Source organism: Psychroflexus aestuariivivens (genome assembly GCF_004010055.1).
GTDB classification, from domain to species: domain Bacteria; phylum Bacteroidota; class Bacteroidia; order Flavobacteriales; family Flavobacteriaceae; genus Psychroflexus; species Psychroflexus aestuariivivens.
The window spans coordinates 1-57654 of record NZ_RQVT01000013.1 but is presented as its reverse complement, the minus strand read 5'-3'; the positions used below and the strand labels follow the sequence as shown (position 1 = coordinate 57654).

The 57654-nt window shown below is 33.3% G+C and carries 55 protein-coding genes and 1 pseudogene; 34 read left to right on the top strand and 22 right to left on the bottom strand.

All coding sequences use genetic code 11. The annotated features are described in order from the left end of the window. Positions 1-99 precede the first annotated feature (99 nt). A complete protein-coding gene (locus tag EIG86_RS02390) occupies positions 100-894 on the bottom strand; it encodes a PhzF family phenazine biosynthesis protein (RefSeq protein WP_127844549.1) in 795 nt (264 codons plus the stop codon). A 248-nt stretch (positions 895-1142) separates the two neighbouring features. Here EIG86_RS02390 and EIG86_RS02385 point away from each other — a divergent pair, with 248 nt between their 5' ends. The 5 genes from EIG86_RS02385 (at position 1143) to arfB (ending at position 5755) form a co-directional block, all read left to right on the top strand. Further along, positions 1143-2429 carry a metal-dependent hydrolase family protein gene (locus EIG86_RS02385; protein WP_127844551.1) on the top strand — a complete coding sequence of 429 codons (1287 nt, stop codon included), beginning with the start codon at positions 1143-1145 and terminating at the stop codon, positions 2427-2429. 228 nt (positions 2430-2657) lie between these two features. After that, a complete protein-coding gene (gene pnuC / locus EIG86_RS02380; RefSeq protein WP_127844548.1) occupies positions 2658-3296 on the top strand; it encodes a nicotinamide riboside transporter PnuC in 639 nt (212 codons plus the stop codon). After that, positions 3251-3805: an AAA family ATPase gene (locus tag EIG86_RS02375; RefSeq protein ID WP_127844547.1), complete on the top strand. Its 555-nt coding sequence runs from the start codon at positions 3251-3253 to the stop codon at positions 3803-3805. The genes pnuC and EIG86_RS02375 overlap by 46 nt, the downstream gene beginning before the upstream one ends. Positions 3806-3819: 14 nt before the next feature. Further along, the gene (locus EIG86_RS02370; protein WP_127844546.1) at positions 3820-5358 is read left to right on the top strand and encodes a DUF4301 family protein; all 1539 of its coding nucleotides are present in this window, start codon (positions 3820-3822) and stop codon (positions 5356-5358) included. Continuing rightward, positions 5351-5755 (top strand): alternative ribosome rescue aminoacyl-tRNA hydrolase ArfB, encoded by a 405-nt coding sequence (gene arfB / locus EIG86_RS02365; RefSeq protein WP_127844545.1) that lies wholly within the window; start codon positions 5351-5353, stop codon positions 5753-5755. Before EIG86_RS02370 ends, arfB begins: the two co-directional genes overlap by 8 nt. 162 nt (positions 5756-5917) lie before the next feature. Here arfB and EIG86_RS02360 read toward each other — a convergent pair whose 3' ends face one another. Continuing rightward, positions 5918-8425: a phosphoenolpyruvate carboxylase gene (locus EIG86_RS02360; RefSeq protein WP_127844544.1), complete on the bottom strand. Its 2508-nt coding sequence runs from the start codon at positions 8423-8425 to the stop codon at positions 5918-5920. Between the two features lie 208 nt (positions 8426-8633). Beyond that, a complete protein-coding gene (locus EIG86_RS02355) occupies positions 8634-9575 on the bottom strand; it encodes an energy transducer TonB (RefSeq protein WP_127844543.1) in 942 nt (313 codons plus the stop codon). A 206-nt stretch (positions 9576-9781) separates the two neighbouring features. On the opposite strand from EIG86_RS02355, the gene EIG86_RS02350 reads away from it, so the two are divergent. Both EIG86_RS02350 and EIG86_RS02345 read left to right on the top strand, forming a co-directional pair. After that, the gene (locus EIG86_RS02350; protein ID WP_205030449.1) at positions 9782-9979 is read left to right on the top strand and encodes a hypothetical protein; all 198 of its coding nucleotides are present in this window, start codon (positions 9782-9784) and stop codon (positions 9977-9979) included. 48 nt (positions 9980-10027) lie between these two features. After that, positions 10028-12403, top strand: a complete 2376-nt coding sequence (locus tag EIG86_RS02345; RefSeq protein WP_127844541.1) for a TonB-dependent receptor — start codon at positions 10028-10030, stop codon at positions 12401-12403. 84 nt (positions 12404-12487) lie between these two features. Here the strand turns inward: EIG86_RS02345 and EIG86_RS02340 are convergent, their stop codons facing one another. Both EIG86_RS02340 and EIG86_RS02335 read right to left on the bottom strand, forming a co-directional pair. After that, positions 12488-13471: a DUF4837 family protein gene (locus tag EIG86_RS02340; protein ID WP_127844540.1), complete on the bottom strand. Its 984-nt coding sequence runs from the start codon at positions 13469-13471 to the stop codon at positions 12488-12490. Between the two features lie 94 nt (positions 13472-13565). Continuing rightward, positions 13566-14087, bottom strand: coding sequence for a DUF4304 domain-containing protein (locus EIG86_RS02335; RefSeq protein ID WP_127844539.1), 522 nt, complete (start codon positions 14085-14087; stop codon positions 13566-13568). 182 nt (positions 14088-14269) lie between these two features. On the opposite strand from EIG86_RS02335, the gene EIG86_RS02330 reads away from it, so the two are divergent. The 6 genes from EIG86_RS02330 to EIG86_RS02305 all read left to right on the top strand — a co-directional run bounded on the left by EIG86_RS02330 (position 14270) and on the right by EIG86_RS02305 (position 21261). Continuing rightward, on the top strand, positions 14270-15088 hold the full coding sequence (locus EIG86_RS02330; RefSeq protein WP_127844538.1) for a pseudouridine synthase: 819 nt from the start codon (positions 14270-14272) through the stop codon (positions 15086-15088). Between the two features lie 229 nt (positions 15089-15317). Further along, the gene (locus EIG86_RS02325) at positions 15318-16718 is read left to right on the top strand and encodes an arginine decarboxylase (protein WP_127844537.1); all 1401 of its coding nucleotides are present in this window, start codon (positions 15318-15320) and stop codon (positions 16716-16718) included. Continuing rightward, positions 16708-17583 (top strand): agmatinase, encoded by an 876-nt coding sequence (gene speB / locus EIG86_RS02320; protein WP_127844536.1) that lies wholly within the window; start codon positions 16708-16710, stop codon positions 17581-17583. Before EIG86_RS02325 ends, speB begins: the two co-directional genes overlap by 11 nt. A gap of 17 nt (positions 17584-17600) precedes the next feature. Next, entirely contained in the window at positions 17601-18581 is a 981-nt protein-coding gene (locus EIG86_RS02315; RefSeq protein WP_127844535.1) for a deoxyhypusine synthase family protein, read from the top strand. A gap of 157 nt (positions 18582-18738) precedes the next feature. Next, on the top strand, positions 18739-20271 hold the full coding sequence (locus EIG86_RS02310; RefSeq protein ID WP_127844534.1) for a carbon-nitrogen hydrolase family protein: 1533 nt from the start codon (positions 18739-18741) through the stop codon (positions 20269-20271). A gap of 84 nt (positions 20272-20355) precedes the next feature. Further along, positions 20356-21261: a zinc metalloprotease gene (locus EIG86_RS02305; protein ID WP_127844533.1), complete on the top strand. Its 906-nt coding sequence runs from the start codon at positions 20356-20358 to the stop codon at positions 21259-21261. Positions 21262-21387: 126 nt separating this feature from the next. Here EIG86_RS02305 and EIG86_RS02300 read toward each other — a convergent pair whose 3' ends face one another. From EIG86_RS02300 to EIG86_RS02290, 3 genes are all read right to left on the bottom strand, one after another. After that, positions 21388-22080, bottom strand: a complete 693-nt coding sequence (locus EIG86_RS02300) for a zinc metallopeptidase (RefSeq protein WP_127844532.1) — start codon at positions 22078-22080, stop codon at positions 21388-21390. Positions 22081-22203: 123 nt separating this feature from the next. Further along, positions 22204-25290 carry a leucine--tRNA ligase gene (locus EIG86_RS02295; protein WP_127844550.1) on the bottom strand — a complete coding sequence of 1029 codons (3087 nt, stop codon included), beginning with the start codon at positions 25288-25290 and terminating at the stop codon, positions 22204-22206. A gap of 133 nt (positions 25291-25423) precedes the next feature. Then, positions 25424-26317, bottom strand: a complete 894-nt coding sequence (locus EIG86_RS02290) for a hypothetical protein (RefSeq protein ID WP_127844531.1) — start codon at positions 26315-26317, stop codon at positions 25424-25426. Positions 26318-26358: 41 nt separating this feature from the next. Here EIG86_RS02290 and EIG86_RS02285 point away from each other — a divergent pair, with 41 nt between their 5' ends. Further along, positions 26359-26733 carry a TM2 domain-containing protein gene (locus EIG86_RS02285; protein ID WP_127844530.1) on the top strand — a complete coding sequence of 125 codons (375 nt, stop codon included), beginning with the start codon at positions 26359-26361 and terminating at the stop codon, positions 26731-26733. A gap of 120 nt (positions 26734-26853) precedes the next feature. Here EIG86_RS02285 and EIG86_RS02280 read toward each other — a convergent pair whose 3' ends face one another. Then, positions 26854-27429, bottom strand: coding sequence for a hypothetical protein (locus EIG86_RS02280; RefSeq protein WP_127844529.1), 576 nt, complete (start codon positions 27427-27429; stop codon positions 26854-26856). A gap of 225 nt (positions 27430-27654) precedes the next feature. Between EIG86_RS02280 and EIG86_RS02275 the strand changes: the two genes are divergently transcribed. The 4 genes from EIG86_RS02275 to truB are packed head-to-tail and all read left to right on the top strand — an operon-like array spanning position 27655 to position 30284. Further along, on the top strand, positions 27655-28533 hold the full coding sequence (locus EIG86_RS02275; protein WP_127844528.1) for a cell division protein FtsX: 879 nt from the start codon (positions 27655-27657) through the stop codon (positions 28531-28533). 2 nt (positions 28534-28535) lie between these two features. Further along, complete coding sequence (locus EIG86_RS02270) at positions 28536-28796, top strand: DUF3098 domain-containing protein (RefSeq protein ID WP_127844527.1); 261 nt, start codon at positions 28536-28538, stop codon at positions 28794-28796. Next, positions 28796-29593 carry an undecaprenyl-diphosphate phosphatase gene (locus EIG86_RS02265; protein ID WP_127844526.1) on the top strand — a complete coding sequence of 266 codons (798 nt, stop codon included), beginning with the start codon at positions 28796-28798 and terminating at the stop codon, positions 29591-29593. The genes EIG86_RS02270 and EIG86_RS02265 overlap by 1 nt, the downstream gene beginning before the upstream one ends. Next, positions 29586-30284 carry a tRNA pseudouridine(55) synthase TruB gene (truB, locus tag EIG86_RS02260; protein ID WP_127844525.1) on the top strand — a complete coding sequence of 233 codons (699 nt, stop codon included), beginning with the start codon at positions 29586-29588 and terminating at the stop codon, positions 30282-30284. Before EIG86_RS02265 ends, truB begins: the two co-directional genes overlap by 8 nt. On the opposite strand, the gene EIG86_RS02255 is transcribed toward truB, so the two are convergent. Next, positions 30270-30899, bottom strand: a complete 630-nt coding sequence (locus EIG86_RS02255) for a thioredoxin family protein (RefSeq protein ID WP_127844524.1) — start codon at positions 30897-30899, stop codon at positions 30270-30272. The two genes, truB and EIG86_RS02255, sit on opposite strands and share 15 nt — an antisense overlap. A gap of 47 nt (positions 30900-30946) precedes the next feature. Between EIG86_RS02255 and EIG86_RS02250 the strand changes: the two genes are divergently transcribed. Further along, complete coding sequence (locus EIG86_RS02250) at positions 30947-31525, top strand: DNA-3-methyladenine glycosylase I (RefSeq protein ID WP_127844523.1); 579 nt, start codon at positions 30947-30949, stop codon at positions 31523-31525. A 27-nt stretch (positions 31526-31552) separates the two neighbouring features. Here the strand turns inward: EIG86_RS02250 and EIG86_RS02245 are convergent, their stop codons facing one another. Next, positions 31553-31912, bottom strand: coding sequence for a toxin-antitoxin system YwqK family antitoxin (locus EIG86_RS02245; protein WP_127844522.1), 360 nt, complete (start codon positions 31910-31912; stop codon positions 31553-31555). Positions 31913-32199: 287 nt separating this feature from the next. Here EIG86_RS02245 and aspS point away from each other — a divergent pair, with 287 nt between their 5' ends. The 4 genes from aspS (at position 32200) to EIG86_RS02225 (ending at position 36413) form a co-directional block, all read left to right on the top strand. Continuing rightward, positions 32200-33948, top strand: coding sequence for an aspartate--tRNA ligase (gene aspS / locus EIG86_RS02240; protein ID WP_127844521.1), 1749 nt, complete (start codon positions 32200-32202; stop codon positions 33946-33948). A 53-nt stretch (positions 33949-34001) separates the two neighbouring features. Next, positions 34002-35798, top strand: coding sequence for a chloride channel protein (locus EIG86_RS02235; RefSeq protein WP_127844520.1), 1797 nt, complete (start codon positions 34002-34004; stop codon positions 35796-35798). Positions 35799-35809: 11 nt separating this feature from the next. After that, the gene (locus tag EIG86_RS02230) at positions 35810-36058 is read left to right on the top strand and encodes a hypothetical protein (protein ID WP_127844519.1); all 249 of its coding nucleotides are present in this window, start codon (positions 35810-35812) and stop codon (positions 36056-36058) included. Positions 36059-36221: 163 nt separating this feature from the next. After that, entirely contained in the window at positions 36222-36413 is a 192-nt protein-coding gene (locus EIG86_RS02225) for a cold-shock protein (RefSeq protein ID WP_127844518.1), read from the top strand. Positions 36414-36766: 353 nt separating this feature from the next. Here the strand turns inward: EIG86_RS02225 and rpmF are convergent, their stop codons facing one another. The 3 genes from rpmF to pdxA are packed head-to-tail and all read right to left on the bottom strand — an operon-like array spanning position 36767 to position 38629. Beyond that, complete coding sequence (gene rpmF / locus EIG86_RS02220; RefSeq protein ID WP_127844517.1) at positions 36767-36970, bottom strand: 50S ribosomal protein L32; 204 nt, start codon at positions 36968-36970, stop codon at positions 36767-36769. A gap of 12 nt (positions 36971-36982) precedes the next feature. After that, a complete protein-coding gene (locus tag EIG86_RS02215; RefSeq protein ID WP_127844516.1) occupies positions 36983-37519 on the bottom strand; it encodes a YceD family protein in 537 nt (178 codons plus the stop codon). Positions 37520-37579: 60 nt separating this feature from the next. Next, a complete protein-coding gene (gene pdxA / locus EIG86_RS02210; protein ID WP_127844515.1) occupies positions 37580-38629 on the bottom strand; it encodes a 4-hydroxythreonine-4-phosphate dehydrogenase PdxA in 1050 nt (349 codons plus the stop codon). A 49-nt stretch (positions 38630-38678) separates the two neighbouring features. Between pdxA and EIG86_RS02205 the strand changes: the two genes are divergently transcribed. Further along, positions 38679-39269: a riboflavin synthase gene (locus tag EIG86_RS02205; RefSeq protein ID WP_127844514.1), complete on the top strand. Its 591-nt coding sequence runs from the start codon at positions 38679-38681 to the stop codon at positions 39267-39269. Positions 39270-39272: 3 nt separating this feature from the next. Here the strand turns inward: EIG86_RS02205 and EIG86_RS02200 are convergent, their stop codons facing one another. From EIG86_RS02200 to EIG86_RS02185, 4 genes are read right to left on the bottom strand one after another with little or no spacing between them, the layout of a single operon-like run. Continuing rightward, positions 39273-40685 carry a TolC family protein gene (locus EIG86_RS02200; protein WP_127844513.1) on the bottom strand — a complete coding sequence of 471 codons (1413 nt, stop codon included), beginning with the start codon at positions 40683-40685 and terminating at the stop codon, positions 39273-39275. Then, a complete protein-coding gene (locus EIG86_RS02195; protein WP_127844512.1) occupies positions 40682-42049 on the bottom strand; it encodes an HlyD family secretion protein in 1368 nt (455 codons plus the stop codon). Before EIG86_RS02195 ends, EIG86_RS02200 begins: the two co-directional genes overlap by 4 nt. A gap of 2 nt (positions 42050-42051) precedes the next feature. Then, positions 42052-43713, bottom strand: a complete 1662-nt coding sequence (locus tag EIG86_RS02190) for a peptidase domain-containing ABC transporter (RefSeq protein ID WP_127844511.1) — start codon at positions 43711-43713, stop codon at positions 42052-42054. A 3-nt stretch (positions 43714-43716) separates the two neighbouring features. Continuing rightward, on the bottom strand, positions 43717-44391 hold the full coding sequence (locus EIG86_RS02185) for a TetR/AcrR family transcriptional regulator (protein ID WP_127844510.1): 675 nt from the start codon (positions 44389-44391) through the stop codon (positions 43717-43719). A gap of 186 nt (positions 44392-44577) precedes the next feature. On the opposite strand from EIG86_RS02185, the gene EIG86_RS02180 reads away from it, so the two are divergent. The 9 genes from EIG86_RS02180 (at position 44578) to EIG86_RS02140 (ending at position 53377) form a co-directional block, all read left to right on the top strand. Continuing rightward, positions 44578-46365 carry a tetratricopeptide repeat protein gene (locus tag EIG86_RS02180; protein ID WP_127844509.1) on the top strand — a complete coding sequence of 596 codons (1788 nt, stop codon included), beginning with the start codon at positions 44578-44580 and terminating at the stop codon, positions 46363-46365. 2 nt (positions 46366-46367) lie between these two features. Further along, a complete protein-coding gene (locus EIG86_RS02175) occupies positions 46368-46679 on the top strand; it encodes a DUF4286 family protein (RefSeq protein WP_127844508.1) in 312 nt (103 codons plus the stop codon). Beyond that, positions 46680-47552 (top strand): 16S rRNA (adenine(1518)-N(6)/adenine(1519)-N(6))-dimethyltransferase RsmA, encoded by an 873-nt coding sequence (gene rsmA / locus EIG86_RS02170; RefSeq protein WP_127844507.1) that lies wholly within the window; start codon positions 46680-46682, stop codon positions 47550-47552. It abuts the gene before it with no gap. Further along, positions 47533-48882, top strand: a complete 1350-nt coding sequence (gene mgtE / locus EIG86_RS02165) for a magnesium transporter (protein ID WP_127844506.1) — start codon at positions 47533-47535, stop codon at positions 48880-48882. Before rsmA ends, mgtE begins: the two co-directional genes overlap by 20 nt. 8 nt (positions 48883-48890) lie before the next feature. Further along, positions 48891-49298, top strand: a complete 408-nt coding sequence (locus EIG86_RS02160; RefSeq protein WP_127844505.1) for an acyl-CoA thioesterase — start codon at positions 48891-48893, stop codon at positions 49296-49298. A 10-nt stretch (positions 49299-49308) separates the two neighbouring features. Continuing rightward, on the top strand, positions 49309-50253 hold the full coding sequence (locus EIG86_RS02155; RefSeq protein WP_127844504.1) for a 2-hydroxyacid dehydrogenase: 945 nt from the start codon (positions 49309-49311) through the stop codon (positions 50251-50253). 212 nt (positions 50254-50465) lie between these two features. Next, positions 50466-50645: a hypothetical protein gene (locus EIG86_RS02150; RefSeq protein WP_127844503.1), complete on the top strand. Its 180-nt coding sequence runs from the start codon at positions 50466-50468 to the stop codon at positions 50643-50645. Positions 50646-50686: 41 nt separating this feature from the next. After that, positions 50687-52705 carry a tetratricopeptide repeat-containing sensor histidine kinase gene (locus tag EIG86_RS02145; RefSeq protein WP_127844502.1) on the top strand — a complete coding sequence of 673 codons (2019 nt, stop codon included), beginning with the start codon at positions 50687-50689 and terminating at the stop codon, positions 52703-52705. A gap of 6 nt (positions 52706-52711) precedes the next feature. Continuing rightward, positions 52712-53377, top strand: a complete 666-nt coding sequence (locus EIG86_RS02140) for a response regulator transcription factor (RefSeq protein ID WP_127844501.1) — start codon at positions 52712-52714, stop codon at positions 53375-53377. On the opposite strand, the gene EIG86_RS02135 is transcribed toward EIG86_RS02140, so the two are convergent. The 4 genes from EIG86_RS02135 to EIG86_RS02120 form a co-directional block, all read right to left on the bottom strand. Then, positions 53372-54223, bottom strand: a complete 852-nt coding sequence (locus EIG86_RS02135) for a hypothetical protein (RefSeq protein WP_127844500.1) — start codon at positions 54221-54223, stop codon at positions 53372-53374. The two genes, EIG86_RS02140 and EIG86_RS02135, sit on opposite strands and share 6 nt — an antisense overlap. Further along, positions 54198-54596 carry a hypothetical protein gene (locus EIG86_RS02130; protein WP_127844499.1) on the bottom strand — a complete coding sequence of 133 codons (399 nt, stop codon included), beginning with the start codon at positions 54594-54596 and terminating at the stop codon, positions 54198-54200. The genes EIG86_RS02135 and EIG86_RS02130 overlap by 26 nt, the downstream gene beginning before the upstream one ends. A 26-nt stretch (positions 54597-54622) precedes the next feature. Further along, positions 54623-55582: an OmpA family protein gene (locus tag EIG86_RS02125; protein WP_127844498.1), complete on the bottom strand. Its 960-nt coding sequence runs from the start codon at positions 55580-55582 to the stop codon at positions 54623-54625. 101 nt (positions 55583-55683) lie between these two features. Beyond that, entirely contained in the window at positions 55684-56448 is a 765-nt protein-coding gene (locus tag EIG86_RS02120; protein WP_127844497.1) for an exodeoxyribonuclease III, read from the bottom strand. 581 nt (positions 56449-57029) lie between these two features. Between EIG86_RS02120 and EIG86_RS02115 the strand changes: the two are divergent. Beyond that, positions 57030-57654, top strand: a pseudogene (locus EIG86_RS02115) (T9SS type A sorting domain-containing protein); the annotation flags it as partial.

Below are 57654 nucleotides of genomic sequence, written 5' to 3'. Positions count from 1 at the left end.
GCCGCCTTCCTTATTTGCAATAAAAGCCTCTAGAAATAGAGGCTTTTTTGTTTTAATCAAACAGTCTTTGACAATAAATAATAATTCGAGTCTTATTTATCATATTAATTCTAAGTAAATTTCTCCTTTCATATACAATTCAGCTTCTCCACTAATTTCAACTCGATCATTTAAATATTCACATTCTAAATATCCCTTCCGATTTGAAAGTTGAATTGCCGAAAGTTTGGTTTTGGATAATCGCCTTGACCAAAATGGTGTTAGTGTTGTATGAGTTGAACCAGTTACGGGATCTTCAGTAACTCCAATTTGTGGTGCAAAAAATCTTGATACAAAATCAACATGATTTCCTTTTGCAGTTATAATTATACCTCGACTATTCAATTTTGATATTTTATTAAAATTTGGTTTGATGTTATTTATCTCTTCTTCAGTTTCAAACAAAAGCATGTAATCTGATTTTCCTTTGTATGCTGATTTTGGTTGAATATTAAAACAACTTTTCAATTCATTTGAGAGGTTTATTTTTTTTATCAAATCGCTTGGAAAATTTAAGCTTAAGAATGTGCCTTTTTTTGAAACGGTTAATGTTCCACTTCTGTAAGAATGAAAATGAATGGTATTTTCAGAATAATTTTCATGATTGAATAATACAAAAGCCGTTGCTAAAGTTGCGTGTCCGCACAGGTCAACTTCAACTTTTGGAGTAAACCATCTTATCTGAAAAAAATCATCTTGTTTAACGTAGAATGCAGTTTCAGCAAGATTATTCTCCTGTGCTATTTTCTGTAAAATATCATCGCTCAACCATTCTTCTAAAGGGCAAACAGCCGCTGGATTTCCTGAAAATATTTTGTTTGAAAAAGCATCTATTTGATATATTCTTAAATTCATTTGATATATATGTTATAATTTGCTTGTTATGGTATTTAAAAATTTGGTGATATTTTATTTATTACGATACTAAAACTTAGTTTTGATAATGTTCAAATTTAATTAATATGAAGATATTAAAGCTGCTGTGATTAATTTAATGAATTTAAGCATTTAAATTTTAAATTACCAATTATATATCTTGAATTCAATACATCTTTATCATATTTTTAAACCTAATTTACCTATTTTTAAACAAAAATCAAATGATGAGATTAATACTATTTTTTCTAATTAGCTTTCTTACCTATATTCCTTTATCAGCTCAAGATCAATATATCTATTGCGGAAATTTGATAGATGTCGAGTCCGGAAAAGTTTTGTCTAATAAGACAATTATTGTGAAGGATGATTTGATTCTCGATATTGAAGATGGATTTATTGAATTACCCTCTCAAAGTGAATTAATTGATTTAAGAGATTTTACTATTCTTCCTGGTTTGTTTGATATGCATGTTCATTTGGAGTCTGAAACTTCAAAAGATAACTATATTAAACCTTTTACTTTAAATGAAGCAGACATCGCTTTCGAATCACAAAAGCACGCAAAGACTACGTTATTCGCTGGATTTACTTCAGTACGAGATCTTGGAGGGACCGGAGTCAACACTAGTCTTAGAAATGCAATAAATAAAGGCTTGGTTTTGGGACCTACAGTTTATTCTGCTGGAAAATCTATCGCTACAACTGGTGGTCATGCGGATCCTACAAATGGTTATAAAGCTGACCTTATGGGAAATCCTGGACCCAAAGAAGGCGTTATTAACAGTCCAGAACAAGCTAGACAAGCAGTGCGACAACGTTACAAAAATGGTGCTGATGTTATTAAAATAACTGCCACTGGAGGAGTTTTGAGCCTTGCAAAAAGTGGGCATAATCCTCAGTTTTTTCCTGACGAGATTAAAGCTATTGTCGAAACAGCTAATGATTATGGAATGTTAACAGCTGCACACGCTCATGGCGATGAAGGCATGCAAAGAGCTGTAAAAGCTGGGATAAAAACAATAGAACACGGAACTATGATGTCAGAGGAGACCATAGAATTGATGATCAAGCATGGAACGTATTATGTGCCAACTATAACAGCAGGAAAAAGTGTTGCAGAACTTGCAGAAATTGATGGTTATTATCCAGAACTTGTTGTACCTAAAGCAAAAGCTATTGGTCCAAAAATCCAAAGCACTTTTGAGAAAGCTTATAAAAAAGGAGTCAATATTGTTTTCGGAACGGATGCTGGTGTTTTTAAGCATGGCGAAAACGCTAGAGAGTTCGGTTTCATGGTTGAAGTTGGCATGCCGCCTATGGAAGCAATCCAATCAGCAACAATTATTGCTGCAAAATTACTTGCTGTTGATTCACTTTATGGTTCTATTACTAAAGGGAAAAAAGCAGATATTATTGCAGTAAAGAAAAATCCGATTGACGACATTTCTACTTTACTAAATGTTGTTTTTGTTATGAAACATGGTAAAGTTATAAAGTATGATGAAATGTAATTAGTGATGAAATTTTTTTAAGAAAAGTTTCAATTTATGAATTAATTCAAAAAAAATATATCTTCTATATTTAAAATAATTTTCACTTGCACTTATATGACTGTAAACTCAACTTATAAAGTGTTTAAAAATAATATCTTTTCCTTCCAAAATTCCGATTTCTCCTTCAGATATTAACCTAACTTTGCTGATTAGGATTTTTTAAATATTATACATTAAATCAAAACTATGACTGAAATATTTGACTGGATCTTTTCAGAATATCAAAATACACCGCTCCATTTTATAATCTTAGAAGTTATAGCTATTATTTTTGGGTTTTTAAGTGTTTTATTTTCCAAAAAAGATAATATTCTGGTGTTTCCTACAGGTATTATTAGCACTTTGATTTTTGTATATATTCTTTATGAATATGGCCTTTTAGGAGATATGATGATCAACGCTTACTATTTTATAATGAGTGTTTACGGTTGGTATATTTGGACAAGAAAAGTAGATAAAAACCATTTCATACCAATTACAAGAGCTACAAAAAGTGAGCATTTATGGTCGATAATTATTTTTATATCGACAATTATTTTTGTTGCTTTTATCTATGAAGTTTTCGAAAAATGGGACGGCTGGGTCACTTATACAGATGTGGTAACAACTGCTATATTCTTTGTGGGTATGTGGCTGATGGCAAAAAAACGCATAGAAAACTGGATTTATTGGATCATCGGAGACTTAATTTCAGTACCATTATATTATCACAAAGGTTTAAGTTTTACCGCTTTTCAATATTTACTTTTTACTATTATTGCAGTATATGGATATTTAGCATGGAAAAAGCACTTGTACAAACCAAAACAAAACTTACTAAAATAGTACTTTTCGGGCCAGAATCTTCTGGTAAAACTTCATTAGCCAAAGCCTTGGCAGAATCTTATAACACAGAATGGGTTCCGGAGTTTGCTAGAGAATATTTACAAAAGAAATACGACGATTCTGCTGAAATTTGTGAAGAAGAAGATCTAATTCCTATTGCGATAGGTCAGATGAAATGGGAAAATGAAAAGTCCAAAACTGCTAAAAATTTGTTATTTTGCGATACCAACTTATTACAAACTTATGTATATGCAACGGTTTACTTTGAAGATTTTAAAAATGAAACTTTAAAAGAATATGCGTTCAAACACGATTACGATTTTTATTTTTTAACTTACATTGATACACCTTGGGAAGAAGATGATTTGCGAGATAAACCTAATGAAAGAATCGAAATGTTTGAAATATTTAAGCATTTTTTGAAAGCAAACAATCTGCCTTTTGCGGTAATTAGTGGAAGCTTAGAGCAAAGAATTCTAAAAGCCCAATCGATTATTGAAAATCTATAAATAACTAACAAAAGATGAAATTTCTCCAACAGGATTTAGAACAATTCAAAAAGCACAACTTAACTGAAGAAAAAGTTATGCAGGATTTGAAACATTTCAAAAATGGTTTTCCCAACTTAGAAATCGTTAACCCTGCAACGATTGGGAATGGGATTTTTCAACTCAACAATACTAAAAAAGAAAAGTTTTCAAATGTTTTTGAAAAAAGTAATTTCAAAATTTTAAAATTTGTTCCAGCTAGTGGAGCAGCTTCAAGAATGTTCAAGCTTTTGCATTGCTTTCTGGATGAATTTCCGAAATCTAAACAAAACCTTAAATCTTTCCTGCAATCTTCAGAATTTAAACCGTTAAAAGATTTTTTCAACGACATCAATAAGCTGCCATTTTATGACGAAATTTATGACAAATTACATTCATCCGTAGATAATTTCGATGATTTACCTAAAGATGAAAAGATTCTGCGCTTAGTAGATGAAATGCTTTCAACAAAAGCTTTTGGATTATCAGACTTACCTAAAGGTCTCATTGTTTTTCATAATTACGGAAAAGAAAAAGTTACTGCTTTTGAAGAACATTTTCATGAAGCTTCGAAATATGCAGCTAATAATGGCTTAGCGAATTTACATTTTACCATTTCAGAAGATCATTTAGAAAAATTTAAATCTGCTTTAGAAAATATTCAATCTAAAGTTGAACGGGAAACCAATACCAAATTCAAAGTTTCATTTTCTTTTCAAAATCCTGCAACAGACACAATAGCGGTAGATTTTGATAATCAGCCGTTTAGAAAATCGGATGGCAAATTACTTTTAAGACCAGCCGGTCATGGTGCATTAATTGAAAATTTGAATAATATAGATGCCGACTTAGTTTTTATAAAAAATATTGACAATGTTTCTTTACGAACTAATGATAAGACTGATTCAGAATCGAATTATTACAAGAAAATATTGGCCGGAATTTTAATAAATCTTCAAAATAAAACATTCAAATTTATTCGAAATTTACAGGATAATCCTAACGAAGATTTAAAAGAAAAAGCTGTTGATTTCTTAAAAAATAAATTGAATGTGTATTCTGATTTCGAAAACGTAGATCAGATTATAAGTGTTCTCAACAGACCTATTCGCGTTTGTGGGATGGTAATCAACCAAGGTGCGCCAGGTGGTGGACCGTTTTGGATTAAGAATAATGATGGTACAATTTCACTTCAAATTGTAGAAAAATCTCAAATCGATCTAACTAGAGAAAGTCAGCAAAAACATTTGAGTAATTCTACACATTTCAATCCGGTAGATATTGTTTGTGGTATCAAAAACTACAAAGGTGAAACTTTCAATTTGAAGGAATTTGTAGACCCAGATAAAGGTTTTATAGCTGAAAAATATATTGAAGGAACTGCGGTCAAGGCTTTAGAACTTCCTGGGCTTTGGAATGGTGGCATGGCATTTTGGAATACAGTTTTTGTAGAAGTTCCAGCTGAAACTTTTAATCCTGTAAAAACTGTTTTGGATTTGCTGAAACCAGAACACCAAGCTAAAGTCGATGTTTGATCAGGATGAAATTTTAAAAGAAGTTGAATTTAAAACTGCTTTAAGTGGCGGACCTGGCGGACAACATGTCAACAAAACTGAAACCAAAGTGATATTGACTTGGGATTTGGAGAAATCTAATGTATTTTCAGAATCTCAAAAAAGCCAACTTCAAAAGAAATTAAAAACAAAACTGAATAAAGATCAACAAATTCAATTAAGCGTCTCTCAAACCAGAAGTCAACTGCAAAACAAGAAATTGGTTATTCAGAAATTTTTGGATATGCTAACTTCAGCATTGAAGCAAAAGAAAAAACGGATTAAAACAAAACCTTCAAAAGCAGCTAAATTGAAAAGATTAAAAAAGAAAAAACAACATTCCGAAAAGAAAATCAATCGGAAAAAACCAAAGATTTAGTCAACATATTTATATGAAGGTTTTATCTAAATATACTCCCTAAAAAAAGATAAAGAAAGCATTAGATCAAAACTAAAGTTATAAACTTAGAATTGATTTTGAAATAATTTCAGACTGAGAAAGTATAACATCAGTCTGAAATTATTTTTATTTTAAAATTTATTAAGCTGAATTTCTACTAGCATTTATATTCCCAAACAAAGCTCTAATCACCATTTTTTCATAAGTTTCCTTTTGTGGATCATTTTCTTGGATTTTCTGTAATGCATATTGCTGGATACTGAGTAAAGGCAGAATAATATTTTCGCGCATGCTAATTGATTTTCTTGCCAGTTCTTCATTTTCCATCAACTCGTTTTGATTAGTGAGTCGAAGCACTAACTTTTTAGTGAGTTCATATTCTTTGCGTAACTCTTTCCAAAATTCACCATATTTTTTATCATTCTTCATGTATGAGGTCAATGGGAAATAAGATTTTTTCATAGACATGATGCTATTCAATATCAATGATCTAAAAAAAGCTGAGTTTTCATATAAATCTTCAACCAAATCAAATTGATCTTCATAAGCATTTAGTGCGGTTCCTAAACCGTAATAACCAGGCACATTTTGTCGAACCAAACTCCATGAACCTACAAAAGGAATGGCTCTTAAATCTTTCAGCTGAAGTTTAGCATCTTGATTTCTCTTTGTTGGTCTGCTGCCAATATTTGTTGCACCATAATATTTAAGCGTTGTCATTTCTTCGAGGTAAGGAATAAACAACTCGTGTTCTTTTAAACTGATATATTTTTGATAGCTTCTATCCGCTAAATCGGTCAATAATTCTTTGTGGTTTGGCTTCCAGCTATTACTTTGTTTTGATTTTACGCCAGCTAAAAGTAACTGTTCAAAATTATAAGTGGCTTGTTCTTGGGTTCCAAAAACGCTGGTTATTGTTTGCCCTTGAATAGTTAATTGTATTTTTTCGTTTGCAATTTCGTTGCCTTGTGCGGCATAAAATTGATGGGTTTTTCCGCCGCCACGAGCGGGTGGGCCGCCACGACCATCAAAAAACACAACTTGATAGCCTTTTTGTCGAGATAAACTCGTTAAACGTTCTTTAGTTCTATAGATTTCCCAATTTGCTTTCAAATAACCGCCGTCTTTAGTACCATCTGAAAAACCTAACATGATGTGTTGCTCCTGTTTTCGCTTTAGTAAATGATTTTTATAAGTCTCATTTTCATATAGCGCTTTCATTACGGATTCAGAATTGTCCATGCCTTCCATAGTTTCAAATAATGGAACAATATCTATATGAATTTCATCTTCTTTGTATGCACAATATTTGAAAATTGCAAACACATGAAGGACGTCAAAAATGCTTTCGGAATTGGAAATAATATAACGGTGCAAGCCACGCTGACCATTCAAATTCTGGATTTCTTGGATTTGATAAACGTTCTTTAAAGTATCCACAACCAATTCATCGGAATAATCGTCTGGATTTATTTCTAAAGATTTTTGAGTCAAATACTGTATTTTTTCTTCCGAAGTTAATTCATCATAATTTAGCTGGAATTCCTTTTTAAAAATTTCTTTTATAACTTGATTATGCACACTACTATCTTGACGGATATCTAATGTTGCAAAATGATTTCCAAAAAGATGAACTCTTCCTATAAAGTCATCTATCAAATCAATATTTAGGGATCTATAATTTTTTTCAACCAACTTCCTAACACGATACATGATTTTCAAAATTTCTTCTGAAGTTAGACTTGTCTTTTTTTTGAAAATCTGCTTATAAAGTTTGCGTTTGAGTTTATTCAGAGGTTCGTCAACTTCTCTAAATGTAAGTTTGCGCATCAAAATTTTGAGGTGATTATAGTAACATTTCATAATGGTAATGCGCAATTGAGTTGCCACTTCATAAGTGGTCTCTTTAGTCACAAAAGGATTTCCATCTCGATCTCCGCCAGGCCAAAATCCCATTTCTAATAAATTTGGATTGAAGTCTGGAGACAAATTCGCAGACTTTCCAATTTTATGATAGATTTTGCCTAATGTGTCATAATAGACGTATCTTAAGTAGAAAATTATACTTTGCGCCTCATCAAAAGGCGTAGGTTTTTCCCTATTTATAAAAGGTGTAAAAGCCAGTTGTTGAAGAATATTGTCAATCTTTGTAATACTATCTTGTTGAACAGCGTTACGAAGTTCGTGCATAATTCCTTGTACATTGTTAGGATAAAACTGAGTAGGGTGAGCGGTAAAAACTACTCTCGAGCTAAAGCTTTTTAAATGTTTGACTAAATCTTGTGAATTTTCGTTTTGAGGTTGAAGACTGTCTTCAATTTTTTGCTTTTTGAAACTTGAAAAAGCAGCATCTTCAATACTATCGAACAAAACGACTTGTCGTTCAATATATTGAATCATCCTAAATAATAAATCAAATTTTTCTTGATCTGTTTCAAGATCTGTATGATTTGCCAAAAAGTCTTCAATTACTTCTTTTGGTTCAGCATCTTTTTGGTAACCTTCCTTGCTTAGCTTATGCAAAAGCGGAATAAAAATACCGGTATAAGTTGTATTTTCGTTAGGTAAATTCAAAAATAAACTATTGTAAATCAGGTATTTATTTTTTACAAGCTGTCTGAATTTTTCTACACGTTCGTTGTTTTGCATGGCTAGTTCAATTTAAATTTAATATATTTTTTAGGAATTAGGGTCAAAACTTAATTCCTACTCTATTTCAAAAATAAAGAAATACGCGTAAATATAAGAGTAGCTAAGAATCTATTTTTTTTCTAAGTTATAAAGAGACGAATTTTTTAAAAAAAAAATTATGAAAACTGGAATTTGATTTAATCAAAATTGAAATTGACTGGAGTTTTTATTTTTTAAATTCCACTGGAAAATATGCTTGGGAACTCACATATCGACCGTCTATTTTGCCTGGTGTAAATTTAAGTTCACAATTTTTAATGACATTTTCAGCAATTTTATCCAAACCGAGTTTGTTTTCTTTTAAAGCCTTGACGTACTTGATTTCACCATTTTTACTAAGCACAAAACTGACATAGATTTTATAGTCTTTTTCAAGCTTTAAACCTTTAACACCATCATTAATTAATTGTTTATAATGCTTAGATTCAGATTTGCTCGGTTTGTTCAGTTTAACTCTTTCGTCCAATGCTGTATAAAATGCGACAATTATTTTGTTATTAGCTATTTGGAAATCAGATTCACTTAACTCCATTTCAGTGATTTTCGTAGCTTCAGTAATCTGAATATAATCTTCAAATTCAGTAATTGTTTTTAGTGGTAAGCAACCATTCAAATCCTTTAATTTTTCATACCAATTCCCAACCTTATGTTCCTCAAAGGAGGAGTAATTGACTCTAATTTCATCAGAATAATAACTTTTTGATTTTCCATACTCAGACTCATGTTTTACCATAAAACAGTCCAAATCAAGTATGGTTGTCGTGCTGTCTTTGAAAATTTCTGAACTATAATTACCGTAGTTGGATTTACGCGAGTCTCTATAGGTTATATATTCTCTATCTGCATAGTTGTCGTACATTCTTTTTGAAATATTATCATATGAATAAGAATATTTAACTTCACCTTTATCTATGTAGCTTGTTTTGTAAAAATTATCAGTAATTAAATAAGTTTTCTTTTTAGTTCTTTTTGTGGACAATATCGAATCAATGTCAACTTTATCATTTTTAAGAATAATTTCAGTATTATATTCAATTTTACCACTAAAATTTTGTGAGTAAATTGCTAAACTGAAAAATAGGATTGTAATATTTAATATAATTTTCATTTTATATTTATTTTGAAAGTTTTTTCAATATCTAAAAATAGACAAAAAATGCATCTAATCCTGAATTAAGGCGAGACTTTGAAAATGAATGGACTTTAGAAGACCTTCATTTATTTTTTAAAATACGCTTGAGTTCGTTCATTAAAATCAATATCAATTTACTGAAATATTAAAGTTTAGAAAATCAAAAAATGAATAAAATAAAAATGCTTTGCCTGATTAATATTCAAAACATTTATTTTAGTTTTGCACCACATCTCAAAGGGGTGTTCTGCGCAAGTGGGACTGAGATTATACCCAATGAACCTGGGCAAGTAATGTTGCCAAGGGAGAATGACAAGTCGATTGTCACCATTGTATTGACTCCTGAAACCAAAGTGGTTTTCAGGATTTTTTTATTTTAATCATTAATCTAGAATAATTGCCCCTTTTATTCGTAAAAATCATTACGAATGAAATTCAAATTATTTCTACTTTGCCTTAGCTTTTGGAGTTGGCAAGGTTTCTCACAAGACTACACCGTCAAAGGAAAAGTAACCGACGGAGAAGAAGCGCTTCCTGGTGTCAATGTGTACACTAAAAGTACCCAATCAGGCACGATTACAAACTTAGATGGAAATTATCAATTGAGTTTGCCAGCTGGAAAATACACTTTGGTATTTTCTTACGGAAATCAAAAAGAAATTGACATTGATTTGACTGAAAATATCACACTAGATGTTGATATGTCGGATGTTCAAGAATCACTGGGAGAGGTTTTTGTAAGATCTGTGCGAGTAGATGCAGATTCACCAATCACGCATTCCAATTTTAGTAAAGAAGATATTGAAGAGCGAAATTTGGGTCAAGACATTCCAATTTTGTTAAATGTTCTTCCCTCAGTAGTATCTTCTTCGGATGCTGGAAATGGCGTTGGCTATACTTCTATTCGTGTACGAGGTAGCGATGCTTCAAGAGTAAATGTAACATTAAATGGTATTCCGTATAATGATCAAGAAAGCCAAGGCTCTTTTTGGGTGAATTTACCAGATTTTGCATCGTCTACCGAAAACATGCAACTTCAGCGAGGCGTGGGAACTTCTACAAATGGTTCTGGAGCATTCGGTGCGAGTTTGAATATCTTGACACAAACTAAAAATGAAACGCCTTCAGCTGAAATTTCAAACTCTTTTGGTTCTTTCAATACTAGAAAACATACTGTTGAATTTGGAACTGGATTGTTAGAGGATAAATTTACTTTCTCAGGACGTTTGTCACAAATAAAATCTGATGGTTACATCGATCGTGCATTTTCAGATTTGAAATCTTACTTCCTACAGGGAACATTTAAAGATGGTGGCACGTTTATAAAAGCCTTGACTTTTGGAGGAAATAACATAACTTATCAGGCATGGAACGGAATCAGTTTAGAAACTTTGAAAGAAGACCGAACATTCAATCCTTCAGGAATGTACACTGATGAAAATGGAGAAACGCAATTTTACGACAACGAAGTTGATAATTACAAGCAAGACCACTATCAGTTGCATTGGAACCAAAAACTTGATAACAATTGGTCAACAAATTTAAGTCTAAACTATACTTATGGCCGCGGATATTTCGAACAATACGAAGAAAATGCAGATTTAAGCTTTCATGAAATAGGTCCGGTGGTAGTTGGAGATGTAACTATCGAAGAATCAGATTTAATCCGAAGACGTTGGCTTGATAACGACTATTACGTGGTTAACGGAACGGTGAATTATAAAGACAATTTAGTAGATTTCAACGCTGGATTATTTTATAGTTATTACACCAATGACCATTTTGGAGAAGTGATATGGTCAAGATTTGCTGGTGATTCAGAAATTAGAGATAATTACTACTTTGGCGTAGGAACCAAAAAAGAATTTACCTCATTTGCTAAGGCCACTCTTAGACTAAGTGACGAATGGAGCGTATTTGGTGACGTTCAAGGGCGGTTTTTGAATTATGAAATGAAAGGATTAACCTCAGATAAAGTGAATTTGCCAGTAGACCAAGATTATAATTTTTTCAATCCAAAAGCAGGAGCTACATTTCAATTAAATTCAGAAAATCAATTTTATGCGTCTTATGGTCGTGCCCAACGTGAGCCAAGGCGAACTGATTTTGAAAATGGCATTACCGATCCAGAAGTTTTAGACGATTTTGAATTGGGATGGCGTGCTGAATCTGGACAATCTACTTTTAGTGCTAATTTGTACTATATGTATTACAAAGATCAAATGGTCTTGACGGGTGCTTTAGATGATGTTGGCGCACCAATTCGTGAAACTAGCGGTCAAAGTTATCGTTTAGGGTTGGAATTGGATGCAAATGTTCGTATTTCTGACCAATTTACAATGCAGCCTAATTTAACTTTAAGTCGAAATAAAAACATTGACTTTGTAGCTGAACTTGATGGAGAGTTGCAAGACTTAGGAAATACCAATATTTCTTTTTCTCCTGAAATAATTGCGGCAAATCAATTTATATTTCATCCTATTGAAAACTTCCAAATGTCTTTAATTTCAAAATTTGTGGGAGAACAATATATGGGAAATATCGATAGTGAAGCCTCAATTTTAGATAGCTTCTTTGTTAATGACTTTAATATTGTTTACGAATGGAGAAATGCGCCTTTATTTGAAACCATTACTTTTACTGGATTAGTGAACAATATTTTTGATGTGAAGTATGAATCTAACGGATATTTTTTCTACTATGATCAGCAAAACCAAAACGGTGAGGTAGAAACTGTAGAAGGCGCAGGCTATTATCCTCAAGCTGGGACTAATTTCTTAGTAGGAGTAAGCCTGAAGTTTTAGTTAAAGAACAAATATTTTTCAAAAGAAAAAATCCGACTGGAAAAACTATTTCAGTCGGATTTTATTTTAGTTTCTAAAACAGAATTAGTCAACAAATTTAGCTGACTTTAAGATTGATTCTATCTCGAAAATTTGATTTCTTTTCGATGAAGAAGGTTTGAAAACAAATCCCTCTAAAACAACATAGCGTTCTTTGGCTTCGTCTTTTATGGCATAAGTCAGGAATGGACCTGCCATAAAAAAGCCTTCAACTTCCCAAGTTCCTTTGATTTCGTAGGCAAATTTACCATCAATCTTAGTTTCCGAAAGATAGGGAGCGTAAGCTTCTTCAGTAATCATATGTGTTTCTTCGTTCGGCCCAGGAATGTGTTTTTCTCCAATCGAATCTCTCATTCTAATCACATTTTCAATAATATTGCCGTCCTTTTCTATGGTGGAAGTTGGCACTTCATAAGCGAGAAGTTCCATGCTGCCATTTTGAATATCTTTTCTCATCCAGAAAAAACCATCTTCTTGTTTAGCATAACGATAAGCAGAGGGAAATAAAATAGAAATACCCAATTCTTTTTCAATTACATCGGTGCTTTTAGGAGATTTTCTCATCCGTCTTTGCTTTTCTCTAATTTCTGCAGCTTGAAATTTTGAGATGAATTTGTTGGCATTCTCTTCCAAAGTTTCAATTATTGCTCGTTCATTTGGTCCGCCGACAACAATACCAACTTGTGGCTTAGCAAATGAATCTATCAAAATTTTGTGAACCGCAGTTTTAGCTTCTTCTATCTTTAAAAATGTTCTGCTTCTTCTTACAAAACCATTAAAAGCTTTTGGTGGGATTTGGCGCAATGCAAAAAGTGGCTCCTGTTGTGGTAGTCCATCTACATTGGCAGCAAAAATTTCTCGTATAGATTCACCAATGGAATCTTGCCAAGCTTCATTTGTGATAATAACAGATATTTGATTTATGTTTCCTGAAGATTCAGCTTTGTAAGCTGTATTTTTAGAATTATCTCCGCAAGAAAGTATAGAAAGCGCTATTAGAAATATGAAAAAAAGATTTTGTAAACGCATTTTAAATGTTTTTTTGATTGTGAAATTTTAATACTAACCAAGTAGCTAATATCATTCCATATTGCAAGTTTAATCAAAAAAAAATAAAATTATTTTAACACGCCATATTTTGAATGGATCTGAACTTTTGTTCTAAAATCAATCTTTCTAAACGGTTATTCCAAAATGGAACTTCTTTATAGAAATTGATACATTTTTCCAAAGTGTTTTGACTAAAAAATTTAGGAAGAATTTCTTCAATCAAATCCTTTTTAATGAATTCTGAAACATCTTGGTAATCATCTGTAGTCTTTATTGTGTAACCGATACTATTTTTGAATTTATGAAATTGCCTATTTTCTTTCATAAAACAATCTTGAGAAACGCAAACTGCCAAATCAGTCAACTCAGGTTTTTGTTCTATTGCATTTTTAATTGGCGGAATCATTAGCCCAAGATTAATTCTAAAATCAACTTGATCATCTGTGCTCCACCAATAATTTTGTATATTCAAAACAAGGGAAAATTCATCATAAGATTTCCACCACATTTCACCATCATTACTAAAACCAGCTGCTTTTAGAAGCGGGTTTAGTACCTCTTCACGAATCTTAAGTTGTTGATTTATCGCTATCATTTTTTGTTGAAATAAATTATATAACAAATTTACGCCCCATAAAAAGAACAAGATTACGGTTCGCCCGTAAAATAATTACGGTAAAACCGTAAATTTGGTTCACTATTAATATTAAATTTTTAATTCAGCTTAAATCAACAACTTCAGCGAATAAAACCTAACTTTGCAAAAAATTGATTAAAATGGATTCTAAAAAGTCTAAAAAACAACAAAATACGTCATCTAACTCGCGTAAACAGACTTCGAAAAAAGCTAAAGACGCTAAAGTTGACAAGCAAATAAAAGATCCTTCAGCTGGAATGCGACTTAATAAATATATCGCCAATTCCGGGATTTGTTCTAGACGAGATGCAGATATTTATATTTCTGCCGGCAATGTTACTGTCAACGGTAAAGTGATTACCGAAATGGGCTATAAAGTGAAACTAGAGGATGAAGTAAAATTCGATGGTAGACGAATTAATCCTGAACCTAAAGAATATTGGTTGCTCAACAAACCGAAAAGTGTTTACACTACGGGAAGTTATGATAATAATAATATGACGGTTTTGGATTTGGCGTCCAAAGTAACTAAAGCAGAAGTTAAGCCTGTCGGAAAGTTAGATACAAGTGCTTTAGGTCTTATTTTACTTACTAATGATGGAACTTTAGCAAAAAAATTAGCCAACCTGAAACATGGAATTAGGCAGATTTATGATGTTGAGTTGAATAAAAATCTAGATCACCCACATTTACAGCAAATAAAAGATGGGATTATGATAGAAGGTTTTCCTGTGAAAATAGAGGATGTGTCTTATGTAAGTAATAAAACTAAAAAAAACATAGGAATAGAGTTAAAAAGTCAAAGGCCACATATTGTTCAAAAAATCTTCAAAAAATTGGGTTACGAAATTGTCAAATTAGATCGCGTAGTTTATGGTGGATTGACGAAAAAAGATTTGCCTAGAGGCAGAATGCGACAATTGACAAAGCAAGAAATCATTAATCTTGGCTTGTTGTAAATTTAACAACTAAGCTATTTTTTACTAATTGAAAATGGTATTATTTTGTATTCGTTAAAAATAAAAGAATAAAGATATTAATTTCGACTATAAATCTTGAAATCCAACATTTTACAAAACTGTATTTTCAAATTTTCATTTAGGAAATCCAGACTTCTTTTAAAAAAATGTAACTCAGGCAAACATTCACAGATAAATTCTTTATTTTCAACTTTTATAAATCTTTTAAATGAATACAAAATACATTGACCTGATAAGTCAAACTTATGACTTTCCACAAGAAGAATTTCAACTTAATGGCGATGAGCTCAAGTTTCACGATATAGACCTTATGTCTCTAGTCGAGGAATATGGTGCACCTTTGAAATTTACATATTTACCTAAAATTTCTGAAAATATTCAACGTGCCAAAAAATGGTTTAGCGAAGCTATTGAAAAGCATAATTATAAGGGTGAATACAATTATTGCTATTGCACTAAAAGTTCACACTTTCAACATGTTCTGCATGAAGCTCTGAAAAACGATATTCATATTGAAACTTCTTCTGCTTTCGACATTGATATTGTAAATGATTTAAAACGAAAAGGTAAAATAAACGCAAATACATATGTAATTTGCAATGGATTCAAAAGAGATCAATATATTAATAATATTGCCAATTTGATCAACAATGGTCATCGCAAGTGTATTCCTGTGATTGATAATTATGAAGAAATTGACCTGTTAACAAAAAACATAAAAGATGATTTTCAAATCGGTATTAGAATCGCTTCAGAGGAAGAACCTAAATTTGAATTTTACACATCTAGGCTAGGTATTGGCTACAAAAATATTGTACCATTTTACGAAGATCAGATCAAAAATAACGATCAGGTCGAGTTGAAAATGTTACATTTTTTCATTAATACTGGCATTCGCGATACTGCTTATTATTGGAACGAATTACAAAAATGTTTACGTGTTTACACTCGATTAAAGAAAATTTGTCCGAGCTTGGACAGTTTGAATATTGGTGGCGGATTTCCTATCAAAAATTCGTTATATTTCGATTATGATTATGAATATATGGTAGATGAAGTTATCAACCAAATCAAACTCACTTGTGAAGAAGAAGGCGTTCCCGTACCACATATTTTTACTGAATTTGGTAGTTTCACAGTAGGGGAAAGCGGTGGAGCCGTTTATGAGGTTTTGTACCAAAAACAGCAAAATGATCGTGAAAAATGGAATATGATTAATTCATCCTTCATCACTACTTTACCAGATTCTTGGGCAATTAGCAAGCGCTTTATTATGCTTGCAGTAAATCGTTGGAACGATAGATATGAGCGTGTGTTACTAGGAGGTCTAACTTGTGATAGCGACGACTACTATAATTCCGAACAACACATGAACGCCATATATCTACCCAAATACGAAAAAGAAAATCCGCTTTATATTGGATTTTTCAATACTGGTGCTTACCAAGAAACCATTGGTGGTTTTGGAGGATTGCAACACTGCTTAATCCCAAGTCCAAAACATTTATTGATAGACAAAAACAGTGACGGAAAATTATCCGTTAAATTATTTAGTGAACAACAAAAAAGTGAAGATTTATTAAAAATTTTAGGTTATCATGACAGCTAAAAGAAATTATGCCGGAATTTCTGCTAAATATGCAGGAATAGACGAGGCTAAAGTAGTGTTAATTCCAGTGCCTTACGATGGTACAAGTACATGGCAAAAAGGAGCCGACAAAGGGCCTGAAGCTTTTTTGGATGCTTCAGAAAATATGGAACTTTATGACATCGAAACACGATCGGAAGTTTATAAAAAAGGAATTTATTTAGCACCACCAATTTCTGAGAATTCATCACCAGAAAAAATGGTTGAAAGCGTACATAAAACCACTAAAAATTATATAAATCAGGATAAATTTGTGACATTATTTGGTGGTGAACACTCTGTGTCTATTGGTAGTATTCGAGCATTTTCAGAAAGCTTTGAAGATTTAACTGTTGTTCAGATAGATGCACATGCAGATTTGCGACCAAGTTACGACGGTTCTAAGTGTAATCATGCTTGCGCAGTACATGAAGCCAGCAAAAATACAAATTTGATTCAAGTTGGAATTCGTTCTATGGATAGTAGCGAGGTCGAACACATGGACGAAGGCAGAACCTATTTTGCTCATGATTTATATGAAGATTGGATGGAAGATGCTATTGGACAAATGACTTCCAACGTTTTTATCACCATAGATTTAGACGCATTTGACCCTTCCATATTGCCATCAACAGGAACACCAGAACCAGGAGGTTTATTTTGGTATGAAACGCTAGATTTCTTGAAATTAATTTTTAAAAAGAAAAATGTAGTAGGTTTCGATATAGTAGAACTTTGTCCAAATGCTGAAGAAAAGTCATCAGATTTTTTAGCAGCTAAACTCTACTACAAAATGCTAACCTACAAGTTTTATAGCGATAGAATTTCAACAGAAGATGAATTTTAAATTTAAACTTAAAAACAATGGGTAAACCGATTACCGATTTCATAGAGAAATATTTTTTACACTTCAATGCTGCCAGTTTAGTAGATGCTGCTAAAGCTTATGAGGCTCAACTCAATAAAGGATCCAAAATGTTGGTTTCGTTAGCAGGTGCTATGAGTACTGCAGAACTTGGTAAAATTTTTGCTGAGATGATCCGTCAGGACAAAGTTCATATTGTGTCTTGCACAGGAGCAAATCTTGAAGAAGACATTATGAATTTGGTCGCACATTCGCATTATAAACGAATTCCTGAATACAGAGATTTAACGCCTCAGGACGAGTGGGATTTGTTAGAAAAAGGCTTGAATCGTGTAACCGATACTTGCATTCCTGAAGAAGAAGCGTTTCGAAGATTGCAAAAACACATCGTAAAAATATGGAAAGATGCTGAAGCTAAAGGCGAACGATATTTTCCTCATGAATACATGTACAAACTCCTATTATCAGGCGTTTTGGAAGAATATTACGAAATTGACCTCAAAGATTCGTGGATGTATGCAGCAGCAGAAAAAAACTTACCAATAGTTGTACCAGGCTGGGAAGATAGTACAATGGGTAATATTTTTGCTAGCTACGTTATGAAAGGTGAATTGAAAGCTTCTACTATGAAATCTGGTATAGAATACATGACTTTTCTAGCCGATTGGTATACAGAAAATTCTAAACCTGAAGTATCTTCAGGAATTGGATTTTTTCAAATTGGCGGTGGAATTGCTGGTGATTTTCCAATTTGTGTGGTGCCGATGCTTTACCAAGATATGGAACGTCCTGATACGCCATTCTGGAGTTATTTCTGTCAAATTTCAGATTCAACTACAAGTTACGGTTCGTATTCAGGAGCTGTGCCAAATGAAAAAATTACATGGGGAAAGTTGGATATTGACACCCCGAAATTTATTATAGAAAGTGATGCCACTATTGTAGCTCCACTTGTTTTTGCTTACCTTTTGGATATGTAATTTTAAAATATCAATCCTTGAAACCTAACTTTTGAGGATTGGTATTTAAATTATTTTTTAAGAAAACCAACCAAAGCGTCAAAAGAAATTCTTTTGTAACTCTCAATCGCTTTTTGGATTATTCACTCTAACAGAATTCAAATCTCTACATCTTATCATGGATCAACATAATAAAATAGAACAAGTTGAGCTGAAATATCTTTCACTTTATGATTTTGAAGCTTTAAAAGAAGTTTTCATTGAAATTTATGGTGATATTTCTGATGCATATTGGAAAAAAAGTGAATTGAAAAGTTTGATTGATATTTTTCCTGAAGGTCAAGTTGTGATTCTTGTAAATGGCGATATAGCTGGTTGTGCGTTTTCAATTATTGTAGATTATGACAAAATATCAGACAAGCACACCTACGATGATATCGCTGGAGACGTGAAATTCAAAAATCACGATGAAAATGGTGATATGCTTTACGGCATTGACATCATTATCAAAAAAAAATACCGTGGTTTGAAATTAGGTCGTCGCTTATACGATTACAGAAAAGAATTGACTGAACAACTCAATCTGAAAGGCATTGTCTTTGGCGGTCGAATTCCAAATTACTATAAATTTTCTTCGGAAATTAGCCCGAAACAATATATACAAAAAGTACGCACAAAAGAAATAAACGATCCGGTTTTGAATTTTCAACTGGCTAATGATTTTCGACCTGTGAGAATATTATCCAATTATTTGGAAGGTGATGCAGATTCCAAAGAATATGCAGTTTTGATGCAGTGGGACAACATTTATTATGTTAAAGAAAATCCGAAACCTAGCGTTCAAAAAAGCGAAGTCCGTTTAGGTTTGGTGCAGTGGCAAATGCGATCTTACAGAAGTCTTGAAGAATTGCTACATCAAGTTGAATATTTTGTAGAATCACTATCGGGTTACAGATCAGATTTTGCCCTTTTTCCAGAGTTTTTCAATGCGCCCTTAATGTCTAAGTATAATCATCTGAGTGAACCTGATGCCATTCGCGAATTGGCTAAATATACTGAGCCCATCAAACAGAAAATGGCAGAATTATCAATTGCTTATAATATCAATATTATTTCTGGTAGCATGCCTGAAGTCATTGACCAAAAGCTTTATAACGTTGGTTATTTGTGCAAAAGAGACGGTAGCATAGAAAGATATGAGAAAATTCATGTCACGCCAGACGAAGCTAAAGTCTGGGGAATGCAACGCGGAAGTGAATTTAAAGTTTTCGATACAGATTGTGGTAAAATAGGAATCTTAATTTGTTATGATGTTGAATTTCCTGAATTGTCCAGAATTTTAGCCAAAGAAGGTATGGATATTTTATTTGTGCCGTTTTTGACAGATACGCAAAATGGATTTTCGAGAGTAAAACTTTGTGCACAAGCCAGAGCAGTTGAAAATGAATGCTATGTGGCGATTGCTGGTAGCGTTGGAAACTTACCAAAAGTCCATAACATGGATATCCAATATGCACAATCAGCAGTCTTTACACCTTCAGATTTTGCTTTTCCAAGCGATGGCGTCAAAGCCCAAACAACACCGAATACAGAAATGATTCTAATTGCAGATGTTGATTTATTAGCGCTGAGAGAACTTCATAATTTCGGTAGCGTCAAAAACTTGAAAGATATTCGTAATGACTTGTATTCGCTGCAAAGAAAAAAATAAGTGTAGTTAGTTAACTTTAAATTTTAACATTACATCAAAGCTTTAATCATAAATATGTAAATTTGATTTAATTCAAATTAAACCATGTTAGATTTTTTTCAAAATACAGCTCTTTTTGCAGTTCTTTTATTCTTAAATTCATCATCTTCTGAAACAGAGAATTTTGAATATTGTGTTTATGATGATGAGGTTTTTCAACAAAATTGCCATCCTGACCCTAATTTCACCTATTCCACAGATCCTGAATATTTAGATTCTTTTCCAGAAATCAAAATCAGAGTTCATCTTTGGGGCTTCAATCAGGATGATGGCAGTAGTGAGGATAAGCTGACAGAGGATAAGATTCACGAATCTCTGAAATTGCTAAATTCTGCATTCAAAAATATGAAAGTTTGTTTTGAGCTAGATGGCTTCGACTTAATCAACGATTCAGAATTATATTGGACAAATTACTATAAATTTGGTAACAAAATCAGGTCTGGAGATTTCACAAGAGACAATGCATTAAACATTTACATTCCTTATAAATTCACCAATAACAATGATAAATTGAGAGGTGGAAAAATGTCCAATAACAGAATGACCGTCAATATGTTGAACTACAACACCGGTATTTTAGTGCATGAAGTTGGACACATTTTCGGTTTGATGCACACGCATTCTGGATACACCTCACAGCATTGTGAACGTGTTACAAGAGATGAAAATGACCCAAATTATAATGCTAAATGTGCAGGAGATAGGGTGACCGATACCAATGCCATGCCGAAATTGTATGGTAAATTTCATAAAATAAATGAGAATTGTGAATATATCGGCGATGCTACCGATTGTGAGGGAACGCCTTATACTTTAGAAAAAAGCGATATCCAAAATTTTATGGCTTACACTCAACATTCTTGTCGTGCTGTATTTACCACAGGACAAAAAATTCGAGCTAGAGAATATATTGCAAATCAAAAGCCTTTACAAGAAATGATTATGAAATAAAAACTGAATTGTATTTTTTTGTTGAATTCAATTTATTATATCTGAGATATTCGATTTGAAACATAAAAAAAGTCGAAAAAAATGAATTTTTTCGACTTTATAATTTGACTTAGTATCGAGTTTAAACTATTCCCTCCCTAAATAAATCATTATAAAATATAGAAGCGTTGCTAAAGAACCAATGGCGGCAACTACGTAAGTTCTTGCTGCCCATTTCAAAGAATCTTCTGAACCTTTGTATTCTTCTGGAGTGACAATATTTCTGTCTTTTAACCAAGCTAGAGCACGATTACTTGCGTCATATTCTACTGGAAGCGTAATGAAACTGAACAAAGTTCCTAATCCGAACATAATAATTCCAGCAAGCAAAACCATTTGTCCAACTCCAAAAGAAACCATTGTCATCAAAATCAATCCGCCCATAATTACCCATTGGCTCCATTGTGAAGCTACACTTACAATAGGAACAAGTTGACTGCGCATTTCTAACCAAGAATAAGCTTTGGCATGTTGTACAGCGTGACCAACTTCGTGTGCAGCTACAGCGGCGGCGGCGGCATTTCGCTGATTGTAAACACTTTCACTTAAGTTCACTGTCTTTTTTGTCGGATGATAATGATCGGTAAGTCTTCCTGGTGTAGAAATAACTTCCACATCATAAATATGATGATCTTCCAACATTTTACGCGCAATTTCTGCACCGGACATACCATTTTGTAGATGTACTTTTGAGTATTTTTTAAACTTACTTTTGAGTCGATTACTGACTAACCAACTGACCAATAAAATAGCACCAATTAATATATAATATCCAAACATATTTTGTTTTTTAAATTGTTATTTACTTTTCAAATATATCAAAACCCTAGCCAAAATTCATTGACCTGACATTTTTATCAAATTATTTTATTTTCAAGAAATAAAACTAAATATTGATAAACGTTATTTTACAATATTTACAATTTTTCCAGGAACAACGATGACTTTTTTAGGTTTTTGTCCTTCCAATTGTTTTTGTGTTCGTTCATCAGCCATTACGATTTTTTCAACTTCCTCTTTGGATAAATCTAATGACAAATCTAAAGTGAAACGCATTTTACCGTTGAATGACACCGGATAAGTTTTGGTATCTTCTTTTAAAAATTTCTCTTCAAAAACTGGGTATTCTGCCGTAGAAATACTGTTTTTGTGACCCATTTTTTCCCAAAGTTCTTCAGCGATATGTGGCGCATAAGGCGCAATTAATATAGCTAAAGGTTCAAGAATTTCACGATTATTACATTTTTGTTGGGTAAGCTCATTTACACAAATCATAAATGTTGACACTGAAGTGTTGAAACTGAAGTTTTCAATATCTTCTGTGACTTTTCTTATGGTTTTATGCAAAGTCTTGAGTGATTCCTTAGAGGCTTTTTCTTCTGAAATTGAAAATACTTCATCTTGGTGGTACAATTTCCAAAGTTTTTTTAAGAAGTTGAAAACACCAGACAAACCTGCAGTATTCCATGGTTTGGCTTGATCGATTGGTCCCAAAAACATTTCATACAAGCGCAAACTGTCCGCACCATATTCTTCACAAATATCATCTGGATTGACAACATTGTATTTCGACTTCGACATTTTTTCGACTTCTCGAGAAACAGTAAAAGCCCCATCCGGCTTCCCCAAAGGGGAAGAGTCAGCATCGTATAACTTTCCGTTATCTAAAATGAATTCGGCTTCGCTAAACTCTGGTCGCCAGTTTTTAAAACCTTCAATATCTAACTCGTTGGAGGTGTTGACAAAGGAAACATTGACATGAACAGGTGTAATTGCCAATGACAATGACCGAGAGATTTTAGTTTTACCTGGTCTTTCGAAAATTTTCAATTCTTTTTCTAGACTATCAATTTTTTCAGAAATAATTTGAACTGATTTCAAGCTAGATTCTTTATAGTTCTTTACATAGCGTCCCATTTCAGAAAATAACGCTCTAGAAACATAAAGATTAGGAAACTCCGATTTTCTTGGAATTTCTGACTCATCCTCTTCAGAAACCTCTCCCCAATTTTCTCCGATATAATGCCATTCAACTCTATAAACAAAAGCACTTTCACCCAAAATCATACCTTGATTGATGAGTTTTTTAAAGGGTTCGTCAACATTTAGATAACCACGGTCTTTCAAGAATTTCGTCCAAAATCTGGAATAGAGTAGGTGGCCAGTTGCATGTTCACTGCCTCCTAAATATAAATCTACATTTTGCCAATATTCCAAAGCTTCTTTGGAAGCAAAATTGTCTTTACGATTTTCAGTTTCCATATATCGAAACATGTACCAAGAACTGCCCGCCCAACCTGGCATTGTGTTCAATTCTAAAGGAAAAACCGTTTTGTCGTCAATCAAATCATTACTAACGACTTCATTTTTTTCAGAATCCCAAGCCCAATTTGTTGCTCTTCCTAGCGGTGGTGCGCCATCTTCGGTTGGCAGATATTCATTTATTTCAGGCAATTTCAATGGCAAATGTTTTTCCTCAATCATCTTAGGCAATCCATTTTTATAATAGACAGGAAAAGGTTCGCCCCAGTAACGTTGTCTGGAAAATACAGCGTCACGCAAACGATAATTGATTTTAGCTTTGCCTGCATCAATTTCTTCCAAAGCTTCAATGGCTTTGGAAATGGCGTCTTTTACATTCAGACCATTTAAAAAATCAGAATTGGCAATAATAGTTTGGGTTTTGTCAGCATGTGCATTTTCAGAAATATCAATATTTTCAAAGACATTTGGAATAGGAATATTGAAATGCTTCGCGAAATCATAATCTCTTTGATCGCCGCAAGGAACCGCCATGACAGCGCCAGTGCCGTAACCTGCCAAAACATAATCTCCAATCCAAATTGGAATCGGCTCCTTGCTGAGTGGATGTTTTGCGAATGCCCCAGTAAACACACCTGTAATGTTTTTTACATCTGCCATTCTCTCGCGTTCACTTCGCTTGGCTGAGGTTTTTATATAGTCTTCAACAACCGATTTTTGTTCTGGAGTTGTGATTTCCATAACTAATTCATGTTCTGGGGCTAAAGTTAGAAATGATACCCCAAAAATAGTGTCAGGTCGTGTTGTGAATGTTTCAATTATATGCTTTGAATTTTGAATTTCAAATTTCAACTGAGCGCCGACAGATTTTCCAATCCAATTGCGTTGTGATTCTTTCAAACTATCGGTCCAATCGAGTTTTTCAAGTCCACTTAACAAGCGTTCTGCATAAGCTGAAATCCGCATACTCCATTGTTTCATTTTTTTGCGAACCACGAGATAACCACCACGTTCAGAAACACCATTTACGATTTCATCATTAGCTAAAACGGTTCCCAATTGCGGACACCAATTCACTTCGGTTTCTGCTAAATAAGTCAAGCGGTATTTTAGTAAAATTTCTTGTTGTTGGTTTTCAGAATAATTTAGCCATTCTTCAGCAGAAAATTCGGTGACATCATCGTCGCAAGCGGCATTGATTTTTGAATTTCCTTCTTCTGTAAAAACAGAAATTAATTCATCAATGGAACGCGCTTGTTGGCTGTCTAAACAATAATAAGAATTGAATAATTGAATGAAAATCCACTGCGTCCATTTGTAATAATTTGGGTCGCTGGTGCGCACTTCACGACTCCAGTCGAAAGAAAAACCGATTTTGTCGAGTTGTTCTCGATAGCGCTTTATGTTGACTTCAGTGGTTTTAGCTGGATGCTGACCAGTTTGAATGGCATATTGTTCTGCAGGCAATCCAAATGAATCGTAGCCTTGTGGATGCAAAACATTAAAACCTTTGTGGCGTTTGTATCTCGCATAAATATCACTGGCAATATATCCTAAAGGATGCCCAACATGTAAACCTGCGCCAGACGGATAAGGAAACATGTCTAAAACATAAAAAGGTGGCTTTGGCTCACCTTCAAAATCTGTTTTTTGTTTGGCTTTAAAGGTTTGGTTGTCCGCCCATCTTTTTTGCCACTTGGATTCAATATCTTTAAAATTATATGCCATGTCGTTGTCTTGAAATTCAATTTTGGCAAAAGTAATATTTATGATATTAATACTGGTAAGTTTTAGAATATTGTAATCGGTCAAAAACGAATAATTCAAAATTTGTCTGAAGAATACAAATTTTGAAAACGGATTAATCGTCTTTCTTGACCATTATATAAGCTTGTTCATTTTCTTCGAGCTTTGTGCGGATTTTATGATTGTTTTGACTGTCTCTCAAATTTAGACTGACGGTATTTGGAGCTTTTTCACCAATATTATTAGCAATAATAGTGATGCTGATTTCTTCAGAATCGAATGGGATTTTAATGATTTTTTTCTCGTTTTTTATAGAATAATTCTCTAAAAACAAAGATTTATTGATATAAACATCAATGCGATCGCCATCTTCTAATTCTTCATCCCAAATTTCTAAATATAAATTTGGCTCATTTTTCATAAAAAGAGCCACTACATCGTCTTTTTCTAACAAATTGGCGTCTAGTTTCTTTTTGAACATAGAAGATGAAAGATTGATCTTTGTAATGCTATCAATTTTTTTAACTCGACTGATTTTCCTGTTTAGTTTGTCCATGCGATTGAAAAAGAAATCTGAACCAATAAGTTTAATTTCTCCCGAAACACAATCTTCACCGTTGGGAAATTTACCAGTGAAATTTCCTTCAATAATACTTTTTCTATTTCTTAATTTTACTTTTGCATCATTCAAATGAATATAGCAGAAACTGTCTGGTTCATAATCAGACTTTGTAGAAAGATTTTGAACTTCTTTGAATGAAATTAAATTTTCGTCATAGTCAATTTGACCTGAAATTTTAGAAACAGTGCGATGATCTCCAGAAAAATCTGTTATAGATTGACCCTCAATTTTACCATTTCCAATATCTTGGAAAGTCAACTTATAACTGATTACTGTTTTGTCTTCTAAGGAGATAGCTCCAATAAATTCTTGTGCTTTTTCGTCTTGGCCAAAAATACTTAAATTTATTAAGAAGAAAATTATCGAAAAAATACTTTTATTTAACATATAATTATTAGATTTACCGCTAACTTTTAAAATTCAAACATATGAAAAATTTATTATTTGTTGCGATGTTACTAACATCATCTTTAATGTTCGCCTCTTTTCCAGTAAACAAGCAAAATGTTGCAAAAGACATTGAGCAATTTGAAATCCAATCGGAGTCGGATTTTGTTAATACTTTAGAAAATGCAGAAATCAAAGCTCCATCATCAGAGGATGCAGTAACGCCAATAGCTGTTGCAGGTTATGATAAATGGGTAGCAGTTGCTCTGTGGTTCTTTTTAGGTGGATTTGCTGCACACCGTTGGTATGCTGGTAAGCCAGTTTGGGCCAACATACTATTTATTATTACTCTTGGTGGCCTTGGTATTTGGGCAATTGTTGATTTAATCAATATTTTGACTGATAATTTCCAATAGGTAAATAATTTTTTTAGTTAAAGCTTCCTTTCATTAAAGGAAGCTTTTTTTGTTTTAAGCTTTTCCTACTTTGAATGGTTATTCAATGTATTTAAAAATTTATAATACATATCGATTTTGTTAAAAACGATAGCCGATATAAAAATCACCTTTAAATAAAACAGGAATATCTGATGTATCAAGCAAATTCCTACCTGCTCCAGCCTTTATTTCAAATACAAATCCTGAGGTGTTTATCCATTTCTTACCAATAGCCAATCCAATTGAGGTATCGAAGAAGGTTTCATGTTCTTCTCTCCCATATTCAACACCAGAATAATATACATAGTCATAGTTTTTTCCTACAAAAAATGAAGAAAATCCTTCGACAAAAAAACCTTTTGCACCATAATCTTCAAAGGTTTGAAAATACATTCTGAAAAAAGGAGTAATAGAAAAATCTTCAAGATACTGATTACTTTGATTTAGATTAATAAGTAAACTGCTGCCATAACCAGCGTTATTGTTTATTATTCTTTCATAAGTTGCTTCAAAAATTGTTGCTGAAAGCATTTTGATCGCTCCAAGCCTTACTTCATTTTTTCGATCAAAGATAGATTTAGAATTCGACTGATTTTCATCATTGCTAGAAGACTCTTGAGAGAATCCAATGATGAAAATAAAATAAAACATCAAGGATAATATAAGTTTTTTCATTGTTACTTTTATTGGTTATTAATAAGCAAATGTATTCTTTTTTTTGATTTGAAATTCAAATTCAAATTCTTAAAAATTAAATATTTTCAGCATTAATTTTTTATTCTAAGGAAGAAAATATGGAATCAATTTGGTCGGAAATTACATGAGTGTATTCCCCAAAAAAATAAACTTGCTTATAGAGCGTTATACGATTGAGTTTTTTATTTTTACAAAAAATTTAACGTGGCTTCATCTTTTGAAAAATATCAAAAACGACGCTTGATAACTTCCTATTTTTCGGTAGTCATCAGCATTGCTTTGGTTCTGTTTTTGGTCGGTTTACTTGCTTTATTGGTGCTAAATACCAAAAAAGTAGCAGATCATTTCAAAGAACAAATTGCTTTGAATGTGTATCTAAAAGATACTGCAAAAGAAGTTGAAATTGACCAGTTGCAAAAAACGTTGGCTTTGGCCGATTATACTAAAAGTATCGAGTTTGTTTCCAAAGAAGAAGCAGCCAAATCATTTAGTAAAGAAATTGGTGAAGACTTTATGGACTTTTTAGGATATAATCCGCTCCAAAATTCTATAGATATTTATTTCAACGCAGATTATGTTTCAGAAGTTCAGATTGCAGAAATATCAAGAGACCTGAGTGAAAAAAAGTTTGTCGATGAAATTATATATGATAAACCACTTATTGCCTTGCTTAATGATAATATCAAGCGTTTGAGTTTTTGGATACTGATCGTAAGCTCTTTGTTAACTTTTATAGCAGTTTTACTTATAAACAGTTCTATACGTTTGTCTGTTTACGCCAAACGATTCACAATTAAAACAATGCAAATGGTAGGGGCGACTAAAGGATTTATTAGACGCCCTTTTATTTGGAAAAGTGTAAAATTAGGAATCATCGGTTCAATTTTGGCAATGATCGGAATGGCAGTTGTATTATATTATCTTAATAAAAGTTTTCCTGAACTACAACTCATCACTGATCAACTTATGTTGGCTGCAATTTTTGCTGGAGTGCTTCTATTAGGAATCATCATATCTTGGTTAAGTACATTTTTTGCCACACAAAGATTTTTGAATTTGAAAACAGATGAATTATATTATTAATCATGGGAGAAAGTAAAAGAAAACAAGAAAAGAAAGCTAAAAATGCATTTATTTTTGAAAAGGAAAATTACAAATTTATGCTGATTGGCTTAGGTGTAATTACACTAGGTTTTGTTTTGATGGCAGGCGGTGGTAGCGACAATCCAGATGTATTCAACGAAGAAATATTTAGTTGGAGACGCATAAGATTGGCGCCAACATTGGTTTTGATAGGTTTTGCCATCGAGATTTATGCCATTTTACTTAAACCTAAACATAAATAATGGATATTCTAGATGCTACTATTCTTGGTGTCATTCAAGGATTAACAGAGTTTCTTCCAGTATCTTCAAGTGGTCATTTAGAAATCGGTAAAGCTGTTTTAGGTAACGACAGTTTACCCAAAGAATCTCTTCTTTTTACAGTTATTTTGCATTTTGCAACTGCTTTGAGTACAGTTGTAATATTCAGAAAAGATATTTTAGAAATACTAAAAGGGCTTTTTTCATTTAAATGGAATGATGAAACTAAATTTTCATTAAAGATTGTAATATCTATGATTCCAGCTGGTTTTGTTGGTTATTATTTCAACGACCAAATGGAAGTGCTTTTTGGTAATAATATTGTTTTAGTTGGTTTTATGCTAATAGTTACAGCTTTATTATTATGGCTGACAGATAAAGCCAAAAACACACAAAAACCTGTCTCTTACAGTAATTCCTTCGTTATTGGTGTAGCACAAGCTATTGCGATTTTACCAGGAATTTCAAGAAGTGGTGCTACTATTGCAACTTCAGTTTTATTGGGAAATGACAAGTCAAAAGCCGCAAGATTTTCATTTTTGATGGTTGTGCCATTAATTTTTGGAAAAATTGCCAAAGACATTCTTAGTGGTGAGATTTCTTCTGAAAACGCCAACTTTTTTATTTACGGAGTTGGGTTTTTAGCAGCTTTTGTCACAGGGATGTTTGCTTGTACTTGGATGATTAAAATTGTAAAAAAAAGCAAATTGAAATATTTTGCTATTTATTGTTTTATCGTAGGTGTTATTTCCATAATTTTCACTCAATTAAATGGATAAATTCACATTAGAAAACATAAAATCAGGGCAAGTTTTACTTTTCGACAAACCTTTGAATTGGACTTCCTTCCAAGTCGTCAATAAAGTGAGATGGCTCATTCGGAAACAATTTGAAATCAAAAAAATAAAAGTAGGTCATGCCGGAACTTTAGATCCTTTGGCAACTGGTTTAGTTATTTTATGTACAGGCAAAGCTACCAAAACCATCGAAGATTTGATGGGTCAAACCAAAGTTTATACTGGTGTTTTCACACTTGGGGCAACACGTCCATCTTACGATATGGAAACAGAAATTGACCAAACTTTTCCTGTAGAACATATCACTGAAGCGATGATTTTAGATGCTGCTACAAATTTTGTTGGCGATATTCAGCAACAACCACCAGTCTTTTCTGCTTTGAAAAAAGATGGAAAACGACTATATGAATACGCCAGAAAAGGTGAAAAGGTTGATATTCCAACACGTCAGGTGAATATTTCCAAGTTTGAAATTACTGAAATTAATTTCCCTGAAGTTCACTTCAAAGTAATCTGTAGCAAAGGAACTTACATCAGAAGTTTGGCACACGATTTTGGTAAAGCCCTAGATTCTGGCGCATATTTGTCTGAACTGCGTCGTACGAAAATTGGTGATTTCAAAGTTGAAGATGCTTTGAGCATTTCAGAATTTGAAGAATCATTTCATATCTAGTTCAGTTTGCTTTAAGTTTTCGATTAAATCATTCGAAATATTTTCACCTTTATCTTTATTGTACCACTGCTGAAGTTTTGTCTTGAATTCATCTGAAAGTACGCCGTGTTTTTCCTTTTCTTCAGCGACCATTTTTGCAGCTTCAAAAGGTCGCGGTCCCCAAGTGAAAAATATTTTTTCTTGCTCAAGATTGAAGGCAATTAACTTTGGAATAGATTTCCCTCCATTGGTTAAAAATGCTTGCATTAAATCGTCATTCTCGTCTCTCAAAATAACTTTAAAATCGATATAGTCATTGAGGTCTGCAATTTTTTGCAGAATAGGTAATACAGGAGCCGCATCTCCACACCAGCCTTCAGCTATCACTAACCATGTTTGAGATTGTTTTACATTTTTGATAATTTCTTGCTGTCGTTCTGTAAGTTTAGCTGTTTTCTCCCAACGTTTCATTCGGCTTAGTCCAAGTTTGGAATAGTTGAGGTAGGTTTCATTTTGGGTTAAACCTGTAGACTTTCCTTCATTTAGTAGGTCTTCAACCATTTTTTTATATGAATCATAGGTTACGGATTTGTCCAAATGCTTTTCAATTAGTTGAAGCTTTTTTTTATCTGTCATAACTTGATATTTACTAAATTAGTCGATAATTTCATTAATATTTTACAATGACAAAAATACGATGCGATTGGTGTGTTGGCGATGAACTTTATGAAAATTATCACGATTCAGAATGGGGCGAACCTGTGAGAAACGACAGAAAGCTTTTCGAATTTCTAGTGTTGGAAAGTTTTCAAGCAGGCTTGAGTTGGATTACAATTCTAAAAAAGCGAGATAATTTTAAGCAAGCTTTTGAAGATTTCGATTATACTAAAATTGCAAATTACAATTCAGGTAAAGTTGAAGAATTACTTACAGACTCTGGAATAATAAGACACCGTGCTAAAATTGAAGCAACGATTCAAAATGCTAAAGCTTTTATAGAAATCCAAAATGAATTCGGTAGTTTTTCAGATTATATTTGGAATTTCTTAAATCATAGATCTAAACTCAATCAGTTTGAATTTTTGGATGAAGTTCCTGCTCAAACAGAATTGAGTCAAAGAATTAGTAAAGATTTAAAAAAACGAGGATTTAAATTTTTGGGACCAACCACAGTTTATGCATTTATGCAAGCGGTTGGTTTGGTGAATGACCATCTTACCAAATGTTTTAAGCACAAAAAAGCACCAGAAAATAAATTCTGATGCTTTTTCAAACCAAATTAAAATCGATTATTTACTTACGACATAAGTGTCTTTTTTATCCCAAGTACTCACTTTCACAATACGATTAGTATCATAATCTACTTCAGAAAGTTTTCCGTCGTTCCAAAAAAACCATTTCCCGACTTTGTTGCCGTTTTCGTAGTTGGCTTTAGCGATTTTGTTTCCATCTTTATCAAAAGACTTCCATTCGCCGTGCAATTTATTGTTCTTCGTGTATCCAATTTGATGAACGATTCCATCTTCATAATACATCGTAACTTTCGTTAATTCGCCCTCTTTTTCTAGTTTCACGTTGTCATTTCCATCTTGAGCAAAAAGGCTGAAACTCATAAGAAATGCAAAAAATAATGTGCTTATCGTCTTCATAATCGTTGTTTTATGTTACAAATATACAGATATTTTACATTTAAAACACATTCAGGTAACATTAAATTAACATTAAACGTCATAAATACCATAAGTGCTGGATTATTAGTGATTTAATACTTGAATGAATTCGCTTTATTATTTAGTTCAAGGCATTTTATTATAAGATAAATCAACGCCATTCGATCTCTTAAATAAAGAAGTTGAGATAAATGAAACTAAATGATTTTCAGGCTGTGTAAACTAAGTTTAACTTCTTATTTTTGCACTTCATTAAAAAAATAAGAATGTACAGAAGTCATAAAAATAACGCCTTAAGTTTAGACCATCTTAATGAAAACGTGGTTTTGTCGGGTTGGGTTCAAAAAATCCGAGATAAAGGATTTATAATTTGGGTTGATCTTCGTGATCGCTATGGTATAACTCAGTTGGTTTTTGACGCTGAACGAACACCTAAATCAATTATGGATCAAGCCCGAGAACTCGGACGTGAGTTTGTAATAAAAGTCGAAGGTGAAGTAATCGAACGTGAATCAAAGAATGAAAATATTCCGACTGGAGATATTGAAGTGTTGGTGAAAAATTTAATTGTTTTGAATTCTTCAGAAACACCACCATTTACAATTGAAGACGATACTGATGGAGGTGAGGATTTAAGAATGAAATACCGTTATTTGGATATTCGCCGTAAGCCGGTTCAAAACAAACTTATTTTCAGAAGTAAAGTGGCAATGGCTGTCCGTAACTTCTTATCTAATCAAGATTTTGTTGAAGTTGAAACGCCATATCTTATAAAATCCACACCAGAAGGCGCTCGAGATTTTGTTGTCCCAAGTCGTATGAATGCTGGTCAATTCTATGCCTTGCCACAATCACCACAAACTTTTAAACAACTATTAATGGTTGGTGGTTTGGATAAATATTTTCAAATCGTAAAATGTTTTAGAGATGAAGATTTGCGCGCTGATCGTCAACCAGAATTTACCCAAATTGACTGCGAAATGACTTTTGTCGATCAAGAAGATATTCTCAATACATTTGAAGGTTTAACTAAATATTTACTCAAAGAAATCAATGGCGTTGAAGTAGATGAATTTCCTAGAATGACTTACGATGATGCCATGAAAACCTATGGAAATGACAAGCCTGACATCAGATTTGGGATGAAATTTGGTGAGTTAAATGAAATGGCACAACACAAAGATTTCAAAATTTTCAATGAAGCAGAACTTGTTGTTGGGATTGCGGTTCCAGGAGCTGCATCTTATTCTAGAAAAGAAATTGATAAACTCATAGAATGGGTGAAACGTCCACAAATTGGTGCTAAAGGCATGGTTTACGTAAAATATAATGAAGACGGAAGTTTTAAATCTTCCGTAGACAAATTTTATGATGCCGAAGATTTAAAAGCTTGGGCAGAACGAACCAATGCTAAACCAGGAGACTTAATTTGTGTTCTGTCAGGCTCAACTTCAGAAACAAGAGCACAACTTAGCGCTTTGAGAATGGAATTGGGCAAACGACTAGGTTTGAGAAAACCGAATGAATTTGCACCACTTTGGGTTGTAGATTTCCCACTTTTGGAGTGGGATGAAGACACGCAAAGATATCACGCTATGCACCATCCGTTTACTTCCCCAAAAGTCGGACAAATTCCATTACTAGCTACAGATCCTGGATCTGTAAAAGCAAATGCTTACGATTTAGTTCTAAATGGAAATGAGATTGGGGGTGGATCAATAAGAATTCACGATAAAAAAACCCAAGCTATGATGTTCGATTATCTTGGCTTTTCAGAAGAGGAAGCGCAGGCGCAATTTGGATTTTTAATGAATGCCTTCAAATATGGCGCACCACCTCATGGCGGTATTGCTTTTGGTTTAGATCGTTTAGTCGCTATTTTAGGTGGACAAGAAAGCATACGCGATTTTATTGCATTTCCTAAAAACAATGCAGGTCGAGATGTAATGATAGATGCACCAGCACCTATTGATGACGCACAATTGAAAGAATTAGAATTGCAACTTAGATCATAAGTTTGAACTGAAATTTTTGGTTTTGGTTAATAATGAAGATTGAGTAAAAAATTATGGCTGAACAAAAATCAAAATTATTTCTACTGGGAACAAAAGTCAAAACTTGGCTAAGAACATATTTGACCAACCAACAGTTCTTGATTTTACTTAGTGCTTTGGTTGGTTTTTTGTCTGGTTTAGTTGCGGTTGTAATAAAAAACTTAACTTATCTTATTCAGTCGGTTTTGGGTGGTGGTTATATTTCAAATTACCACAATGCATATTATTTTATTTTTCCACTTTTGGGTCTGTTATTGGTTTATTCATTTGTAAAATTCATTTTGAAAAGACCAATTGGACAAGGAATTTCGACGACATTATTTGCTATATCAAAGCGAAAAGGCTTTATTAAAAGTTTTCAGAATTATGCTTCAATAATTACGGCACCAATTACTCTAGGTTTTGGAGGTTCTGCAGGTTTGGAAGCACCAACAGTTGTCTCTAGTGCAGCTTTAAGTACAAATTTCTCTAAGTATCTTAAGCTGAACCAAGCTTCGAGGACTTTGCTGATCGGTTGTGCGGCTGCTGGAGCAATGTCATCCATATTTCAAGCGCCGATCGCCGCTATTATTTTTGCAATAGAAATTTTTAGTTTGGATTTAACCCTTATATCGATGATTCCACTTTTGGTAGCTTCGGTCTCGTCTATTTTAACGTCTTACTTTTTCTTCGGTTCAGATATTATTTTGCACACCCAACTTTCTGAATCTTTTACGATGAGTGATGTGCCGTTTTACATAGCGCTAGGATTGTTCACAGCCTTGACTTCCATTGTGTTTACAAAGGTTTACATTACGACTTTTAAGAGATTCAATAACATTAAAAATAAAATAAATAGAATTTTAATAGGCGGTTTGATTTTAGGGATTATAATTTTCTTTATTCCACAGATTTATGGCGAAGGCTACACTACTATCAACGAATTGCTAGCAGGAAATCATGATTTGGTGACCAAAAATGAATTTTTCATGGATTTTGATATCATTTGGTTAGTAATTTTGTTTCTATTTGTATTGATTGTTTTCAAAATGATTGCGACTTCGGTAACAATTGCTGCCGGCGGAATCGGTGGAATTTTCGCGCCGGTTTTATTTATTGGTAGTATGATAGGACATTGTTATGCGCTTGTTGTAAATGCGCTTCAAATCACTAAAAGCGATATTTCAGTTGGAAACTTCACTTTAGTTGGTATGGCAGGACTAATGGCGGGTGTAATGCATGCACCGCTTACCGCGATCTTCCTTATTGCTGAAATCACCAGCGGCTATAGTTTGTTCATTCCATTGATGATTACTGCAGCAATTTCTTACATTATTACGAGTAGATTTCAACCACATTCGGTCTACACCATGGAATTGGCTGAACGTGGTGATTTGGTCACGCATAATAAGGATCAGGCAGTTTTAACTTTTATGGATATCGAGCAAGTTATTGAAACTAATTTCACGATATTGGATTATGAAATGAATCTTGGAGAAATTGTAAATGAAGGCGTGGTAAAATCTAGACGTAATATTTTTCCCGTAGTTGATAAGGATAATATCTTTAAAGGAATTATTTTGCTAGATGATATTCGCACAATTATGTTTGATCGATCCTTGTATGATGAAGTGAAAGTTTCTGGATTGATGCAGCGTGCACCAGATGTAATCGACCTTAAAACTTGCAAAATGAAGGATATTATGCAAAAATTTCAAGATACCGAAGCTTGGAATTTGCCAGTTGTTCGCGATGAAAAATATGTAGGTTTTATTTCAAAATCAAAACTGCTTACAGCTTACAGACAAAAACTGATAGAAGTAACGGTTTAAAATTATTCAATATGAGAATTTTAATAAAAATTGTCTTTTTCTTTATTCTAATCGGCTTTTGTGTCGGTGCTTATTTCAACCTTTATGAAGAAGAAATAATCGGAGAACGCATTATTGGAATTTGTGTTTTAGCCTCAGCCTTTATACTGATGCCACTGTTTTTAGCGCATCGCTGGAAAGGTAAAAAATTGAAAGATTATACACTCACCAAAGAAAATATGGATCGAATGAAAGATAAAGGTCTCGATGACAAATCTTGATTATTTTTTTTGCTGTTAAAGCCTTAAGATTCAGCCATAGAAGGGGCTATAAATATTTTAATTTAATGATCCAAATTTTATTTTAAAAAAATTCAACAAAATGAGTTTCAGCTCATTAATTTTATTTATTTTTGTTGCATATTATTAATTATTATTTATTATTATGCAAGGTAAAGTAAAATTTTTCAATGAGTCTAAAGGTTATGGATTCATTACAAACGACGAAACAGGAGAAGATATTTTTGTTCACGTCACAGGACTTAACGGAGAAACTTTAAACGAAGGTGACGAAGTTGAGTACGCTGAAGAAGAAGGAAGAAAAGGAATGAACGCTACAGATGTACGTTTGATCTAATCATATAAAACATTTTTTTTTCAAAACCTTACGCCATCTGAAAAGATGGCGTTTTTTTATGCTTAAAATTAAAAAACTCTTATGAAAATTGTTAAAAAGTTTTTATTGGCATTTTAATGAGAACATAAAGTAGGTAAATCTTTCGCTTGTTTATATCATCCTGATTTCTTCCTCAAATAAATATTTCTATGCTTTTTTTCAATATTCAGAAAAAATTGAATTCAATGATATAGATAGTTGCAAATAAATTAATTTGTATTGAATCGGGAATTTGAAATCTTTATCAAGATTAAACAAAAAAACTCCTTCAAATTAATGAAGGAGTAAATTTATTTAAAAATGAGAATTGTAAATTATTCTACAACTTCTGCATCTTCTGTATTGTCAATCAAAACTTGACCTCTGTAGTAGAGTTTACTTTCGTGCCAGTGGGCTCTGTGGTATAAATGCGCTTCGCCAGTAGTTGTATCTGTCGCGATTTGAGGCATTTTAGCCTTGATGTGCGTTCTTCTTTTATCTCTTCTTGTGGTCGAGGTTCTTCTCTTTGGATGTGCCATTGCTCAAGTTTATTATTCGTTTAGTAATTCCTTTAATTTATCCCAACGCGGATCTGTATCCTCGTCTTTCGTATTCTCTTCTTCTTTATTCGGTTTCAATTCGTCTAACTTTTCTAAAATTTCAGAATCTAATGTGCCATCTTCAACACCTGGATGCACTCTTTTTGCTGGTAAGCCAAGTATGATGCCTTCGTAAATATATTGTTGAATTTCGATTTCATGATCGCCATGTGGCAAAATCAAAAGTTCCTCGTTATCATCATTGAAGACTTCACCAAACTTTACAACTAATGATAAGGTATTAGAAATTGGTTGATCAAAAGGTTCTAAAGTCACGTCACAATTGACATTGACCATGCCTTTAAATTCAAAATCTAACTCCAGCATATTAGCTTTTTTGGTCAGTAAAAGCTCAGCTTTTACATCTACATCATTAAATTCCTGAAAGTCAAAAAGTTCAAAGAACGAGTTATTTACGTCATACTCAAATCTGTGCTGTCCAACTTTCAATCCTACAAAAGGTATGGCATACGCCTTAAACTTCCTCATACAACATCAGTTTTGAGCGTGCAAATATATCAAAAAATATTCAAATAAGAATAAAATATATTAGAATGATTTTTGAGTTTGTTTTTCTAATGAATTTTTATTCAGTTGAATGTACTCAATTCTGTTTTTGAAGATTTTAATAGACATGTAGATTGCCTCAGTAAAAGAATTGCCATCCGCTTCACCTTTTCCTGCAATATCAAAAGCAGTTCCGTGATCTGGAGAAGTGCGAATACGATTCAAACCAGCAGTGAAATTTACTCCTTTCCCAAATGAAAGCGTTTTGAAAGGAATTAAACCTTGGTCGTGATAGGCAGCTATAATAGCGTCAAAATTGCTATGATTTTTAGAACCGAAAAAGCTATCTGCTGCATACGGGCCAAAAACAAATTTGCCATCGTCAACAAATCTTTTAATCGCTGGTTTTATGATTTCATCATCCTCACTACCAATTACGCCGCCGTCTCCAGAATGCGGATTGATGCCAAGAACCGCAATTTTTGGTTCCCTGATGTTGAAATCTTTTTTTAATGATTCATGTATAGCATTTACTTTTTTCTGAATCAGTTCTTCGTTTATTTTGTCTGCCACTTGTTTTACAGGAACATGATCGGTAAGCAATCCAACTTTGATGTTTTCTGAAACCATAAACATCAAACTGTCGCCCTCTAATTCTTGGGCTAGAAAATCTGTGTGTCCTGGAAAGTTGAAATCCTCAGATTGAATACTATTTTTATTAATCGGTGCAGTGACCAAAGTATCAATTTCTTTATTTTTCAAAGCCTCTGTTGCTGCTTTTAAAGATTTTATGGCGTATTCGCCAATTTTTTTCTCTTCTTCACCAAAATTGACTTTTACATTTTCTTTCCAAGTATTTACAACATTTATTTTACCTTCAATGGCTTCACTTGCAGAGGAAATTCCGTTGAATTTTAATTTAATTTTAAAATATTTGCTGAAAAACGACATCATTTTGGAATTGGCAAAAATCACAGGTGTAAACATTTCTAGCACACGGCTGTCTTCAAGGGATTTTAAAATAATTTCTGGTCCGATGCCATTCATATCGCCAATGCTAATTCCAACTCGTATATTTGATTGATTTCTCATAAAATTCGTCTATTTTTGTTGAAACAAAGGTAACGAAATATTCTGCATAATGTTTACAGGAATCATAGAAGAACTCGGCAAAATCGATAAGATTGAAGTCAATCAGGGCAATAAAGATTTTACAATTCAAGCTCAATTCACCAACGAACTAAAAATTGACCAAAGTGTGGCTCACAACGGCGTCTGCCTGACTGTTGTAGATATTTCTGAAGATAAATACAAAGTTACCGCTATTGAAGAAACCTTAAATAAAACAAGTCTCAATCAACTGAATGTTGGCGACTTGGTCAATCTTGAACGCGGCATGAAAATGAATGCCCATTTGGATGGACATATTGTGCAAGGACACGTTGATCAAACTGCAATTTGTGAATCTATTGAAACTAAAAATGGCAGTTGGGTCTTTACATTTTCATATGACCCGAAATTGATGAATGTAACCATCGAAAAAGGTTCGATTACGGTAAACGGCGTGAGTTTAACAGTTGTAAATTCTAAACCCAATGCCTTTAGCGTAGCAATTATTCCATTTACCTACGAACACACTAATTTCAGACATTTGAAAGAAGGCGATACAGTTAATTTAGAGTTTGACGTGATTGGAAAATACGTCAAAAGGTTGATGGACTTAAATGCTTAAGATTTAATCATTTTCAACATCAACTTCATTTACTAATACATTAAAGAGTTTAGCTTTGGATTTCAAAAGCGTTTCATAAACTCCGATTTCATTCAATCTGGCATCGATTAATTTCACTTCACGAGAATTTATTAAAAAAACTGAACTTTCTCCAAAACTGAATTTTCGTTCTTCGGCTTTCAGTAATTGTTCATAATCCTTGACAATAGATTCGTAAGTTTCAAGTTGAACCAAGTAAGATTCTATTTCACTTCTGGAAGCTTCAATTTTATTTTGAAGTTGAAAACTTTCATAATCGTAATCTAGTTCAGCTTCCTGAAGTTTAATTTTCGCTAGTTTTAATTCACCACGTTCCTTTCTTAAAAATAATGGCAATTTGAAATATAGTCCTGCTTTAAAATCATTGGTGTTGAAGCTCTGGAATTCATTGACCTGTTCATTTATAAAATTGTATTTCAAATCCAGTTGAGGTTTCAGCATTTCAGCTTTTAACCTTCGATCAACCTCCATTTGTTCAATTTTATTATCTAAGGCTACAATTTTTGGATGGTTTTCTAAAACGAAATCATCCAACTGAAGTAAATTCGTCCCTAAAACATTATCAATACTGTTGGGTTGAAGGTCTTCTGGGTTGATATTTTCATTCAATTGTAGTGGTATGTTATTTTCAAACCATAGAAAATTTGATAATTTCAATCTGCTTTTGATGAGTTTTAAGTTGGCTTTTTCAAGACTCAAATTTCTATTTTGAACAATAATGCCTGCTTCTAAAGTATCAATCGTAGGAATATCTCCAGCCAAAGCACTTTCTTTAATTCCTTGAAAACGCACTTCAGCTTTTTCGCTAAAATTTCTAAATAATTCAACCTCACGATTTGCTAAATACCAATCTAGGTAAGCAATTACAGCATCGTAAAGCAATTGGTTCAAGCGTAAATCTCTCTGTGCTTGATTCAAATCTTGCATGATTTTAGCTTGTTTCAAATCTGCCATGCGCTGATTGATAAATAATCCTTGTCCAATTGGCACGGATACTCCTGCATTATATAAGCCGTCGTCTGGCACACTGTTTTGCGGGTTTAGAAATTCACCTTGATTTTTTTCAAATCCACCCTGAACTTCGATACCAAACCAAGTTGGAATTTTGAAGGTTGAATTCAAAACATCATAATATTCTGTGTTTTTGAATTCTTTTGTGTTCCAATCGACTTCAACTTTAGGGTCAAAAGCACCACGAGATTTCAGCAAATAGGCTTGTGCTGAAGAAATTTCAAAATCAGCAATTTTGGCTATCGGATGGTAATTTTTCACATAAGCCAAATATTCATCCAAAGTCAAGATGTTTTCGTTGAAATTGTCTTGAGCATTTGCAAATGAACCGATGAGTAGCCAAAAACATAAGCAAAATCGCATCATTTAGTTTGTTTTTGAGTTTTGTCAGAACTTTTATTTTCACTGCTTGGCGCATAATAATCTGGTGGGAAACCGTTGATTTGTCGCCAGATTTCGTACCAAATAGGTACGTTTTCCAGCAAAGCTAATGTTCTTGCGCCAGAACCTGCTCGTATGGCGTCTGGCCATTCTGGTCCTTTAGGGTCTGGTTTGACAAGTACACGGAATTTTCCATTAGGACTAATACTTCTTTCTACTGCTACAATTTCTCCACCATAAGTTCCATAAGATAAATTTGGCCAACCAGAGAAGAAAATGGACGGCCATCCGTCAAAAATAATTCGAACATCTTCCCCTGGATGCAAAAGCGGTAAATCGATAGGATCTACATAAGTTTCTACTGCCAAATCTATGTCTAAAGGCATAATGGTTACAATTTCAGTACCTGAGCTAAATGTTTCGCCAATGCCTTTTTGCACTGCTTTGTTGATGAATCCATCTTGTGGAGCAGTGATGAAACGCATTCCTGAACGCACTACATAGTTAGTTAATTCATTTTCGAGTTTGGTTTTTTGGGCTTCAGTATCATATTGACCAGAAAGTGCAGTGAATTTTTCACTTTCGGCTTTTGAAATTTTCTCTTGGTAATTGGCTCCTAAGCTCGAAATTTCAATTTTAGCATTAATGACTTCATTTCTGCTGGACAACAATTTGTTTTTTCCTGAAATAACAGAGGCTTGACTTTTTTGAAGCTGAAGCCTTTTAGCTTCAACATCAGTGACTGCTTTCAGACCTTCTGCCTCAAGTGCTGAGGTTCTTTCAAACTGTCGTTCTGCAATTGATAATTGGGTTTTTGCAGCTTCCAAATCAATACTGTCGCTTTCAACTTTAAGTTTCGCTTGGAGCAACTTGTTTTGGGCTTGTTCCAATTTTAGTTCTCGCTCTTCTTTGAGTGCTAAGATTTGAAAATTGAGCGCATTCACTTTTTCTATGTATGAACTTAACGAAAAAGTTTTAGCTTTCAGTTGGGATTCTGTTCTATCCAGTAGATTTGGATCAAAATATTTATCAGTAATTTCTGAAATATGAATAATTGTATCGCCTTTGTTGACAATTTGTCCTTCACGAACATACCATTTTTCAATACGACCAGAAATAGCAGATTCTATGGCTTGCGGTCTTTGATTAGGTTCTAGAGTAGTCACAAAACCTTTGCCCTGAACGTTTTGCGTCCAAGGTAAAAACATAACAATAACAAAAATAATTCCTAATGCAGTCATTATTTTGTTGAAAGTCAGAAAACGTTTCTTGTGGATAGTGAATTTCACAGATTTGAATCGTGAAATATCAACTTTATCATTTAGGTTAAAATTGGATATATCTAACATAATTATGTTTTTGAGATCAATTCACCATTATCAATTTCGAAAAATCTATTGCATCTTTTTTTCCATTTATCACTTCGACTTACAACGACTAAAGCCCAAGGATTTTCTGGATCAGACAAGAAATCCATGACATTGCTTTCTTGTTCAGATAAGAAATCTTCCGTTGGTTCTTTCAAAATAAGTAGTTTTGGTTTAGAAGCCAAAGCTCTGGCAATCATTATTTTCTTGGTAACTGTGTAAGGTAGTTTTTTTCCGTCAGTATGAATTTTTGATTTCAAACCTTTGTCTTGATTTTTTACAAAACTTCTAAGTTCCAATTTGTCAACAATATACTGGACGTAATCTAGTGAAATATCAGGATTATCAAGTGTAATGTTTTCCAAAATAGTGCCTTCGAATGTTCTGTTATTTGGAAAAAAATGTCCTACAAATCCCCTGAAATGTGTAATGCTAATATTCTTTAAATTAATTTCATTGACAAAAATATTTCCATCAATTTCTTCAATAAGTCCAGCTAAAACACGTAATAAAAGTGTTTTTCCTGAACCTGGTACGCCCTGAATTAAAATTCTGTCTTTCGGTTTTATAGTTAGGTTGATGTTTTTCAGAATAGTTCTGTTTTCCAAAGTCAAGTTAACATTATTATATTCAAAACTGAATTCATCATCTTTGCTCAGCAATTCTTCACCATCTTGATTTTCCAGAGGAATATCTGTCACTCTTCCGAATTTTTCTAGAGAAGCCAACACATCATATAAATTTTCAAGTCCTAAAATGAGCTTTTCCACAGAATTGATCATCAATACAATAATAATTTCTGCAGCAACAAATTGACCGATATTCATCTGTTGATTGATGACAAGTAAGCCCCCAACAATTAGTAAAACAGCGGTAACAATTAACTTGAACCCAATCATTTTGAAAAACTGAAAACGCAACACTCGGAAATGTCGTTCTCTGGCATTTAGGTAATCGTAGGTGCTTTCGTCATTTCTAAGCGATGAGTAGGGGAAGCTATCTGAGACTTTGAAGCCTTCTATACTTCTTGCGACTTCCTGAATCCAATGCGCCACTTTGTACTTATGAGTAGATTCGTGTAAACTTTCCCTGACACCATCATCTAAAGAAAATTTAAAAACAACATAAAATAAAAGCACTAATAAAAATCCGAAAAGAATAAAAAACGGATGATAAAAAGATAATAAAATGAGTCCAAAGAGAATCTGGATGAGACTTCCTGAAAAGTCGATCAGCAATTTTGGTATGCCTTTTTGAATAATCATCACATCGAAAAAGCGATTTGCTAATTCTGGTGGATATTCATTTTGAAGTTCAGAATATTTCATTTTAGGAAATCGATAGACCAATTCAAAGGACGAACGGGCAAAGATTCTTTGTTGCAAATCTTCGGCAATACGCATTTGCATATAACGTAAAATCCCTGCAAATCCAACAGTAGTAAGAACGACGAGTGTCAATACTATTACGGAAGCATTGAATTGACCACCAATAATAATATTTACAATTGCCTGTATACCAAGTGGTAAACCGAGCTCTACCAAACCTGCGAAAATGGCGTAGAAAAATATTTTGTATACCGATTTGCGTTCTAGTTTCAGCAAACGCCATAATCTTACCCAAGGCGATTTTACATCTGTAGCCATAATTTAAATTTTCAGAGTTTTGGTTAATAAATCTTGGTAAAAAAGACGAATATGTTTCGTAGAATGACAATCTGTAAGATTTTCAAAATGTTCTGACAAAAAGTAATGACTCAACGAGCCTTCAACAATTAGAGAAGCCAAACTTTGACTATACTGGTAGTCTGGCTTTACAGTTTCAATCATTTTTGAAATTCTGAAAATCAAACGTTTGTAAGTGGCGAAATAGCGAGATTTATTCTCTTCTTCCACACTTTTATTATGGTAAACTTTGACGAATTCTGAGTTGATGATTTTTTTCAATTTATTAGCATCTATCTCGAAAGTTGTGAAAAACTCCTCAGGATTACTGATGATAATTTCAACAGCTTTTATTAGCTTTTTTTTATCATCTTTCATTCCGGTCGTTTCAAAAACCAAATGGTATTCCAAAATTCCCCAATACAAGGTTGAAAGGTAAAGTAGTAGTTTGTGCTTGTTTTCAAAATAGCGATAAACTGAACTTTCGTTTGAATGAATTTGAGAGGCTAGTTTTTTGAATGTAAAATCTTCGATACCAAGTTTTTCAATAAGTTGAATACCATTTGAGATGATTTTTCGGCCTAATTCAGAACTCTCAGGATCTTTTAGATAAAGACTATCGTTGATGTTTATTTTAAAGTTTGGAAGTAAGGACTCCATGTTTCAATATTTAGAATCGCAAATATAAAAGTATTGCTTTTAATTTATGTTTCAGAAATCATAAATTTTTATTTAGAATTGATTTTTGAATTGACTTACTAAAACTTTACCAAAGCAAGATGCTGTGACATAAATTTAAATAAATTTGTATAACTTTTTTATAATTGAAGTTTGAATTCAAAACGAATGCGACACATATTTCTTTTAGTAATCTTTTTAATGATTGGTGCGATAAGTCAGGGGCAATCTCAAAATTTAGCGCAGAATTACCTTGACCAAGGTGAATATGAAAAAGCAAAATCTGTTTTTGAAAGCCTTTTAAAGAAAAACCCTAGAAATCAACAAATTTTATTAGGTTATGTAGAGTCGCTTCAGGCTTTAGAAGATTTTGAATCTGCAGAACTTGTGCTCAAAAACTATCTGGAAAATGTAAATGATTATCCCAATATTCAGGTAGAGTTAGGCTACTTGTACCAGAAACAAAATGATACTGTGAATGCGAAAGCCTATTATCAAAAAGCTTTGCAACAAATAGAAAATCAACCGAATCTAGCATATTCTTTAGGTAAAACTTTTCAAAAATATAGCCTTTTAGATTATGCAACTAAAACTTACGAAAAGGCTCAAGCCATAAAACCGAGTACAAATAATACCATACAACTTGCAAAAATTTATGGTGAACAAAGCCAGTTTGATAAGATGTTCGACAATTATGTGAGTTTGCTTGTAGAAAATCCCCATTATTTCGACATTCTGAATAGGAATTTTGGTGACTACATTACCGAAGATCCAAGTAATGAAGCCAACAAAGCTTTACGAACAATACTTTTACGCAGAAACCAAGAGAATCCCAATATTTTGTTTAACGAAATGTTGAGTTGGTTGTTTGTTCAGCAAAACGATTTTGACAAAGCTTTTGCTCAGGAACGTGCCATTTTTCAAAGAAGTGAGCAAAAAAACCTAGAACGAATTATCGATTTAGCCCTAATTGCAAAGGCAGAATCTAAATTGAATTCAGCAAAAGAAATGTTGAAGTTTGCCGTAGAAAACACAAATTCCAAACGCCAATTAATTTCTGCAATGCGAGAGTTTCTGTTGGTTAAATCAGCTATTGCTGAACCTTCAGAATATGAAAACATCGAATTCACTTACGAACAGTTTTTGAAAGATGTGGGTAGAAACAAAGACACTTTTCTTATTCAAAAAGATTTGGTAGAATTTATCGCTTTTCTGAGAGATGACATCAATGCCGGCTTAGCAGAAATCAACAAAATAGAAAATCAGGAATTGTATAAGCAACAAACCGCTGAGCTGAAACTATTGAATGCTGATTTATTGGTTCGACAATCCAAATTTAGTCGCGCTTTATTGCTTTACACACAAGTTGAAAAGCTTATTCCGAATAGCGATTTGGCAAGAGAAGCGAAATTCAAAGTAGCCAAAACTAGTTATTTTAAAGCTGATTTTGATTGGGCGTTGACCCAACTTGAAGTTTTGAAAACTTCAGCTTCTCAACTTACTGCAAACGATGCTATGGAGTTATCTTTACTTATAAAAGATAATTCTCAGGAAGATTCTACCAGAACAGATTTAAAACTTGTTGCTAAAGCCGACTTGAAGCAATTTCAAAATCAAACTGAAAATGCCTTAAGTATTTTAGAATCTTTGGTAGAAGATCACACCACAGAAAGTATCCTCGACGAAGTTTTTTTTAGAATTGGAAATATCTATTTTAGAAAAGAAGAGTTTCAGAAAGCTATACCATATTTCCAAAAAATAGTGGATGAACATTCAGATGAGATACTTTCAGATAATGCTAATTTTGCACTAGGTAATATTTATCTGAAAAATCTAGAACAACCAGAAAAAGCCAAATCTTATTTTGAATATATAATTTTTAATCATCCTGACAGCATATATTTTGTGGATGCTAGAAAACAATTCAGAAAACTTCGTGGTGATAAAATTCAATAACAATGTACATATATAATGTTACTATAAATGTAGAAGAAAGTATTCATGACCAATGGTTGGATTGGATGAAGAATGAACATATTCCAGCCATGCTAAAAACTGGCAAATTTCTAAATGCTTTGATGTCAAAAGTTAATGTGAAAGAAGAAATGGGAGGCATCACGTACTCCGTTCAATACAAAACTCCGGATCAAGAGACTTTAAATCAGTATTATGAAGAAGATGCTCCAAAAATGAGAGCAGAATCCAAACCTTTTGAGGGGAAATTTGTGGCATTCAGAACTGAATTGGAAATTGTAGACGAACAAGAGTAAATGGGAAAGTCAAAAAAAACGCATATCGACGACGAGGTTTTTAAAGCCAATTTCAATGCTGGATATCAAGCAGTAAAAGCTAAAAAACACCTCGGTCAACATTTTTTGACTGATGAAGATATTGCAAAAAAAATTGCAGATACACTTCAATTGAAAGATTGTGCAAACCTATTAGAAATCGGTCCGGGCATGGGCGTTCTGACAAAATATTTACTTGGCAAATACGATAACTTTGTTGCTATGGATTTGGACAGAGAATCTATTGCCTATTTGAATTCTAATTTCAAAACAGAACATAGAATTCAAGACTCAAGTGATTTAAAAGTTGTTGAAGCAGATTTTTTAAAAGCAGATTTGTCAACTTTTTTTCAAAACGAAGAATTCACAATTATTGGTAATTTCCCTTATAATATTTCAACACAAATCGTTTTTAAAACTTTGCATAACAGAACTCAAATTCCAGAATTTTCAGGAATGTTTCAAAAAGAAGTGGCAGAGCGAATTTGTGCTTCTGAAGGCAGTAAAGTTTATGGAATTTTATCTGTTTTAACACAAGCTTTTTACGAAGCAGAATATTTATTTTCTGTTCCGCCATCTGCTTTCAATCCACCACCTAAAATCCAAAGTGGCGTTCTTCGACTTCAACGTAAGGCTAATTTTGAATTGAAATGTGATGAAAAATTATTTTTCGATGTCGTTAAAACCGCTTTTCAGCAACGTAGAAAAACGATGCGAAATAGTTTGAAAAAATTTAATTTATCTCCAGAATTAAGAGAAGATTCTATCTTTGCCATGCGACCTGAACAACTTAAGGTTGAAGAATTTATAGACTTGACCATTAAAATAAGCAAAGATGCCATTTCAACTCACTAAAGAACTCATTGAGAAAATTCAGGCATTGGTCGAAGAAAGAGACGACCAAGAACTGGCTTTTCACCTAGAAGAATTTCACCACGCAGATATTGCAGAAATTCTTGATGAGTTAAGTATGGACGAGGCAACTTATATCATCAAATTACTTGGTAGTGAACAAACTTCTGAGGTTTTGATGGAGATGGATGAAGACGATCGGGAGAAAATTTTGAGTAATCTCAACGCTCAAGAAATTGCTGACGAAATTTCTGAAATGGATACTGATGATGCGGCTGATATCATTTCTGAACTATCTGACGACATCAAAACTCAGGTCATTTCCAATATTCAAGACAAGGAACACGCCGAAAACATTGTTGAATTATTGCGTTACGATGAAGATTCTGCTGGTGGTTTGATGGCGAAAGAATTGATAAAAGTTAACGAAAATTGGAGTGTAACCGGCTGTATGACCGAAATGCGAAATCAAGCTGAAAACGTGACTCGCGTGCATTCTATTTATGTAGTTGACAACAAAGGCAAGCTCAAAGGACGTTTGTCACTCAAAGATTTGATCACCGCCCCAAATGATGCAGAAATCGCTGATGTTTATATTACTAACGTAGATTATGTAGATGTACATACGCCAGGAGATGAGGTAGCAAGAGTCATGCAGAAATACGATTTGGAAGCCATTCCCGTAGTCGACGAATTTGGGCGTTTAGTTGGAAGAATTACAGTAGATGACATCATCGATTTTATAAAAGAAGAAGCAGAGAAAGATTACCAAATGGCAGCCGGTATTTCTGAAGATGTAGAAGCGGATAGTAGTGTTTGGCAACTTACTCGAGCCAGGTTACCATGGCTAATTCTCGGGCTATTTGGTGGTTTGGGAGCAGTTTACGTTATGCAAGGTTTCGATACTGCTTTAGAAAAATACGAGGTTTTATTCTTTTTTACGCCACTAATAGCGGCAATGGCAGGAAATGTTGGCGTTCAATCTTCGGCAATTATTGTTCAAGGTTTGGCAAACGATTCTGTTAAAGACAGTCTGATCAAACGTTTGCTGAAAGAAATAGGACTTGGTGTCATAAACGGAACTGCACTTGCGATTTTGGTTATGGTTTTTGGTTTTGTAACTTCTATGTCTATTTTAGTAAGTATTACCATTGCGGTTTCAATATTGTCGGTCATAATTATGGCGGCGCTTATTGGCACTTTTATTCCTATTATTTTGAATAAGCGCGGCATAGATCCAGCGATTGCGACAGGACCATTTATCACAACAAGCAATGATATACTTGGGATTCTAGCCTATTTTTATATCGCTAAACTGATATTAGGATTTTAAATTTCACCATGAAAGCTTTAGAATTTAAAAAAGAAATAAAAGTTACTGCTGGCGATTTAGATATTCAAAACCATGTCAACAATTTGCGTTTTATGGAGTGGGTTGTGGATGTTTCCGAATCACATTGGGTTAAACAAACCGATGCAAAAACCAGAGAGAAGTTTGCATGGTTTGTGGTAGACCATTATATAAAATACAAGCAACAAGCTTTTTTAGATGAACAATTGATACTCAAAACCTGGGTGGAAAGTTGCGGTCTTGTGAAGTCTATTCGCTGTGTGAATATTATTCGGAAATCCGATCAAAAAGTTATAGTTGAAGCAAAAAGCACCTGGTGTTTTATAGATAGAAATACACAAAAACCAACATTGATTACTGACGATATTTTACAAGCTTTTTTTGAAAAAATTGATTAAACTTACTGCGATGAAAATTTTACATATAGATTCAAATCATCCGTTGATGCTAGAAACTTTGTCCGAGCAAGGTTTTGAAAATGTAGAAAATTATTCAGATTCAAAATCTGTGATTGCAGAAGAAATTCATAATTATGATGGCATTATAATTCGCAGTCGCTTTCAACTTGATCGTGAATTTCTTGAAAAAGCAAAAAAATTGAAATTCATTGGCAGAGTAGGAGCAGGCTTAGAAAATATTGATGTTGAATATGCCCAACAGCAAAGCATAAAATTGTACAATGCGCCAGAAGGTAATCGAAATGCTGTTGGTGAGCACGCTTTAGGAATGTTGTTGAATTTGATGAACAACATGCAAAAAGCACATCAAGAGGTCTGTAACGGTCTTTGGAAACGCGAAGAGAATCGAGGATTTGAATTGGAAGGAAAAACTGTAGGCATCATTGGTTATGGAAATATGGGAAAAGCTTTTGCAAAAAAACTACAGGGTTTTGATTGCCGTGTGTTGTGTTACGATTTGAAACAAAATATCGGCGACGAATTTGCAGAACAAGTTGATTTAAAAACTCTTCAGAATGAAATTGATGTGTTGAGTCTACACACGCCATTGACTTCGGAAACTAAAAATATGGTTAATGCTAATTTTATTTCAGAATTCAAAAAACCATTTTGGTTTATTAATACGGCTAGAGGTCAGAGTGTCGTAACAGAAGATTTAGTTGAAGCTTTACAAGCTAATAAAATTTGTGGTGCGGCTTTGGATGTTTTAGAATTTGAAAAAACTTCCTTTGAGAATTTGTTTTCTGAAGGTGAGCAAATGCCAGAAGCCATGGAATTCTTAACCAAATCGAACAAAGTGTTATTGTCTCCACATATTGCTGGTTGGACTTTTGAAAGTGAAGTAAAACTCGCCCAAACCATTACAGATAAAATTTTGAAAGACTTTGCCTTATAGTCTATTTCTATTAGATTATTGACTTCAGTTTTTAACATTTCTGGTATTAAAATCTACAAATACTACAAATAAGCTACATTTTAGCAATAATTATGAAAATATTTACGGGAAAACCGTAACTATTTTACGGTTGAACCGTAATTCTAAACTTTCTCCATGCTCTAAATTTGTATTAAACAAAAAACAAATATTAATACTTAAAACACAGAGTCATGAAAAAGTTTATTGGAATTTTCACGTTATTATGCTTAATTTTTATCTCAGCTTGTTCACCAGAAACCTTTAACGACGACCAATACGAAGGTCAAACTCCAGAAGAAATTTTTGGTGGCGGTGGTGAAAATAAAGCGGAAGTATCAAGCGCTGATAGTAATAAAGATATTGAACTTTAATATTTAATTATATATTTGCGTTCCTATAGAACCAAACACATTTGAAATATTATATTCTAATTTTTGCTGGTATTTTACTTTTGCTCTCTTGTCAAAATGAGCAAGTACAAACTGAATCGAATCCAGAATTTCAAAATATTAGAAAAAAAATAATCTCAAATGTCAATTTAGCCGAAGAGACGAATAATTCTTCAGAGAAAAAAAAATATTTTGATAATGTTGTTGGTTTAATCGATCAGATTGATAATGACAGTCTTAAGATCAAATACTTAAAATTTATATCAAAAGAGTATTTAGATCAAAGACATCTTAAGGATTTTAAATCGACTAATCAACGTGGATTAAACTTATCAAAATTATACAATGACACGATTAATAATGCTAGATTCAATTGGGATTTAGGAGATTATCATTTATTTCGGTCTGAAAATGATAGTGCCTATTTTGCCTATAGTAAAGCTAGAAAAGATCTTGAATTAATTAATGAAACAGAGATACTATCTAATGTAATTTACAACTTAGCGCTTGTTCAGAGTAAAGTCAAAGACTTTATTGGTTCTGAAATTAATTTGATACAATCAGTTGAACTCGCACAAAAAATTAAGAATTACAGGTTATTGTATAGATGCTATAATTTGTTGGGGATTGTCAATTACAATTTAGAAAATTTCGAAGTCGCAAAACGCTATCATCAAAACGCCATGCAGGCACTTGGTAAAGTTGACAACAATGAACTGCTTATTGCTGCATCTTTTAATAACTTAGGCAATGTTTATGAAAAAGATGGAGATTTTAAGGAAGCTATAAAATATTACCGACGCACATTATCCACTAAAAATCTTGAAGAGCGTGATCCTGAGTTATATGCCATGGCTTTGGATAATTTATCTTTCAATCGTTTAGAAACAGGGGAAACCGAAAACGTTTCTGAAGATATGAAAAAAGCTTTAGAAATCAGAAAGCGAATTAATCATGTCAGTGGGATTGCTATCAATCAGATTCACCTTGCACAATTTTATGTAGCAGTTGGCGACACTTCAACCGCTATTGAATATGCCAAACGTGCTAACTTAACGGCAAAATCTAACAACAATAACCGAGATATTTTGGCGTCTTGGAAACTACTGGCAGAACTTCAGCCAGAAGAAAGTTTCAGGTTTACAGAAGCTTACATCAATTTAAGTGACAGTTTACAAATTGATGAGCGTAAAATACGAAACAAGTTTGAGCGAATTCGCTTTGAAACCGATGAAGTAATAGAACGCGCACAGTTACTTGAAGAGCGACAAACTATGATTTTTATAGTTTCTTCATTAGTAATTTTAGTTGGCTCATCTATTTTTATAATTTTCATGCAACGTTCCAGAAATAAAGCCTTGTCCTTGGAGCGTGACCAAAAAGTCGCAGATGAAAAAATCTACGAATTGATGTTGAGTCAAAAAACGAGAAAAGATGAGGGAAGAAAAGAAGAACGAGATAGGATCGCCAGAGAACTCCACGATCACATTCTAACAGAACTTTATGCCAACCGGATGAATTTGATGTTTTATAAATATAAAATTGGAATTAAAGGCGATAAAAAGTTTGGTGAGATGACAGATAATCTCATGAATATTGAAAGCCAAATCAGAAGTTTATCTCACGAACTTTCCAATACTTATTTTGAAGATCAAAAAGATTTCAGCGGACTTATTCAGGATTTATTAGAAAAGCAAAATATTTTAGAGTCGCATAAAGTAACAGTAGATGATGATGTCAATTGGACAAAAGTTTCTTCTGTTATCAAGATGCATGTTTATAGAGTTTTACAAGAATCAATCAGGAATATTCAGAAACACGCTAATGCTAATTTCATAAGTTTTTCTTTCGCTTATGATAAAGGAAAAGACGGTTTAAATATAGAAATCCAAGATGATGGAATAGGCTTCAATAGCAACAAAAAGCCAGGTATTGGTTTGAAGAATATTCGCAATCGTGTCGATGAGGTTAATGGTGAAATAAATATTGATTCAAAAGCAGGACAAGGCACAAAAATTACTATTTTCATACCCATTTACTAATTATTTATGGCACATTATAAAGTTTTAATTGTAGATGATCATCCAATGATTGTCGCTGGATTTACCCAGGCTCTCGATATTATTGCAGAAGATAGAAATACTACATATTCTTCAGATTCTGCTCTGAATTGTGAAGACGCTGCTGAACTTATTAAAAATCAAAATATCAAGTATGATTTGATTAGTTTAGATCTTTCTCTACCAGGTTCTCCTGATAAAAAATACAATTCTGGTGAAGATTTGGCGCTTCTGGCTAGAAAAAAGCAACCACAAGCTAAAATAATGATTTGCACAATGTTAGAAAACAATTACAAAGTGCTTAATGTGATGAAACGCTTAGATCCAGATAGCTTGCTAGTAAAATCCGATACCAACCCAGAAATTCTCATGCAGGCCATGCAAAGCTTATTTTTGGGCAAGTCTTACCATAGCAATACGGTTCAGCGCATGATGAAGCAAACCATCGAGTATGCGCATGAGTTAGACGAAGAAGATAGAAAAATTCTGTACTTACTGTCTCAAGGTATTCTGACAAAAAATATCCCTGAAAATATGAACTTATCACTGAGTTCTGTTGAAAAAAGAAAAAAGCAATTAAAATTATTTTTCAATATTCCTGACCGAAACGACAAGATCCTGATTGAAAAGGCCAAGGAACGTGGCTTTTTATAATTCACCTTTACCGACGATTATCAACGAAAGGCATAATATGAAAATCCCGAGATAAGCTGCTCTATACAAAGTGTTTTGCTTTTCGATATGCATCATCAGCAAGATGCAAAGCATGGATAAAAATCCCGTTTCTTCTCTAGTTACTAAAAGACTGAGTAAAAAGAAAATTATAAATCCGTGTTTGATCCATTGTTTTTTAATAAATAGAGCCACAATGAATAGTATTTCAGCAATTAATGTCAGATATGAAAACCAAATAATGACTTGAGGGAAATTTTTGAAAATAGGTTCAAGTTGAACTCTAGGATTTTCGCTAATAGGATACTTGTAGAGTTCTGACATTTTTACGGCGTTTTCATAAAAAATATCTCGATATTCTTCATTGAAATAAAAAACGTATTTAAAAATCTTACCTGAATATCCTAGATATGCCAAAGAAGTGCCATTGAGGTAGTCAGGCACCAATAATTTTTGGAGAACAGCAAACCCCATTATTAAAACCAAAATTACAGTCGCATTACGTGAAAATATTTTCTCTGCATTATCTTGATAAAACGATACGATGAGAAATAATAGAATCATATAAATCATCACAAAATAATGGTTTCCAATAAAAAGGAAACTGGCATATAGACGTGGAATCAAAAGTCCAAGAACAATTAACCAGAAGTAAGTTTTTTTGAAAAAATCACGATCGATGATCACGTATGCTAAAGCAGCAAAAACCAAATAAGTAACATAAATAGCTTTCAGCCGTGGGCTGTAAATCGCCAAAAACAAGAGAAAACAAGTGGCGACCAGCTTGAAAATCGGGATTTGATTAATCCTGTTTATAAGTTGTTTCATAACGGAGCGTTTTGGTATAAACAGAATTTTCTAAATCAAATTGCGGTTTGAAAATTTGAATTTTCACCGAATCTTTTTCAATATCCAACCAATTTACAAGGTTTTTAATCTGATGTTTTGAGGGATGCACTTTGACTTTTAAAGTCAGAATTTGTAGTTCTAATGAATCTCGCTTGGATAAATTTTTAGTAGACACAAATTCATCATCAATCCAGATTTCATCGTTAAATGGATGGATGGTGGTGTACATGCCAAATCCACCACCTTTCCACCTAGATTTTTCTTCAAATTCGACTTGGTAAATCTGGAAACAAGCCACCAGAAACAACAAAGTTGGCACGCTCCAGTATTGAATAAACTTTTTTCTTTTCAAAATTGGTTAGATTTAAACAAAACAATTTATTCACTCAACATCTTCGAAATCTCGTCTAGTTTTGGTGTTAATACAACTTCTATACGTCTATTTTTAGCTTTTCCTTCTTTAGTTTCATTACTGGCCACAGGGTCGAATTCGCCTTTTCCAGCAGCCGTCAAATTTTGTGGATCGATATCACTGTTCTGAAGCAACAATTTCAAAACTTCTGTGGCACGTTTAGTCGATAAATCCCAATTGTCTTTCAAAGGACCGTTACCACCGAATGGTACATCATCGGTGTGACCTTCGATGAGCACAGCGATATCTGGATTTTCAGCCAAGACTTTACCCAACTCGTTCACAGCTTTTGTCCCTTCGCTACCAACATTCCAACTGCCGGAAGCAAAAAGCAATTTGTTTTCCATAGATACGTAAACTTTGCCATCACGTAATTCTACGCTCAAACCTTTGCCTTCAAAATTCATTAAAGCTTTGGATAAATTATCCTTCAGGTTTCGCATTTTGCTTTCTTTTTCAGCAATTAAAGATTCCAATTCTTCGATTCTGTCTGATCGTGATTTCAAATCTTTCTGAAGTTTTTCCAAACGGGCTTGATCTTCGGCCAAAGCTTTCTCCTTATCTTCCAATTTTTTTAGCAACTCGCGGTTTTGTTTGGAATTTTCAGCTAAAGCCTGAGAGCTGTTTTGTTCCAAAGCGTCGTAAGATTCGTTGAGTTTAGAATGCGCATCCTGAAGACTTTCCAATTCCTTGGCAAGTTCATCACGCTGTTCTTTCAAAATGGAAATCCTATCGTTGGCGTATTTTATTTCATCTTCCAAAGCAGTTTTTTCTGAATTTACTTCTTCGAGTTTCTGCTCAAGTTGCGAATTATTTCGTTTCAAATTATTGACTTGCTCCTCCAACTCAGTAAATTTTTTCTGGCTCACACAACCAAATAAGCTGGCGAGTAAGATACTTACAAATACAAATTTTATAATTTTCATTAGGTTCAGGTTTTGCTTGTAAACGTTGAAATATTGGTTTTAAGTATGTTTATACTAAGTTATTCGATTTTTCTTTAAATTTCAGATTATTGAATTTCGATTTATTTCAATTCCAGTAAAACTGGGCAATGATCGCTGTGCTTAGCCTCAGGCAAAATTACAGACCGCACGATTTTGTCCTCCAAAGACGCCGACACCAAATGATAATCCAAACGCCAGCCTTTATTATTGGCGCGAGCATTGGCACGGTAACTCCACCACGAATACTGCACCACGTCTTCATTCAGCTTTCGGAAAGAATCCACAAATCCAGATTCTTCCAAAAACGCACTCAGCCATTCGCGTTCAATTGGCAAAAATCCCGAAACGGTTTTCAAACGCACAGGATCGTGAATGTCAATCGGTTCATGGCAAATATTGTAGTCGCCGCAAATCACCAAATTCGGATAATCGCGTTTCAAATCTTCGATATAAATTTTGAAATCGTCCATATAATTCAATTTGAACTGCAATCTGCTGTCGTTAGTGCCAGAAGGCAGATACAAACTCATGACCGAAACATCTTCAAAATCAGCGCGCAAATTGCGTCCTTCCCGATCCATATAATCTATGCCAACGCCATATTCTACATGCTTAGGTTTGGTTTTTGAAATAATACCAACGCTACTATAACCTTTTTTTTCTGCTGAAAACCAATAGCAAAATTCGTAACCCAAATCTTTAAAAATCTGATCATCAATTTGCTCGGGTTGCGCTTTTGTTTCCTGAAAACAAACCACATCGGCATCGGCAGCACGCAGCCAACCGACCAAATCTTTTTTCAATGCAGCGCGAATTCCGTTGACGTTATAAGAAATTACTTTCATTCTACTTTTTATTCAAAAATACACATTAGGAACAATTTAGCAGGAAAGTTTTGTGCAATGTTTTTTGGCGGTTCCGGAATTGCAGAAAAAGCAATTCCGGCGGGCTTTCGGCAGTCGCTTTTCCGATTTAAAAAAAATCGAAAAGAGCTCCAACAAATGCCTTAATCCCTAACCGAAAACCTTACGAAATAACAAATTTTATCTAAAACAAGCACCAACTCAAATTGAATTGAGATTGTTCAATAAAATGTTTAAATAAATTATTGTACGCCAAACCTTGGTCATAATTTTGAAAATTGTCATAGTTCGTATTGTGGGTGAAAATACCGTAAAAGACCAACGAAAACATAAAGTTGACGAACATATTAAAACCTAAGTAAAATATTGACAATTGATTGGCTGTCACAAATTTTAAAAATAGTAGAAGGTCACTAAAAATATTATTTTTAAGGCTTTTAAGTGAAGATGCGTAAACCCTTTAGAGAATAAATTTAATATTGTAAAATTTGCTTTTCTATATAAAATATACATATATTTATTAAATAGTATACAAATTTTTTAATTAACCTTAACCAATCATTATGAAACTAAATGTAAAATTATTTAGCGTCTTTGTTGTATTGTTTGTCAATTCAACAATAGCCCAAACCACAGTCATTCCCGATGAAAACTTTGAACAAGCCCTCATTGATCTCAGTATTGATAGTGATGGTGTTGTCAACGGACAAGTTTTAACCGCTGATATTGAAAATATAGTGGAATTGGATTTTTCAGTTCTCAATGATTCATACGGATACTATATTCAACTTACAGACTTTACTGGTATTGAGGATTTTGTAAGTCTTGAGGTAATTAACTTAACTGACTCAGATGTCAATCTTCCAGAAAATCAATCAGATATATTTAATTCCAATTTAAACCTTAAAGAATTCATAGCAGAAAATACGGTTTTTGATGTAGGATCTAATATTTATATTCCTTACTTAGATTTTAGTAATCTTGATAATCTAGAACATATAAATTTACGGACAAGTAATCAAATTAATACTATTAATCTAGATAACCCAGACTCCACTTATGAAAACTTAACCATAGATTTATCGCATGAATATTGGGATCCGCCAAGCACGTATACGGTTTGTATAAATGTAAGTGATGCTCAGGCAGCAATGTCAGACCAATTCCCTTACAATACGTGGAATATAA

What these genes read in the sequence shown, in the direction of transcription:
- EIG86_RS02390 (WP_127844549.1), bottom strand. Translation starts at nt 894, where the DNA reads ATGAATTTAAGAATATATCAAATAGATGCTTTTTCAAACAAAATATTT.
- EIG86_RS02385 (WP_127844551.1), top strand. Translation starts at nt 1,143, where the DNA reads ATGAGATTAATACTATTTTTTCTAATTAGCTTTCTTACCTATATTCCT.
- pnuC (WP_127844548.1), top strand. Translation starts at nt 2,658, where the DNA reads ATGACTGAAATATTTGACTGGATCTTTTCAGAATATCAAAATACACCG.
- EIG86_RS02375 (WP_127844547.1), top strand. Translation starts at nt 3,251, where the DNA reads ATGGAAAAAGCACTTGTACAAACCAAAACAAAACTTACTAAAATAGTA.
- EIG86_RS02370 (WP_127844546.1), top strand. Translation starts at nt 3,820, where the DNA reads ATGAAATTTCTCCAACAGGATTTAGAACAATTCAAAAAGCACAACTTA.
- arfB (WP_127844545.1), top strand. Translation starts at nt 5,351, where the DNA reads ATGTTTGATCAGGATGAAATTTTAAAAGAAGTTGAATTTAAAACTGCT.
- EIG86_RS02360 (WP_127844544.1), bottom strand. Translation starts at nt 8,425, where the DNA reads ATGCAAAACAACGAACGTGTAGAAAAATTCAGACAGCTTGTAAAAAAT.
- EIG86_RS02355 (WP_127844543.1), bottom strand. Translation starts at nt 9,575, where the DNA reads ATGAAAATTATATTAAATATTACAATCCTATTTTTCAGTTTAGCAATT.
- EIG86_RS02350 (WP_205030449.1), top strand. Translation starts at nt 9,782, where the DNA reads ATGCTTTGCCTGATTAATATTCAAAACATTTATTTTAGTTTTGCACCA.
- EIG86_RS02345 (WP_127844541.1), top strand. Translation starts at nt 10,028, where the DNA reads ATGAAATTCAAATTATTTCTACTTTGCCTTAGCTTTTGGAGTTGGCAA.
- EIG86_RS02340 (WP_127844540.1), bottom strand. Translation starts at nt 13,471, where the DNA reads ATGCGTTTACAAAATCTTTTTTTCATATTTCTAATAGCGCTTTCTATA.
- EIG86_RS02335 (WP_127844539.1), bottom strand. Translation starts at nt 14,087, where the DNA reads ATGATAGCGATAAATCAACAACTTAAGATTCGTGAAGAGGTACTAAAC.
- EIG86_RS02330 (WP_127844538.1), top strand. Translation starts at nt 14,270, where the DNA reads ATGGATTCTAAAAAGTCTAAAAAACAACAAAATACGTCATCTAACTCG.
- EIG86_RS02325 (WP_127844537.1), top strand. Translation starts at nt 15,318, where the DNA reads ATGAATACAAAATACATTGACCTGATAAGTCAAACTTATGACTTTCCA.
- speB (WP_127844536.1), top strand. Translation starts at nt 16,708, where the DNA reads ATGACAGCTAAAAGAAATTATGCCGGAATTTCTGCTAAATATGCAGGA.
- EIG86_RS02315 (WP_127844535.1), top strand. Translation starts at nt 17,601, where the DNA reads ATGGGTAAACCGATTACCGATTTCATAGAGAAATATTTTTTACACTTC.
- EIG86_RS02310 (WP_127844534.1), top strand. Translation starts at nt 18,739, where the DNA reads ATGGATCAACATAATAAAATAGAACAAGTTGAGCTGAAATATCTTTCA.
- EIG86_RS02305 (WP_127844533.1), top strand. Translation starts at nt 20,356, where the DNA reads ATGTTAGATTTTTTTCAAAATACAGCTCTTTTTGCAGTTCTTTTATTC.
- EIG86_RS02300 (WP_127844532.1), bottom strand. Translation starts at nt 22,080, where the DNA reads ATGTTTGGATATTATATATTAATTGGTGCTATTTTATTGGTCAGTTGG.
- EIG86_RS02295 (WP_127844550.1), bottom strand. Translation starts at nt 25,290, where the DNA reads ATGGCATATAATTTTAAAGATATTGAATCCAAGTGGCAAAAAAGATGG.
- EIG86_RS02290 (WP_127844531.1), bottom strand. Translation starts at nt 26,317, where the DNA reads ATGTTAAATAAAAGTATTTTTTCGATAATTTTCTTCTTAATAAATTTA.
- EIG86_RS02285 (WP_127844530.1), top strand. Translation starts at nt 26,359, where the DNA reads ATGAAAAATTTATTATTTGTTGCGATGTTACTAACATCATCTTTAATG.
- EIG86_RS02280 (WP_127844529.1), bottom strand. Translation starts at nt 27,429, where the DNA reads ATGAAAAAACTTATATTATCCTTGATGTTTTATTTTATTTTCATCATT.
- EIG86_RS02270 (WP_127844527.1), top strand. Translation starts at nt 28,536, where the DNA reads ATGGGAGAAAGTAAAAGAAAACAAGAAAAGAAAGCTAAAAATGCATTT.
- EIG86_RS02265 (WP_127844526.1), top strand. Translation starts at nt 28,796, where the DNA reads ATGGATATTCTAGATGCTACTATTCTTGGTGTCATTCAAGGATTAACA.
- truB (WP_127844525.1), top strand. Translation starts at nt 29,586, where the DNA reads ATGGATAAATTCACATTAGAAAACATAAAATCAGGGCAAGTTTTACTT.
- EIG86_RS02255 (WP_127844524.1), bottom strand. Translation starts at nt 30,899, where the DNA reads ATGACAGATAAAAAAAAGCTTCAACTAATTGAAAAGCATTTGGACAAA.
- EIG86_RS02250 (WP_127844523.1), top strand. Translation starts at nt 30,947, where the DNA reads ATGACAAAAATACGATGCGATTGGTGTGTTGGCGATGAACTTTATGAA.
- EIG86_RS02245 (WP_127844522.1), bottom strand. Translation starts at nt 31,912, where the DNA reads ATGAAGACGATAAGCACATTATTTTTTGCATTTCTTATGAGTTTCAGC.
- aspS (WP_127844521.1), top strand. Translation starts at nt 32,200, where the DNA reads ATGTACAGAAGTCATAAAAATAACGCCTTAAGTTTAGACCATCTTAAT.
- EIG86_RS02235 (WP_127844520.1), top strand. Translation starts at nt 34,002, where the DNA reads ATGGCTGAACAAAAATCAAAATTATTTCTACTGGGAACAAAAGTCAAA.
- EIG86_RS02230 (WP_127844519.1), top strand. Translation starts at nt 35,810, where the DNA reads ATGAGAATTTTAATAAAAATTGTCTTTTTCTTTATTCTAATCGGCTTT.
- EIG86_RS02225 (WP_127844518.1), top strand. Translation starts at nt 36,222, where the DNA reads ATGCAAGGTAAAGTAAAATTTTTCAATGAGTCTAAAGGTTATGGATTC.
- rpmF (WP_127844517.1), bottom strand. Translation starts at nt 36,970, where the DNA reads ATGGCACATCCAAAGAGAAGAACCTCGACCACAAGAAGAGATAAAAGA.
- EIG86_RS02215 (WP_127844516.1), bottom strand. Translation starts at nt 37,519, where the DNA reads ATGAGGAAGTTTAAGGCGTATGCCATACCTTTTGTAGGATTGAAAGTT.
- pdxA (WP_127844515.1), bottom strand. Translation starts at nt 38,629, where the DNA reads ATGAGAAATCAATCAAATATACGAGTTGGAATTAGCATTGGCGATATG.
- EIG86_RS02205 (WP_127844514.1), top strand. Translation starts at nt 38,679, where the DNA reads ATGTTTACAGGAATCATAGAAGAACTCGGCAAAATCGATAAGATTGAA.
- EIG86_RS02200 (WP_127844513.1), bottom strand. Translation starts at nt 40,685, where the DNA reads ATGATGCGATTTTGCTTATGTTTTTGGCTACTCATCGGTTCATTTGCA.
- EIG86_RS02195 (WP_127844512.1), bottom strand. Translation starts at nt 42,049, where the DNA reads ATGTTAGATATATCCAATTTTAACCTAAATGATAAAGTTGATATTTCA.
- EIG86_RS02190 (WP_127844511.1), bottom strand. Translation starts at nt 43,713, where the DNA reads ATGGCTACAGATGTAAAATCGCCTTGGGTAAGATTATGGCGTTTGCTG.
- EIG86_RS02185 (WP_127844510.1), bottom strand. Translation starts at nt 44,391, where the DNA reads ATGGAGTCCTTACTTCCAAACTTTAAAATAAACATCAACGATAGTCTT.
- EIG86_RS02180 (WP_127844509.1), top strand. Translation starts at nt 44,578, where the DNA reads ATGCGACACATATTTCTTTTAGTAATCTTTTTAATGATTGGTGCGATA.
- EIG86_RS02175 (WP_127844508.1), top strand. Translation starts at nt 46,368, where the DNA reads ATGTACATATATAATGTTACTATAAATGTAGAAGAAAGTATTCATGAC.
- rsmA (WP_127844507.1), top strand. Translation starts at nt 46,680, where the DNA reads ATGGGAAAGTCAAAAAAAACGCATATCGACGACGAGGTTTTTAAAGCC.
- mgtE (WP_127844506.1), top strand. Translation starts at nt 47,533, where the DNA reads ATGCCATTTCAACTCACTAAAGAACTCATTGAGAAAATTCAGGCATTG.
- EIG86_RS02160 (WP_127844505.1), top strand. Translation starts at nt 48,891, where the DNA reads ATGAAAGCTTTAGAATTTAAAAAAGAAATAAAAGTTACTGCTGGCGAT.
- EIG86_RS02155 (WP_127844504.1), top strand. Translation starts at nt 49,309, where the DNA reads ATGAAAATTTTACATATAGATTCAAATCATCCGTTGATGCTAGAAACT.
- EIG86_RS02150 (WP_127844503.1), top strand. Translation starts at nt 50,466, where the DNA reads ATGAAAAAGTTTATTGGAATTTTCACGTTATTATGCTTAATTTTTATC.
- EIG86_RS02140 (WP_127844501.1), top strand. Translation starts at nt 52,712, where the DNA reads ATGGCACATTATAAAGTTTTAATTGTAGATGATCATCCAATGATTGTC.
- EIG86_RS02135 (WP_127844500.1), bottom strand. Translation starts at nt 54,223, where the DNA reads ATGAAACAACTTATAAACAGGATTAATCAAATCCCGATTTTCAAGCTG.
- EIG86_RS02125 (WP_127844498.1), bottom strand. Translation starts at nt 55,582, where the DNA reads ATGAAAATTATAAAATTTGTATTTGTAAGTATCTTACTCGCCAGCTTA.
- EIG86_RS02120 (WP_127844497.1), bottom strand. Translation starts at nt 56,448, where the DNA reads ATGAAAGTAATTTCTTATAACGTCAACGGAATTCGCGCTGCATTGAAA.